Here is a 57,671-nt window from a genome sequence, read left to right on the forward strand (position 1 = left end):
CGCGACGCGCCGGCCTTTAAGGGCCGCGACGAACTCGGAGGGGCGGTGCAGGCGCGCCGCCGGACTAAGCGTGGCACGCATATGCGGGCTCGGCGGCTTTCGGCTTGAAAGCCGGCGACGGGCTTAGACGGCCAGACGCTTGCGACCCTTGGCGCGACGGGCATTGATTACGGCGCGGCCGCCGCGGGACTTCATGCGCACGAGAAAGCCATGGGTGCGCTTGCGGCGGGTAACGGAAGGTTGGAAAGTGCGTTTCATGGTGTGTACCGGAACGAAATTGGGGTGTTTGGGGGGTGTGAGCCTAAAGCGGCAACCTTAAAAGACGAGCATCTTGAAGCGTTCGTTTTGAAGGCAAGAGCTTCGGCCTGCCTAAGAGTTTTGCTTTGGAAGTTTTCTTCTTTAAAGCAAATAGCTCAATGACGGCAACGGCAATCAAAAATTGCAAAAGCCCATCATTTCAACAGATTGTGGGTTTTTAGTCAAATAATAGCGTACCCGCCGGGGTGTCCAAGTTGTCCCGCCTTGTGGATAACTTGGCCTCCAACAGGGTAGAATCGAGGTTTACTCAAGTGGTGGACATGAAAGAATTTTGGCAGACTTGCGTTCAGCGTCTGGAGCAAGACCTACCTCCTCAGCAAATTAGTGCATGGATACGCCCCCTGGTTCCGCTGGCGTTCGACGAAACGCAGGCGGTCTTGCGCGTGTCTGCGCCCAATCGCTTCAAGCTTGACTGGGTGCGCAAGAATTTCTCTCATCAGATCGAAACCCTGGCCAGCGAGTGGTACGAACGCCCCGTCCAGGTGGCGTTCGAGCTGGCGGCCGCCAGCGCCGCATCGATCCGTCCCTCGGGGCAGGTTCCAGCGCCTCCGCCGCCGGCTGCCGACGCAAACTCCACGCAAACCACTGAAAACTCTGCGCCGCAACAAGCGGCGGCCGCCGAGGTCATTCATGACCGCTCGCGCCTGAATACCGAATTGCGCTTCGATAATTTCGTAACGGGCAAGGCAAACCAGTTGGCGCGTGCCGCTGCCCTTCAGGTGGCGGAAAACCCGGGCGTTTCATATAACCCGCTGTTCTTGTATGGCGGCGTGGGCCTGGGCAAGACTCACCTGATCCATGCCATTGGCAATGCCCTGCTGCAAAGCGGCAAGGGCACTCGCGTGCGCTACGTCCATGCTGACCAATACGTGTCCGATGTTGTCAAAGCCTACCAACGTAAGGCTTTCGACGAATTCAAGCGCTATTATCATTCGCTCGACCTGCTTCTTATTGACGATATCCAGTTTTTCGCGGGCAAGAACCGCACCCAGGAAGAGTTTTTCTATGCGTTCGAAGCCATGGTGGCTCAGCGCAAGCAGATCATCATCACTTCGGACACCTATCCCAAAGAGCTGTCCAACATCGACAGCCGGCTCATTTCCCGCTTTGATTCCGGCCTGACCGTGGCCATTGAGCCGCCCGAGCTGGAAATGAGGGTGGCCATTTTGCTGCGCAAGGCCGAGGCCGAGGGCGTCACCATGCCCGAAGAGGTGGCGTTTTTCATCGCCAAGCATCTGCGAAGCAACGTACGCGAGCTCGAGGGGGCATTGCGCAAGGTTTCGGCTTACGCAAGGTTCCACGGGCGCGAGGTGCTTACGGTCGAGGTGTGCAAAGACGCCCTCAAAGACCTGCTTTCGGTGTCAAACGGCCAGATCACGGTCGAGAACATCCAGAAGACGGTGGCAGATTTTTATAAGATCAAGGTGGCCGACATGTATTCGAAACGTCGGCCGGCCAATATTGCACTACCCAGGCAGATCGCCATGTACCTGGCCAAAGAACTTACGCAAAAAAGCCTGCCCGAGATAGGCGACTTGTTTGGCGGGCGCGATCACACCACGGTGTTGCATGCCGTGCGCAAGATATCCGATTTGCGTTCCAAGCAGTCAGAACTTAATCACGCATTACACGTATTAGAACAAACCTTAAAAGGATAACCATGCAACTCATACAAACGACTCGCGATGCCTTGTTGAAACCGTTGTCCACGGTGGCGGGAATAGTCGAAAGAAGAAATACGTTGCCCATTCTAGCCAATATCCTGTTACGCAAGCAGGGCCAAGACCTTGCATTTATTGCCACCGATCTTGAAGTGCAAATTACAACGCATGCGCAGTTCGGCCTTGGCGATGCCAGCGAATCGACCACGGTTGCAGCCCGCAAGCTGCTGGATATTTTGCGCGCGCTGCCCGACTCGGGCGAAGTGAAAGTGGCACTTGCCTCGGGCAAGCTTACGGTGCAATCGGGCAAAAGCCGCTTCGCCCTGCAAACACTGGCGTCTGACGACTTCCCCACCTTGGCGCAGCCCGAAAAATGGGATGTTTCGTTCTCGTTGCCGCAAAAAACACTCAAGCACTTGTTCAACATGGTGCACTTTGCCATGGCGCAACAAGATATTCGCTATTACCTGAACGGCTTGCTGTTCGTATTCGAGCCGGGCTGGGTGCGTGCCGTGGCTACCGACGGCCATCGCCTGGCTCATAGCGGCACCGAGGTAGAAGGCATCGAAAGCAGGCATGACGTGATCGTGCCGCGCAAAACTGTTCTTGAGATGCAGCGTCTCTTGGGCGATAACGACGACCTCGTCGACATCGACGTGGCGCCGGGCCAGATTCGTTTCCGCTTTGGCGATGTCGAGCTGGTGTCCAAATTGGTTGAAGGCAAGTTTCCCGATTTCACCCGCGTCATCCCTACCAACTACACGCGGCATTTCCTGGTCAATCGCGAAATTCTGCAAGGCAGCCTGCAGCGTGCGGCAATTCTTACAACTGATAAGCTAAAGGGCGTGAGAATCCAGCTTTCAGACAACCAGCTTAAAATAACCTCATCCAACGCCGAACAAGAAGAGGCGCTGGAAGAAATCGACATCGACTACAGCCACGAGCCGCTGGATGTCGGTTTCAACGTCAGCTATTTGCTCGATGTTCTCGCAAACGTCAAGACCGAAATGGTCAGGTGGTCGGTACAGCCCGACGTCAACGCGTCCGCGCTTATCACCTCCCCCGATGACGATCAATTCAAGTATGTCGTCATGCCGATGCGCATCTGATTTTTCCGATGCCCGTTGGTAGGCCGGCGGCCTTTTGCCGCGCGGTCATTCGCCGTAAGGCGCATTTAAGGTTCTAAATTCAGTTATGTCAGATCAAACCACGATTGCCAGTGAAGCAGGCTACGGCGCCGATTCCATCAAGATGCTCAAAGGCCTGGAAGCTGTCCGCAAGCGTCCGGGCATGTACATCGGCGACACATCCGATGGAACGGGTCTTCATCATATGGTTTTCGAGGTGGTCGACAACGCCATTGACGAAGCGCTGGCCGGCTACTGCGACGACATTGTCGTTACCATCCATGCTGATAACAGTATCTCGGTAACCGATAACGGCCGGGGCATTCCCACCGATATTCACAAAGACGACGAGGAAGGGCGCAGCGCCGCCGAGATCGTAATGACCGAGCTGCATGCCGGCGGAAAGTTCGACCACAACTCGTACAAGGTATCGGGCGGTTTGCACGGCGTGGGCGTGTCTTGCGTGAATGCCTTGTCGGCATGGCTGCGCCTTACCATCTGGCGCAAGGGCAATACCCACGAAATAGAGTTTCGCCAGGGCGAGCGTGTCGAGCCCCTGCATGTCACCGGCACGGCCGATCAGCAGGGTACCCGGGTGCATTTCCTGGCTGACGACACTATTTTTGAAAACATCGAGTACCACTACGATATCTTGGCCAAGCGGCTGCGCGAGCTGTCTTTCTTGAACAACGGCGTCAAGATCCGGCTCGTCGACGAGCGCCAGGGCAAAGAAGAAGACTTCGCCTTCCTGGGCGGGGTCAAGGGTTTCGTTGAGTACATCAATCGAGCCAAGACGGTGTTGCATCCCAATGTGTTTGCGGTAAGCACCGAATCTACGGTGGCCGACGCCACCATTGGTGTTGACGTTGCCATGCAATGGAACGATAGCTACACCGAAACCGTGCTGTGCTTCACCAACAATATTCCGCAGCGCGACGGCGGCACCCACCTTACCGGCTTGCGGGCCGCCATGACCCGCATCCTGAACAAGTACATTGCCGATAACGAGATGGCCAAGAAAGCCAGGGTCGACACCACCGGCGACGACATGCGCGAGGGCCTGGCCTGCGTGCTTTCGGTGAAAGTGCCCGAGCCCAAGTTCAGCAGCCAAACTAAAGACAAGCTGGTTTCCAGCGAAGTGCGTCCGGCAGTCGAAGAAGCTGTGTCGCGTACGTTGGAAACCTGGTTGCTTGAAAACCCCAACGATGCCAAGGCCCTGTGCAACAAGATCATCGAGGCCGCCCGCGCCCGTGATGCCGCGCGCAAAGCCCGCGAAATGACTCGCCGCAAAAGCGTGCTCGAAGGGGCGGGCCTGCCAGGGAAGCTGGCCGATTGCCAAGAGAAGGACCCCGCCAAAAGCGAAATCTACATTGTTGAGGGTGACTCGGCCGGAGGTTCCGCCAAGCAAGGCCGCGACCGTAAGTTCCAGGCCATTCTGCCGCTGCGCGGAAAGGTGCTGAACGTGGAAAAAGCGCGCTTTGACAGGCTGATCGCCAGCGAGGCCATCACCACCCTGATCACCGCGCTCGGTACCGGCATCGGCCCTGATTTCAACATCGAAAAGCTGCGTTACCACCGCATCATCATCATGACCGACGCCGACGTCGACGGCGCACACATTCGTACCTTGCTGCTTACCCTGCTGTATCGCCAGATGCCCGAACTTATCGACGGCGGCTATGTATATATTGCCCAGCCGCCGCTCTACAAGGTAAAGGTTGGCCGAGACGAGCGCTACCTGAAGGACGACCAGGAAGAAGCCCAGTACATGATGCAAGTGGCCCTGAAAGATGCCGAACTGATCCCCAGCAAGGGCGCCAACCCAATCAGCGGCGATGCGTTGGGCGAATTGGCGCGCCACTACATCATGGCTGATGCGGTCATCAATCGTTTGACCAGGCAGATGGACGTTGACTCGCTCTCGGCTATTGCCGAAGGCGTCGAGCTTGACCTTAGCAGCGCCGAAAGCGCTGCCGATTCCGCTCGCCGGCTGCAAGCCGCCATCGAAGACCCCGCCATGCCCGATGTGAAGGTCGAGGTCGAGGCTAACGAAGACGACACGGCGTGGCGATTGGTCGTCAAGCGCATGCATCACGGCAACGTGCGCGTTACCATCTTCGACCGCGTATTCGTGCTGGGCGCCGACTACGCCATACTGGTCAAGGCCGGCAAGACATTCTCTGGCCTTATCGGCGAAGGCGGCGTCATTGCTCGTGGCGAAGGCGACAAGCGCAAGCAAAAGCCCATCGGCGACTTCCGCGAAGCCATGCAGTTCCTGCGCGCCGAAGCAGAGCGCAGCGTCAGCAAGCAGCGCTACAAAGGCCTGGGCGAAATGAACCCCTCACAGCTGTGGGAAACCACCATGGACCCCAGCGTACGCCGCTTGTTGCGTGTGCAGATAGAAGACGCCATTGCTGCGGATGAAGTATTCACAACCCTGATGGGAGATAACGTCGAGCCCAGACGCGCGTTTATTGAAAAACATGCGCTGCAGGCGGGGAATATTGATACTTGATTTTTGTCGGCTTCGGAAATAGGCGGCCAGTTTTACGGGATAAGCAGGGCAGTGCTGGGTCGGCGACCATTTGCTTGGGCCGATCGCCGGCAGTGCCGGCAGCAGTTTAGTAAGCCCTGTTCCTGGTAATAGCCCAACCAGGAACAAGCGGTGGCAGCCTGTGCCTCATGGCTAACCGGCCAATTTATCGGCTGCGTCCTGTAGTCCGTTGAGGATACTGTCGGCGATATGTTCGGGAAATTTATCGGGCAGCAGTGCGCGGACCGTGCGTATTACTTCCGGGGTCTGTGCCGCTATCTCGTCGAGTACCGCCTCGGTGCCGCGGCCATCCGCAGTCACGACGCCATGCTCTGTGCCCACAGCCAGCCAATGCCGACGCACAATGTCCCGCATGGCCCAGTGCGCGTTTTTTGAGCGCACCGCCATTGCCATCTTCGCCTTGAATGGAGATAACTGGTTCACGCCTGTACCGATGACCGGGTAGGCAGAGAGCACGTCGTACAGCGGAGTGAGTTCATAGGTTCCGCCAGGGCGCAGGAAAATGCTGAAGTTCTTCGCATGGCCGTCGGTGGCTCGAAGCATCCAGAAGAGGACTTGGGCCTGGAAGAACGTACGCCGGTCATGGTCAGCGTCTCGGGAGGTGGCCAGCAGTTTCATGATGGTATGCATTCCGGGTCCTCCGTCGGACTCGTACTTCAGGTGCGGCGGGGTTCCGGTTGCCTGGCACATGTCTTCCTGAGGTAGCCGGAGAAGCCATCTCTTGCCTTCTTCGTTCTCCCACCACGTGCGGTCGAAGCGCTCGATGGAAAGCACCTTCATATCCTCGAACTGCAGGACTTGCGTGCTCGCCACTGGCAGACCGTATGCGTGCAGAATCTGGGAACACAGCCATTCATTTTCGACCGACCCGCTCATATCGAATCTGAGGTTGCCGACCGGGCCTAGTGGTAGTTTGAATATATGCGTGGTTGGCGTCGAGCCATGTGGCACACACCACTGGCCATTGAGCCACAACAGGGCTGTCTTTTCTTGTGCACCTGCGATGGAAATCCGAAAGTCGACATCTGCACTGCCTTGGCTGACTAGCGATGCCGGTGTCAGGGTGTTGCGCAATACTTTGGCCACCTGGGCGTCGTTCAGCGGCGTTGCCTTCACTTCTTGGACGCCCTCGGGTGGAACGTTGTCAGGAAGTATCTGCAGTGCCCCCACGCAATCTCGTCCAACCTCTGCCAGCAACGCGAACGCCTCCGTCGAGCCCGCTTGAAACCGGCGCGCGACACGTTCGCGGATATCTTGGCTGTCTGGGAGCAGATTCTCGAAGTAGGCACGTACGGCATTGCCACGATGCGGCTGGTTGCCCGGTGTAAAAGGCAGTGACAGGGACAGCGGCCGGCCTTGTCCGGAAGCCGCCCAGCCGCTGTCGTACTGCAATGTGTCGCCAACGTGGGGCCGCACGCTCCAGGTGCCGACGAAAGCGCCGTTCATCCAGAGATACAAGGCCTGAGTGTGAGAGCGTCGACCCATGGCTTACCAATTCGGACCAGTTGGCGGCTTTGGTGCTGGTGAGCCGCGGCCCTGGCGCAGCACCAGTTCCACACCCAAGATGCTTAAAAGCGCCAGGAGTCGGTCCGCACTGACTTTTTCTGCGTTGCGCTCCAAGGCGGAGAGCGTCTGTTGCGTGATGCCCAGGCGCATCGCCACAGCGGATTGGGTCAACCCAGCTTGCTTGCGAAACGCTTGGAGCAGTACCGGAAGCTGTTCTGCGGTGCGAATAGTAAAGTCTGGCATACAAACCTTGTGCTGTATTTTCACTATACAAATTATAATTTGTAAAACGAAAATACTCAACACACTATGTACATCAGAAATACAAATATCCATCGGACGGTGGCGCATGAGGTGTAAACCGTATTCGGTGTGCCGCCGAGGGCAGGTTACGGCCATGTTGTCTCAGTTGGGACGAGACTCTGGTGTCACCGACCTGATCGCGATGGGCGGCGCTTGAAGCTGTGCTCGCTGGCACATGGCTACACGGTTAACTCACGAACGACTCGGCAAGGGTTGCCTGCTGCGAAGACGCCGGCTGGAACATCGCGTGTCACCACACTGCCCGCGCCAATCACGGTGTCAGACCCTATGTTTACACCCGGCAAAATAATGGCGCCCCCGCCCACCCATACATCCGAGCCTATGCATACAGGTTTGCCGTACTCGGCTTGCCGACGCTCTTGGGCATTCATGGGATGCATGGCGGTATAGATTTGCACCGCAGGACCAAGCAGCGTGAAGTGGCCGATATCTACCCTGCACACATCCAGAATGACGCAATTGAAATTGAAGAAGACCCGCTCGCCCAGATGGATGTTGAAGCCGTAATCGCAGTAGAACGGCGTTTGCACAATGGCAGAGCCGGCGCCTGCGGCGAGCAGCTCGCAAAGCACTTCCTGGCGCGCTTGGTCGTTATCGCCCGCGGCATCAAGGGCCCGACACAAGTTTCGTGCACGTATGCGGGCGGCGGTCAGCTCTTTGTCCAGTGGATGGTAGAGCTCTCCTGCGATCATTTTTTGTCGTTCGGACTTCATCGTAAGCTCCTGGGGCCGTTACCCTATAGCAATTATGAAGCCTGATGTGACAAAGGACAGGCTGGTTCACGGTTGCCCCGCCCGGTTTCTTAGAACTTATACGTAGCGCTGGCCACTACCGACCGGCGCGCGCCATACCAGCAGTCGCCACGCTCCAGGCATGTCGATACGTATACCTTGTCGAACAGGTTGTTGGCGTTCAAGGCCAGGCGCCAGTGTTTTGTGTCGTATGCCAGCATGGCGTCGACGAGGGTCAGGCTGGGCACTTCGGGGCCGCTGCCATCGCGAAAGCTGCTGAACCAGCGTACGCCCGCACCCACCGAGAACCCGGGCATGTCGTTCAGGGCGAAGCGGTATTTGCCCCATGCCGAGGCTTGATGCCTGGGCTGTCCTTCCAACTGGTCATCCACGTCCAGATAGTTGTAGTTGACGATCAGGTCCAGGTCATTGGCCACGGAGGTCTTCAATTCCAGTTCCACCCCCCGGTTGCGGGTCTCGCCTGCTTGAGTGTTTTGCAAGGGGTTGTTGGGGTCGGCGATGAGGCGGTTCTCTTCGCGCAATGTATATACCGAGACATTAGCCAGGGTAGACCGGTCGGGTGATTCGTATTTAAGTCCGGCTTCCCATTGTTTGCCTCGCAAAGGCACGAAGGCGTTGCCGGCGGCATCGCGGCCCAGCTCGGGAGTGAACGATTCGCTGTAGCTGACGTATGGCGATACGCCGATAGGGAAGGCGTACAGCAGGCCGAAGCGCTTGCTGATGGCCTTGCTGTCATGACTGGCCGAACCGTCCACCCTGTTCTTGGACTGATCGCGACGCAGGCCCGCTACGAAGATCCAGTTGTCCAGGCTCATCTGGTCCTGGATGTAAACGCCCATGTCGCGCTGGCGCATGGTGGGGCTGCCAAAGAAGGCGGGCGGCGTATAGTTGGGATACACCGGGTTGTAGGCGTCTATCAGCGGTACGGTTGCCGGGTCTTCATAGGCGGTGGATTCTTCGTGCTTGGCGTGGGTGAACTCGGCGCCGATGAGCAGGTCGTGCCGTAGAGGGCCGGTGTCGAACTTTCCGTGCAGGTGCTGGTCCGCCTGAGCCATGCGTACGGTGGTGTCCGAGCCCCAGGCGTAGCGTCCGATCAGGCGTTTGTTGATGGGGTCTGCAGCCCAGCCCCCCGGCAGCGAGAACGAATCTCCGTACAAGCTGCGATAGTCCACGTGGTTGTATGACCAGCGCGCATTCTGCCGCACCGTCCAGTTGTCATTGAGTTCGTGTTCGAAGGCCCAGCCGATCGAGCGGCGGCTGGAGTCGTACCGGTCCCAGTCAGGGTCACCGATGAAAGTACGGGTATCGATCTGGCCGTTGGGGTTGTCCAGCAAGGTTCCTTCCCACGGAAAGAATTGGGCGGTGGACCCCGATTTATCGTCTTGCCAAAGCGCCATCAGCGTTAAGGACGTGCGATCCGAAGGCTGCCAGGTAAACGACGGGGCGAACACCAGGCGGTCGTCTCGCACATGGTCGACCATGGTGTCCGACTTGCGTCCAAGCGCCACCACGCGGTAAAGCCAGCGTCCGTCTTCATCCAAAGCGCCTGTCAGGTCAGCCTGGATCTGGCGGCGGTTGTGCGAACCGTACTGGATGCCGACCTCTCGCGAGGTTTCCGCCTGCGGACGTTTGGACACCATATTCACCACGCCCGCCGTGCTGCCCTGGCCATACAGCATCGAGGATGGGCCGCGCAGCACCTCGATGCGTTCCAGGGTGTAGGGCTCGGTTCGCGTGGTGCTGGTGTAGTACTGGTAGTTGGTGCGAAGACCATCAAGATAGGTGGTGGGCGTTGCCCCGCGCACGGCGAAGTTGTCTGAACGTGAATCAAGCCCGTAGGCGTCCGACCTTACCCCAGCCGCGTAGTTCAGGGCGTCTTGCAGCCCTTGGGCGCCTTGATCACGGATCTGATCTGCTGTAATCACAGTAACGGACTGTGGTGTTTCGATCAGGGGCGTGTCTGTCTTGGATGCGCTGAGCGCCGACGTGGCGGTATAGCCTTCAACCGGGTCCAGGGCGCCGCCGCTATTCCTGACGGTGATGGGGCTTAACGTTTGGGTTGCGGCGGGCGATGAAGTGGCGGTTTGAGCGATAGCTGGTGCGCAGCTTAGCGAGGCGGCCAGAAAACCGGTCGACGCCAATGCTGCGGCCGCCCGGGCTGCGGGCCGGCCCGACAATGAATGGGGCATTGCGTACTCCGTGGTGTGTGCTGCGATAAATAGAGTTGTATGCCGATGAGCTACGAGGGCGACTTCTTGCGAGGACGCAGCCAGTAGCCGATACCGGCGCCCAGCGGAATCGCCAGACAGAGCCACGAGGCCCAGTGCCAGATTCCGGTGCCCAGCAAGGCGGACAGCAGCCCGACGCAGGTGAGCACGATCAGGGCGATGGGCACGCCCCAAATTCTTGTTATTGGGTATTTGCGCAGTGTCATGAGCCGGCTCCGGTCGAACTGCCTTCCATGGGCTCTGAAACAGAGTTGGCATGCGCGGCTTTGGCCAGCGCGGCCTCCGGCGGGTGCCGTCGTGCTTGCATGAGATGGGCGACGCGGGCGTCAGTGGCTTTGCGGCGCGCAAACCACAGGTACAGGCCGCTGACCAGCACCACGATGGTCAAAAGATCCAGCAAGGCCCATAGTATTTTCAGGGGCAGCCCGCCGTAGTCGCCGAAATGCAGGGGCTGCGACAATGCCAGCACGGTCAGATACCACGGCGGCTTGGCCACCGCCGTTACCTCGGCTGTGGCGGCATCGACGAGCACCGGGATGATCAGATGAGAAGTAAAGGGCGTGGCGCCGTGTGTCCACACCATATAGTGATGCGGCGTGGCAAACTGGTTTCCGGGATGGCTGAAGCTGATGATGCGGTGGTTGGGTACAGCCTGGGCTGCGGCCCGCAGCGCTGCATCGGCAGAGGCCAGTTGCTGTGTTGGCTGCGTGTCACGGTAGGCGGCCGTCAGTTCGACCACGTCGGTGCTTTGCCACAGGGCGAACAGAGGGCGCGACAGTTCATTGATGATGCCGGTCAGGCCCACCACCATCATCCATCCAAGTAGAACAATGCCCAGCAGGTTGTGTACGTCAAGCCACTTCAGCCGGCGAGATCGGTCTTTGCGCACCGTACCGAAATCAAGCTTCTTCATGAATGGACCGTACAGAACGACGCCCGAGACCAGGGCTATGACGAACAGCAACCCCATGAGGCCCAGGAAAAGCTGGCCGGGCAAGCCAGTGAACCAGTCGACATGAAGGGCCAGCATGAACCCCATGAAGCTGAACTGTTCTTCTTGCACTGTCGGCGCGTCGTGCAGCAGCTCGCCGGTGTGAGCATCGAAACGCATGTAGTGCGTGAGCTTGGGGTCGCCCGCGTGCGACGGAGACATGCCGATATAGACGGCAGGGTGATGGTCATCGAAGTAGACATATTCAACAACCTCGTTCGGGTATTGCGCCCGGGCCGACGCCATGAGTTGATCGACCGGGGCTCTGGGCGCGCCTTCCTCAACGACAGCGTACGGCTTGCCCTCTTCGAGCCAGTGTTCGATTTCTTCATGGAAGACCAGTGGCAGGCCGGTAATGCAAATTACCAGCAAAAACAGCGTGCAGACGAGACTTGTCCATTTATGCCACCAGTACCAGGTTTTAAGCGATGCTGCGGCCGTCATTGTCGGAACCTCGATTCCAAAGGACGATAAAGGCTAGATAATAATGCAAACTATTATCGTTCGTACAGCTATTTCTGATCCGAAAAGTAAGAAAATTCTGCGCCACGCGCCGACGCGCCTTGCCCCCGTAAGGTCAGGCCTGTTAGCATTACCCGCACAGGCGCTATGTAACAGCGCCTGTTTTTATTTTTCTTTTAATGACAACAGCGAGGGGAGGTTTTTGGCGGTGTGTAATCTCAGGAAGGGGCGTAGTGGCTTCATATTTGCGGCATTGTGGCTGGCCGTGTCATGCGCATGGGCGGATACAGTGGTCTTGACCAACGGCGACAAGCTTACCGGTGACGTGCTGCTGATGGACAGCGGTACGCTTGTTCTAAGCACTGACTACGCGGGCGAAATCCGCATCGCCTGGGACAAGGTTGCACAGCTTCAAACAGACGATCCGATGCTTATGCGCGCAAAAGGCCTGCCTTCGGGGTATGAGGCGCGATTAGCCTCCACCGGCCAGCTCGGAAATACCGCCGCCTTGCAGCCGACGGTCGGAACTGAGGTAGCGGCCGCCCCTGGCGAGGTGGCGCTGGCCGATATTGAACGCCTTGTGCGCCCACACGCACACGTATTCATGCGTGACTGGAGCTTCGACGGCGGCGTCGACCTTGCCCTGAATGCTACCCACGCGTCGAGCAGTAACCAGAACTGGAGCGCGGCGGCGCACGCCACGGCTCGGCGGGACTGGTGGCGCCACGGACTGAAGTTCGACTTCGCGCGCAAGACTCAGGACAGCGTGGTGGGCACCTATAACTACAACGCGGCGTATATGGTCGACCGTTTCGTGTCTGAAAAGCTTTTTCTGCGGGGGCGCTTGCGCTACGGTCGCGACCAGATGGCCAACCCCGCCCACCAGGTCGTGTTTGCCGCCGGCCCGGGTTATCAGTTCTGGGACGATGAACTGGGCGCGTTTTCGATGACGACTTTCTTGACGCACACGCGCTACAAATACCACGACGATACACGTGACAACTTCCAGGCGGCGGGTCTGGGCTGGAACTTCACGCGCTATCTGGCCGGCAAGCAATGGCAGGTGTTTACCACGGGCGAATTCAGCCGGCCCTTCAAGGACGGATCAAACTACAACCTGGAGGCCGAGCTTGGCTTGCGCTATAGCGTCACCCAGTGGATGTCGCTGTACGCCAAGGCGGGATACAACCGCATTACCATGTCGGGGAAAGACTCCACCAACGAAAGAAAATACTCGGTGGGCCTGGGCGTGCATTGGTAGCCGGCCTGCCCGCGGGCGGCGACACGGTCAGGCATTGTGCAGCGTGCAGTGCGACCGCATGACTTCGAGTAGCGACTGGACGAAATCGGATTCCGTTTCGGCCCGGGCGCGGCCTTTGAGGTTGATCTGGAAGTAGTTCATGGGAACAACGGGGTCTTCCATCAGGGCGACTTCGACATTGAGGCGCCGCGCGGCAGAGACGACAAACGAAGGCAGGATGGTGCTGCCGAAGCCCGCTTCGACCATCGCAAGTATGGTCGGAATATTGTTGAACGTGGGGCGTTGCTCATTACCGCGTGAAATCTTGGCCAAATGGCTGTCGACAAGCTGTTGTACGGGATTGTCGAGCGGCAGCCCGATCAGTGGTCGGTCGGCCAGCTCGGACCAGGGCAGCTTCCGCACGCGGGAAAGCGGCGATGCAGAGGGGCGCGCTGGCGCCGAAATGCACACCATGTCGCACTGGAAGATTTGCCGGCGCTGTATGCCGGACGAAGGCTTCACGAACATGCCGAAACCCACATCCACTTCCCCGGACTCCACCAGCCCCTGGATCATCCCGCGTTCGACATCGACGATTCGAACGGTCACATCGGGGTGCTTCTTGCTGAAAATGGCTTGGGCCTGTGGCACCACGCTGGCGGAGATAAGGGGGGTAATGGCGACAGATAAGGTGCTTTTTGCCAGAGAAGACAACTGCCCGATAGTGGAAGCCGCGGTTTCCAAGGACGAAATGGCCTGGTGCGCAGCGTCGACCAGTTGCTTCCCGGACGGCGTAAGCGACATGGTTCGCGTCGTGCGGTCGAACAGGCGGCATTCGAATTGTTTTTCGATGTCTTGAACCATCAGGCTTAGTCCCTGTTGCGTAATGTGCAGATTTTCAGCGGCGCGGGTGAAGCTTTTCAGGCGGGCGATCTCCACAAGCGCCTTCAGTTGACGTAGCGAAATATTCATTAGCTCTGCTTTTAAATTTATTTGATAAACATGTTTTACTTGAAGTGCGCCTGCATGTCTAATACTCGATAACTTGATTTGGATCATCAGAGGCGGGCTTTAAATGGCTGATTCGCAGGCTATCGAACGTATCGTGATCGTCGGCGCGGGCCTGGGCGGCTTGACCGCGGCGCTAGCCCTTTTGCAACGGGGCTTTCGCGTGACCGTCCTTGAGCAGTCCGCCGAACTTGGAGAAGTGGGGGCGGGCATTCAACTCAGCGCCAACGCTACCCGCGTACTGAGCTTGTTGGGCATGGATGACGTTGTTGCAATGCTGGGTGCTGAAACCACCGGCAAGGTCATTCGCCATTGGAGCACCGGCCGCACGTGGGACATCTACGACCTGGCCAGTGATTCGCGCAAGAAGTACGGCCATCCTTTCTGCATGTTCCATCGCGCAGACCTGCATATCGCTTTGGAACAGCGTGTACGCCAGCTCGATCCCGCCGCTATTCGCCTGGCCAGTCGCTGCGTGTCCGTGGATACCTCGGGCGCCCGTCCGGCCGCCGTACTGGAAAACGGCGAAAGGGTGGAGGGCGATCTGGTGGTGGGCTCCGACGGCGTGCATTCGCGTATTCGCGCGGCGATCATCGGGCCGGACAGCGCGCGCTTCTCGGGTTGCTACGCTTGGCGCGGAGTCATCCCAACCGAACGCCTGCCCGCGCACCTGCGCCTGCCTCTCGGAACCAACTGGATCGGCCCGGGTCGACACGTCGTCCAGTATCCGCTGCGTCGGGGCGAACTGACCAATTTTGTGGGCATCGTCGAGGGGCTTGACTGGCAAGTCGAATCTTGGACCCAGCAAGGGTCGTTAAAAGACTGTCTGGCAAACTTCGAAGGCTGGCATGAAGACGTTCAGTTGATGATCCGTGCCATAGACACGCATTTCAAGTGGGCCCTGATGGTGCGCGAGCCCATCCAACGCTGGTCCGTAGGGCGAGTGACGATGCTGGGAGACGCGGCGCATCCTACCTTGCCTTTCCTGGGCCAGGGCGCGGCCATGGCACTGGAAGACGGTTATGTGCTGGCCCGCGCGCTGGTCCGGCATCGCGACGATGCCGACCGCGCCCTGGCCGCGTACGAAGCCGCGCGTGTGGAGCGCACGGTTCGCGTAGTGCGCGGCTCGAACGAAAACGCGGCGCGCTTCCACAATCCGAAACTGGCAGCCCCCGAAAGCGCCGAAAAATACATTGAAAATGAATGGTCGCCCGATAAAGTGCGGCAACGCTATCAATGGCTGTTTGAGTATAAAGTGGACGAAGTCGATATCGGCTTGAAGGAAGCGCATTCCGGCGAATCTTCAGGGTGAAGGAACGACATCCTGGCACCCCATGACATAAATAAAAAAAGATTTTTGCAACGCCCTACTGGAGACAAGACAATGAAGGCTAGTGAAGAAGGCGCTTACGTTGAAGAGGGCGCCGGCTATACCCCCGGCGTCCCCGTGCAAGTAGCGAGAATGCACGAGCTTGGCGGGCCGCTGCGCATCGACGAACTGCCCGCGCCAGCCCCCGGCCCCGCCGACGTGATCGTGGCCGTCAAGGCATGCAACGTCGTTCCGAATCTTCGGAATGTCCTGACGCACTGGCCCGAATGGCATCCGCGGATGCCCCTGCCCAAGTTGCCCGCGTCCTTCGGGCTGGATGCGGCCGGAGTCGTGGTGGCGGTCGGTGGCGATGTCCATGCGTTCGAGCCGGGCCAGCGCGTTTATGTCAATCCGGCGTCGGGTTGCGGCAGTTGCCGGCACTGCCGCAGCGGTGAAATCGTGAACTGCGACAGCTTCACCTACCGGGGCTACTTTGGGCGCGGGCCGGCATCGCAAAAAATCTTCGAGCGCTACCCATTTGGTGGGCTGTCTGAATACATGGTGGCGCCGCAGTCCTCTTTGGTCACTATTCCCGACACCCTGCATTACGAGGAAGCCGCCCGATTCGGCTATCTGGGTACGGGCTACAGCGCCTTGCGCAAGGCTGATCTGCGGCCGGGTTGCACTGTGCTGATCAATGGCATCAGTGGCGCTCTGGGCGTCAATACCGCCATGATGGCGCTTGCGATGGGAGCCGCCAAAATCTTGGGAACCGGACGCCGGCAACAGCCGCTTGAGCGGGTCAAGGCGATGGCGCCGGATCGGATCGAAGTCCTGTCCGTCAATGGCACTGCTTCCATTCGAGACTGGGCTCATGCCCTGACCGATGGCTACGGCGTCGACGTCGTCGTCGATGCCCTGCCTCCCAAGGCGCCCGCCGAGTCGACGATCGCAGCCATGCGGGCAATGCGCACCGGGGGACGAACCGTGCTGCCCGGCGGTATGGCAGAGGCGATCACGCTCGACCCTTTTTGGGGCCTGGCGACAAACGCCTATCTGATCGGTTCGCGTTGGTTCTCGGTGGCCGAAGGGCAGGAAATGGCTTCGATGACGGCGGGGCGAACGCTCGACCTTACGAGGCTGGAACACCGGCGCTTCAGCCTGAAGGACGTCAACGAGGCGGTGGAGGCCGCCGCATCGTCAGACAGCGGATTCACCAACGTGGTGGTAATGCCTGCCGCAGATTAAGCCCGCGCATTGCGGAGCCCATAACATTGGAGACGAGACATGAGTAAAAAAATCACTATTGCCCTGGCGGCGCTGCTGATGTGCATGGGAGGTGCCGCCCATGCCGAAAAATCCTACGGGCCCGGCGTTACCGATACGGAAATCAAGATCGGCCAGACCAACCCGTACAGTGGGCCGGTTTCGGCGGCGTCCGTAAACGGGAAAATGATGACCGCCTACTTCAATATGGTGAATAGCCAGGGCGGGATCAACGGAAGAAAGGTCAATCTCATAACCTTGGACGACGAGCTGAGCCCGCCGCGAACGGTCGAGCATCACCGCAGGCTGGTGGAGCGCGATAGCGTCCTGGCCATTGTTGGCACACTGGGCACGCCCACCAATGCCGCCGTCCAGAAGTATCTGAACCAGAAGAAAGTGCCCAGCCTGCTGTTGATTACCGGCGCCAAGAGGTTCATTGATCCGGAAACTTCGCCGTACTCGATGGGTTATTACCCCAGTTACGAGATTGAAGCATCGAAATATGCCGAGTATCTGCTTGAGCACAAGCCCGACGCCAAGGTGGGTGTGCTGTACCAGAATGACGATCTCGGCAAGGACTTCCTCGGCGCGTTCAAGAAGCGGCTTGGCGCGGCGGCCGACAAGATGATCGTGCGCGAGGCGTCGTACGAGATCTCCACCCCCAGCATCGATTCCCAGATCATCGCGCTCAAGGGTGCCGGGGCGGATACGCTGTTAAATATAACGACGCAGAAGTTTGGCGCCCAGGCCATAAAGAAAGTACACGACCTGGGGTGGGAGCCGTTGCATTTCATCAGTTTCATCGCCAGCTCGAAGGGCGCCGTGCTCACTCCCGCGGGCCTGGATATTTCCACCGGACTCGTCACCGCCTCGGTGGTAAAGGACCCTGATAACGATAGCGGCTCGGACAAGGACGTCGAGCAGTATCGCGCGTTCATGGCCAAGTGGTATCCCGACGGCGACCCGGCCGACACGAACACTGTGTGGGCGTATACCGCCGCCCAGCTCGCGGCCATCATACTCGAGCGCTGCGGCGACAACCTGACACGCGAGAACCTGATGAAGGTGGCCACCTCGCTGAAGGACGTCAGGCTGGCCATGCTGATGGACGGGGTAACAGTCAACACCTCGCCGACCGACTATCTTGCGGTCAACGAGGCGCGGCTTCAGCGCTTTGACGGCAAGGCCTGGGTACCCTTCGAGGGCCGTGCCGAGTGAGCCGGGCGCCGCAACAAGAGCGTGCATCCACCGTCCGGGGCGACAAGCTTCTGGTGGTGGACGGCGTCACGGTGCGGTTCGGAGGCATCACCGCGCTTGACGGCGTTTCATTCGACATGGACCGCAACTCGGTGCTTGGCTTGATCGGGCCGAACGGGGCGGGCAAGACCTCGCTGTTCAATTGCGTCTCACGTTTGTACGCCTATTCGCAGGGATCGATCATCTTCGACGGGCACAGGCTTGAAGATCATTCCAGACACCGGATGGCTTACTTGGGCATCGGCCGAACGTTTCAGAACCTGGCGCTCTTCAACAGCATGTCCGTCCTGGACAATATCAAGGTGGGACAGCATCGTTGCTCGGGCAAGGGCTTTCTTGCCAATGCGCTCAGGCTGCCCGGTGTTGCCGCCGAAGAAGCCCAAGTGCATCGCAAGGCATGCGAACTGATCGATTTCCTTGAGCTTGGCGGGGTTTCGGCCCGGTTGGTGGGCGAACTGCCCTTTGGCACCCGCAAGCGGGTCGAGCTGGGGCGCGCCCTGGCAAGCGAGCCGTCGTTGTTGCTGCTCGATGAGCCGGCGGCGGGCCTTAATCATGAAGAGGTCGAAGACCTGGGCAAGCTCATCAGCCAGATACGCTCAAGCCTGAAGACGGGAATCCTGCTGGTGGAACATCACATGAGTCTCGTGATGAGCGTGTCCGACAAAGTGGTCGCCCTGAACTTCGGCCAGAAGATCGCCGAGGGGTCGCCCGCTGAAGTACAACGCGATCGCAGCGTCATAGAGTCTTACCTTGGGAGCTCTGAATAGCCATGACAGACTTGTTGGAGGTAGATGGCCTGTGCGCATCCTATGGCGGCAACCAAGTGCTGCACAGCCTGAGTTTGCGCGTTGGCCAGGGGGCCATCGTGGCGCTGCTTGGCGCGAATGGCGCCGGCAAGACCACGGCCTTGCGGGCCATCTGCCGCACGATCGATACTTCGGGCCAGATGCGCTTTGCCGGCCGGGATATAAGCCGCATGTCCACAGAGAACATCGTGCGACTGGGTATCGGCCATGTTCCCGACGGCCGGGGCACTTTCCTGGGGCTGACAGCCGAAGAGAATCTTCAGCTTGGCGGTTATGTGCGCAAGGACAAGGCGCAGGTCGCCGTGGATCGCGAGCGGGTATACGAGTATTTTCCCCGCCTGAAAGAGCGCCGCAAGCAGCAGGCCGGAACGCTATCCGGGGGCGAGCAGCAGATGCTTGCCATCGGAAGGGCATTGATGCTGGGCCCCAAGCTGCTGCTGCTGGATGAGCCCTCGTTCGGCCTGGCGCCCATGATCGTCAAGGAAATCTTCGAAATCATGTGCCTGATCAGGGAAAAAGAGCATGTAAGTATCTTGCTGGTAGAGCAGAATGCGTCCATTGCCCTCGAAGTGGCCGATCAGGCTTATTTGATTGAAACAGGCCGTCTCGTGCTGTCCGGCACGGCGTCTGAAATCAAGAGCGACGATGCGGTCCGTCGTTCTTACCTCGGCCAATAGCGGCCACGCCCCGGAGCAAAGCAATGGAAGCTTTCTTGAACCAGATAATTTCCGGCCTGTTCAGCGGCGCAATATACGCTGCGCTGGCACTGGCACTGGTCATGATCTTCAAGTCCACGGGCCGCATCAACTTCGCCCAGGGCGAAATGGCCATGTTCACAACCTATCTGGCCTGGCTGCTCATCGACGCGGGCATGCCCTACTGGTTTGCCTTCTTCGTCACCATCGCATTGGCATTCCTGCTGGGCGTTGCGATCGAGCGCGCGGTAATCCGGCCGCTGCAGCATGCGCCGGCGCTTGCGATGGTGGTCGTCTCGATAGGCTTGCTGGTCATATTCAACAGCGTGGCGGGCTGGATCTTCACCTACACCATCAAGACGTTTCCCAGCCCGTTTCCCACATCACCGCCTTTTGGCCTGACGCTTATTTCGTGGCACGAATTGGGCAGCATTGCCGTGATACTGCTTGTCGTCGGGATGCTGTTCGCCTTTTTTCGGTATACGGCCTTGGGTCTGGCCATGCGCGCAGCTGCCCAGAATGCGCCGTCCAGCCGGCTGGTGGGCATACGGGTGGGCTGGATGCTGGCGCTGGGCTGGGGCCTGGCCGCCGCGATCGGCGCGGTAGCCGGCCTGCTGGTTGCGCCCAAAGTGTTTCTCGACCCATACATGATGTCGGGTGTGCTTGTCTATGCATTTGCAGCCGCGTTGCTGGGTGGCATAGACAGCCCCGGCGGCGCCATTGTGGGCGGATTCGTCGTGGGCCTGCTCGAGAACTTGCTGGGCGCCTACCTGATCGGCGATGAGCTGAAACTGACGCTTGCGCTGGTCGTGATCGTAGGTGTCCTGCTTTTGAAACCGGCCGGCTTCTTCGGCCAAGTTATCGTAAAAAGGGTTTGAACCGTGATGCGCACAAACCTCAAAAACATTGGCGAGGGCCGAAGGCTTGGCCTGGGCGTGGCCATCCTCCTCATCTGTGCCTTTCCCCTACTGCTTAGCGACTATCGTCTGTTTCAGGCGACGATGGTCCTGATCTATGCGATAGCCATACTGGGCCTCAACCTGCTCACAGGCTATACCGGTCAGATATCGCTGGGGCATGGCGCCTTCTTCGCCGTGGGCGCATACACCACCGCAGTACTGATGGACCAGTTCCAATTCGCCTACTGGCTCACGATCCCCGTTGCCGCCGTGCTGTGCCTGGTAGTCGGGTTTCTGTTCGGATTGCCCGTCCTCAGGCTGGAGGGGCACTATCTTGCTTTGGCAACCTTCGCACTGGGCGTGGCGCTGCCGCAGCTTCTGAAGCATGACAGCCTCGAGGCATGGACGGGTGGCGTGCAGGGAATAGTGTTGTCCAAGCCCGAGCCGCCCATCGAGTCGCTGCTGGGCATGGCTCTTACCGCCGACCGGTGGCTGTACCTGCTTACCCTGGCCATCGCCGCATGCCTGTTCATAACCGCCTGGAATCTTCTCAGGGGCCGGGTCGGCCGGGCTTTGATTGCCATTCGGGATCAGCCCGTGGCTGCCGTTTCCATGGGTGTGGACATTGCCTTGTTCAAAAGCCTGGCGTTTGGGGTCAGTGCATTCTATACCGGGCTGGCCGGCTCATTGAGCGCCATCGTGGTGGCTTTCGTGGCGCCCGACAGCTTTACCATCTTTCTTTCGCTGTCGTTGATGGTGGGTGTGGTCGTTGGCGGCCTGGCGTCGATTTCCGGCGCGGTATACGGCGCGCTGTTCTTGCAGTTCGTACCCAACCTGGCCGGCGGCATCTCAACGGCCGCGCCCTGGGCGATTTACGGTGTATTGCTGATCGTCTTCATGTTTGTCGTGCCAGGCGGCGTGGCGGCGGCCGTTCGCGCCGCCGCTAGGCGACTCTGCCATAACTAAAAGCTATGCCTAGGTAACTTGTGCGGCACTTGTCGCCGATGTGAGACTAACCAATACTCCAAGCTTGGATCACAAGAACAAGCTAGGAGACAGGTATGAAAATCACGGTTAAATTGGCGGCGGGTGCTGTGGCCGCGGCCCTGCTTGCCCTGGCCGGCATGGCGGCGGCGCAGGTTTCTGTGGGCGTGGTGGTCAGCACCACGGGCCCGGGCGCGGTGCTGGGTATTCCTTATCGCAATGTCTTCGACATTCTTCCCAAGGAAATCGCCGGCGAACCTGTGCAGTACATCGTGCTGGATGATGCGTCGGACGTCACTACGGGCGTGCGCAACGCCAAAAAACTGATCGAAGAGAACAAGGTCGATGTCCTGGTGGGTTCCAACTCGGTTCCCGTTACCCGCGCCATGATGCAAACCGCTGTCGAATCGCAGCTTCCGGTAATTGCGCTCAGTCCCATGCAGCTTGATGGAGCCGAGCATCCCTGGGCGTTTGGCGTGCCCCAGCCCATGCCCCTGATGATGGGCGCGGTGCTCGAGCACATGAAGCAGAACGGCGTTCAGAAGGTGGGCTACGTTGGCTTTGCCGACGCCTGGGGCGAGGCGGTGCACAAGACGCTGGATTCCCAGGATGTGGTCGAGGGGCTGGAGCTGACCAGCAACGAGCGCTATCAGCGCAATGACGTCAGCCTTACCACCCAGGCGCTGAAAATCATTGCGGGCAAGCCCGATGCGGTCGTGGTGGGCGGGTCGGGTGCGCCGGGCGCGTTGCCCCATATCGCATTGAGTGAAAGAGGCTACAAGGGCACGGTGTACAACACCCATGGTTCAGTCAGCGGCGATTTCATCCGCATTGGCGGCGCCCATGCCGAAGGGGCCGTGGCGCCCACCGGCCCCTATCTGTTCGCCGGCCAGTTGGCCGACGACAACCCGATCAAGCCTGTGGCGGCCAAGTATCTGGCCATGTATGACGAGGCCTATGGCGCGAGCGCCCGCAGCCCTTTTGCGGGCTACGCCTTCGATACCTATCTGCTTTTGCAGGCGGCCCTGCCCAAGGCGCTGGAAGCGGCTTTGCCGGGTACGCCGGAGTTTCGCCAAGCACTGAGGGATTCGTTGGAAAACAATGTGAAGGACGTGGTCGGCACTCAGGGTGTCTACACCATGACGCCTCAGGATCATAACGGGCTGGACCATCGGGCGCGCGTGCTGGTGCAAGTGAAGGACGGCAAGTGGGCGCTTATGAACGACTGACGCGGTGACGCGGCTGCGGCGGACGCTCCAGGCGGGTTGCCGCTTCGTGCCGGATCAGTTCGACCATGTATTCGGCGGCCGGGGTCAGTGCGCGCGAACGCCGGGACACCAGCGTCAGTTCGCGCCGCCAGTATAGCCAGGGCAGGCTCAGGCGCTGGATGAGGCCGGCCTGCTCTTCGGCGGCAAAAACCTCCAACGGGAGAAAGCCGATGAAGTTCTGGCGGGTAATAAGCGCCTTGGACAGCACGGTGGAGCTGGTTTCCACTTGGGGCTCCAATGCTTGAAGGCCGCGCTGCTGAAAAAGGTGGTCGAGCTGATCGCGCAGCACGCCGGGCGGCGGCACCAATACCCACCCGTATTCATGCAGCGCTTCGTCGGGGAAGCTGTCGAGTTTGGCAAGGGGGTGGTCGGCGCCTACGCAGGCCACGAACAGATTGCTGCCAAGCGGCTCGCATCGCAAGTCGGTGGCCAGGGCTTCGGCCGGAGTGGGAGAGCTGATGATGAAGTCGAGTTCGCCCAGTCGCAGCCGTGGTATCAGCGATTGGAACAAGCCTTCGCTGACGCGAAAATGCAGCTTCGGGCGTTGTTGGCAGGCCAGCTCCACCATGTCGGGAATGAAGCCATGGTTGAGGGTGGGAGGCACGCCCATGGAAACCGAGCCGGTACGCACGCCGCTCATTTCCTGCAGGACGCTGCGGGTGGCATCCAGTTCGTACAGTATGAGGCTGGCGCGCTGCACCAGGATGCGGCCCATTTCAGTGGGATTGACGCCGCGGGCGTTGCGGTCCAGAAGCCGGGCGCCGGCGATTTGCTCCAGCCTGCGGATGGCCTTGCTAAGCGCCGGCTGGGAGACCCCCAGGTGTTTCGCGGCCTGGGCGATGCTGCCGAATCGGCAGATTTCAATGAAATATTCGAGGTCTGTGGGTTGGAAACTGCGCATTTTCATGGCCTGCTGGATTTTTTACGCGGTTGTACATTATTGCAACAGAGGTAGTGATGTTAGTAGAACAGATAGAGAATAAATGGGTGGATTGTTTTCGCCGCGTCTTCCAGATGTGCGAGCTGCGACGGGGAGACCGTGTCGCCATTCTGTCCGAGACGTTGTCGCGACCGGTCAACGTAAAGCTGGCCGAGCTTGCCTTGCTTGATCTGGAGGCGCAGGTCTTTCATGTGGTGCTGCCCACGCCGCGCCTGAAGGACCCCGTGGCGGTGCGGTCGACGGGCAGTTCGCCGGCCATCCAGGGCAATGAATCGGTCATTGCCGCGCTATGCACAAGCACCATGGTGGTCGATTGCACGGTAGAGGGCCTGCTGCATTCACGCGAGCTCAAGGCCATACTTTCCGGCGGGGCGCGCCTGATGATGATCAGCAACGAGCACCCGGAAATTCTCGAGCGCCTGATGCCCGATCCGGCCCTGCGGGAAAAGGTGGCGCTGGGCGTTGAGATGTTGGACCAGGCCTCGCGCATGCGCGTGCGCTCGGACGCGGGCACTGATCTGGCCATCAATCTTGTCAATGCCCCGGCCCGGGGCTCGGCGGGCTTTGTGACCGAACCTGGCAAGGTGTCGTATTGGCCGGGCGGGCTGTGTTTGTGCTTTCCCCCTCGACAAAGTGTAAATGGCGTGGTCGTGCTGGACGTGGGCGATGTCAACCTCACCTTCAAGCGCTATCTTGAAAGCCGGGTCGTGCTGACCATAGAAGACGATTTTGTCGTCGACATCGCCGGAAGCGGCCTGGATGCCGAGCTGATGAAGAGCTATTTTGCGGCCTGGAACGACCGCAATGCCTATGGCGTTTCTCATGTGGGCTGGGGCATGAACCCGGCGGCGCGCTGGGACTCTCTGGTCATGTACGACAAGCACGACACCAACGGCACCGAGCTGCGCGCCTTCGCCGGCAATTTCCTGATTTCCACCGGCGCCAACGAGCATGCTGACCGCTACACCAACGGCCATTTCGACCTGCCGCTGCGCCATTGCAGCATCGAACTGGACGACAAGACGATAGTTTCCCGGGGCCGATTGATGGAGCCGCTGGCATGAGGGCGCCCGCTGTGGAGCACGAGGCTGTCCATGGCCGCACCCCGGGCCATCCCCGCATCGCCTATGCGCAGTGCGGCGCAGGCGACGAGACGCTGATCTTCCTGCATGGCATAGGCGGCAATAAAGACAACTGGGCCGAGCAGCTGCGCTACTTTGCCGGCGTGGGCTACAGGGCCGTGGCCTGGGACGCCCGCGGCTATGGCGACTCCGATGACTACGAGGGGGATTTTCGGTTCGAGGACGTCAGCGCCGACATGCTTCGGCTGCTTGACGACCTGGGTGTGCGCCGTGCGCATTTCGTGGGCCTGTCCATGGGCGGCCGCATACTGATGGATTTTGCCTGGCGCCACGGCTCGCGTGTGCGCAGCCTGATCATGTGCGGCTCGTTTCCCAGTTTCGGCAAGGCGTTGAGCCAGGCGCAGCGCGAAGAGTATCTGCGCCTTAGGCGCGAGCCTTTGCTGGCGGGACGCAGCTTGCGGCAGCTTGCTCCCGAATTGATCGCATCGCTGGCGGGGCCTGACGTGCAACCTGAAGTATACGAAGCGCTGCACGCCAGCATTTGCCGTTTGCGGCCGCAGTCTTACTTGAAGGCGCTCGAGGCTGCGGCTTATTTCGACCGCAGCGACGAGATTGGCTCCATTACCGCCCCAACGCTGCTGTTGTACGCCGAAAACGACAGGCTGACTCCGCCCCGGATGGGGCACGAGGTTCAGGCCATGATGCCCAGGGCCACGCTGCGCATTTTGCCGCGCTGCGGCCATCTGATGAATCTCGAGGCCGGCGGGCTTTTCAATGAGGCGGTTCACGCCTTCCTACGCGACGAGGTGGCAAGCGCTGACCGCCCCATCGATGAACTGAAGCAGGAGAAACAATGAATAAGGTTCCGGTATTGATTGCGGGCGGCGCTTCGGTCGGCCTGTCCATGGCGGCCGAACTGGGCTGGCGCGGGGTGCCGTGCCTGCTGGTCGAGCAGCGGCCCGAGGTGAATCCGCATCCGCGCGCCAACGCGGTGGGCAATAGGACCATGGAGTATTTTCGTCGCTGGGGCGTTGACGAAAAGCTGTTCAACAAAGGCATTCCGGCCGACTATCCGGCGGACTACCACTGGGTGTCCAGCATGCATGGCCGCACTTTGCACCGGATTTCGATGCTGTCCTACGAACAGCTTATACAGGCGCGCAATAGTGGGGTGGCCGACCCAATGGCCGAGATGTATTGGTCGCCTTATTTGAAGACCATCGTCGGCCAGCAGCATGTCGAGTACGCATTGAAGGATTACGTGCAGACGCTGGATTGCGTGGACAGCCGCTTTGGCTGGGCTTTGCGCGACTTCGAGCAGGATGAGGACGGCGTGACGGCACGCATCGAGTGCCTGGAAACGGGGCGGGTCGAGCAGGTGCGCAGCCGCTTCCTGGTGGGCTGCGATGGCGGGCGCTCTTTGGTGCGCACCCGGCTTGACGTGCCGATGTCGGGCCGAAGCAATATGGCGCGTTTCGTGTCCATCTATTTTCGCTGCCCAGGGTTCATGCAGGCCCATGATTTCGATCATGGCAATATCTATTTCCCATTGCGCAAGGAGTACGCCGGCTTTCTCTTGAACTGGGACGGCGGCAGCTTGTGGACATATCATCTTATCTTGCCGGAAGGCAAAGAATGGAATGAGATCGATCCGGCGGGCGCCGTCTGGGCCTTGCTGGGCAAGCAAGAGCCTTTGGAGGTCATCGAAGTTCAGCCCTGGACCGCGCACGCGCTCACGGCTGATCAGTACCGTGTGGGAAATGTGTTCCTGGCGGGCGACGCGGCCCACAAGTTTTCTCCCACCGGGGGGCTGGGCATGAACACGGGCGTGGGCGATGCCGTGGAGCTGGGCTGGAAGCTCGAGGCCGTGATCAAGGGCTGGGCGCCCGCGCAGTTGCTCGACACCTACCATACTGAACGGCATCCCGTGGGCGTGCGCAACACCATGGAGGCTGCCGATAATTTCGACAAGCTCTATTCGGTGATGCAGTACGGGCCTGAACTGGATGCGGACGACGACGCGGGCGAGGCGCTGCGCCGGACCCTCGGCGAAGAGTTGCAGCGCCAGGAAAAAATCCTGGCCTCGTCGGGCGTTTTACTTGGGTATCGATACAACGATACGCCGATCTGCATCCCTGATGGCTCGCCCGAGCCGCTCGACGATCCGCGCCGCTACGTGCCCACCGCTCGGCCGGGACACCGTGCGCCCCATGTCTGGCTTACGCCTGAAACTTCCATACTCGATCTATTCGGGCCGGGCTTCACTCTGCTTGATTTCAGTGGGTGCAACGCGGGCAGTGGCTGGACACAGCATGCCGACTCGATGGGCGTGCCGCTTGCGGTAAGGGAAATCGATCATGCGGGCGCCAAAGATTTATACGGCGCTGAACTGGTGTTGGTGCGTCCCGACATGATGGTGTCCTGGCGCGGCGGTGTCGGCGCGGACGCTGCCGAGGTTTTGCGAACAGCAAGCGGCCGTTCTTTGCAGCCGGAAACCGCCTGAGCCTGACCATTGGCCGGTGCTTCCGAAGCACCGGCCAGTGCGGCTATGGCTTGGCAAACGCATCGGCATATTCCTGCCGCAATGCGTTTTTTTGCACCTTGCCCATGGTGTTGCGAGGCAGTTCGTCGACCAGCACGATCTTTTTCGGCACCTTGAAGTTGGCCAGGCTGGTCTTGAGGCTTGCCTGCAGGGCTTGCAGGTCGGGTGTTGATCCGGCACGCGGCACGATGACCGCCATGACGGCCTCGCCGAAATCGGCGTGAGGCACGCCGATGACCGCCGACTCTTGCACGCCGGGTGCCTCGTCGATGATCAGCTCGATCTCTTTGGGGTAGACGTTGTATCCGCCGGAGATGATCAGGTCTTTGCTACGGCCCACAATGCTTAGATAGTCGGCGGGCATGTCTTCACCACCGAGCGCACCGACGTCGCCGGTGCGAAACCAGCCGTCCGCGGTGAACTCTTCGCGGGTTTTCTCGGGCATGCGCCAATAACCTGAAAAGACATTGGGGCCGCGTACCTGCACGTGGCCGGGCTGGCCGGTTTTCAAGGGTTGGTCGTCGTCATCCACCACGCGTACCGAGACCCCCGGCAAGGCGCGCCCCACGGTGCCGGGTATGCGCCGGCCAAGCGCGGGGTCGTAGGGGTTGGACGTGAGCATGACGGTTTCGCTCATGCCGTAGCGTTCGAGTATGGGCATGCCGATGCGCGCCTCGAACTGGCGGAAGGTGTCCACCAACAACGGCGCCGAGCCCGAGACGAAGAGCCGCATTTTGGTGCACAGGTCTTTGGTGAAGCCCGGCTCTGAAAGCAGGCGCACATAGTGGGTTGGCACGCCCATCATTACGGTGCAGCGGGGCAGGTAGTGCAGCGCTTGCTCGGCGTCGAGCCTGGGCAGCCAGATCATCGTGGCGCCGGCAAGCAAGGCGCCGTGTGCGGCCACGAAGAGGCCATGCACGTGGAAAATGGGCAGAATATGAAGCAACACATCGTCGCTGCGCCAGCCCCAATATTGGTGCAGCGTTTGCGCATTGGATGACAGGTTGCGATGAGAAAGCATGGCGCCCTTGCTGCGGCCCGTTGTGCCTGATGTGTACAGGATCGCAGCCAGGTCGTCCGCCTCGCGCGCCAGGGTGTCGAATTCCGGGCTGTGGTTTTGGGCAGCTGACATCAGGCTGCCATTGCCATCAGCGTCCAGGGTCAGTACCTGCAAGGCGCCGCATTGCCGTGCCAGGGGTTCGCACCACGGCTGGGACGCCGGTGCACACACCACCACAGCCGGTTCGGCATCGTTAAGAAAATAGCTGATCTCGCCTTCGCGGTAGGCGGTGTTCAGCGGCAGATACACCAGGCCGGCACGTAGCGTGGCCAGATAGAGCATCAAGGCCTCGGGCGACTTATCCACCTGCACCGCCACCCGTGAGCCCAGCGGTATCTGGTATGAACGCAGCAGGTTGGCGATGCGGCCGCTGATGGCGTCGATGTCGGCCCAGCTATAGGTGCGGGCGGGTGTCTCTATGGCGACTGCGTTGCGATCTTGTGGAAACCCCGCTTCGAGCACGGAGTAGAGATTCTCGTTATGTTTCAAGACAATGTCCTTTAAAGCCTATTGATTGGCCTGTTATAGCTTTTGCACGGCGCGCGCCACTCGTGGCGTACCGGCTTCCAATTGAGCCCGGTTCGCGTCAAGCTGTTCCGGCTCGTATAGATAGTTCACCATCATGCCGCAAGATTGCTTGCGGCCCTTGACCGATAGGTCGGCCTTCCAATTGAGCCGTTCGATCCGGGCGCCGTTCCCCAGATGGAAGCGGGCCACGGCATCCAGGGGTTGGCCGTCTTGCAGTTGAGTCAGGTAGCGAGCCGCCAGGCGCAGACCACAACGCTGCAGCGGTTCGGATGCATCTGAATCGACAGCCTCTTGTAGCCGCTGACGCCACGACACAGCGGTTGCGCCATTTTCACTGGCGGCCTGATTGGCAAGCGGGCCGAGCAAGCTCTTGATATCCGCTTCGGATTGCTGGTCGAGCCACTTGGTAAAGCCTGGTATAGGCGACAACGTGGCGAAGGACTTGAGCTTGGGCAGTTCGCGGTTCAGTTCTTCAATCACCCGTTTGAGCAGGAAGTTGCCAAAGCTGATGCCTCGCAGGCCGGGCTGTGTGGTCGAGATGGAGTAAAAGATCGCCCAGCGCGCCTTGTGCAGCGGATCGACGGGCTGAGCCGGGTCGAGCAGGGTTTGTACGTCGGCCACCATATTTTCTGCGAACGCCACCTCGACGAAAATAAGCGGCACGTTGCTCATGCGAGGATGGAAGAACGCATAGCAACGCCGGTCGGCGGCAACACGTCGCCGCATGTCTTCCCATGAGCGAATCTCGTGCACCGCTTCGTATTGAATGAGTTTTTCGAGCAGGGACGCGGGCGAATCCCAATTGATGTGGCGCAGTTCCAGCATGCCCACGTCGAACCAATTGGACAGCAAATACGCAAGAGGCTCTTCCAGGCTTGCCAGGTTGGCTTCGTGCTTGCGCCAACGAATCATGTCGGCGCGTAGCTGCACCATCAACTCAAGGCTGTCGCTTTGCGCGTACAGACGCCGAAACAGCCGGGCCGCGGTTTCTTCGAGCGGCCCGGCGGTTTCGGCGCCGGCCTGCGCCAGGGCCGTCAGCATGGAGCGTCGCTGATCTTCTTCGCCATGGCGGTAGAGCTTTGCCCATTCCCGGGCAAGTTGATTGGCTGCTTCGTCCTTCGGAGAGGCCAGGTAAAGCGACCGAAGCTGCTGCGGTTCGGGAAGCGGGCTGCGCTCGAACCAGCGGCTGAGCCGCCCGAGCAGGCCGTCGAATCGATTGGTATCGGCCGCTGCGGCCTGCCCGTTTGAGTCGGTCTGTGGTTCCTTGCGGTGGGCCTGGGAGGCCCCGGGTTTGGACAACACCATGCTTAGGCTCCTATTTGGTTGCAGCCGACGATTGGCCGTTGGAATCGCTTTGCGGCGGGGAATCTTGTTCGGACAGCTCGCGCAGGGCGTCGAGCTGGTTCAAAAGGTGGGCGCGTGTGACGGCTTCGGCCTGCGCGGGGTCGCGCGCCTTGAGCGCCTGGAAGATCGCCATGTGTTCGGCGCAGGACTCGTCGATGCGCCCTGGATGCTTCAGGCTGCGGTGACGGAACAGGCTGAGCACCCGGCGCAGGTTGTCGATCAGGTCGGACAGCCAGCGGTTGGCGGCCAGGTCCTGGATGGCGGTGTGGATGTGGACGTTGGCGGCGTAATACTGGTTCACGTCGCCCTGCTTGGCGAACCGCTGCAGTTCGGCATGCATGGGCTCGAGCCTGGCCAGGTCGCTGTCTGTGGCTTTGGTCGCGGCTTCGTAGGCGCAGCGGCCTTCGAGCATGGCCATCAACGGGAAGATCTCTTCCAGATCTTGCGCGGTAAGTTCGTTTACAAAGCAGCCGCGCCGGGGCTTCATGTGGAGCAGGCCTTCGGCCACGAGCACTTTCAGGGCTTCGCGCAGCGGCGTGCGGGATATGCCCAGCGACGCAGTCAGGCTGACTTCGTCCACCCACTGGCCGGGTTCCAGCTCGCCTTTTTGGATCATGTCGCGCAAACGGTCGGCGACTTCCTGGTAGAGGCCTTTTTGTTCGATGCGGATGACCATGGCTTTGGCCTCTGTAATTAATAATGAATAATTATAGAGGCGTTGAAGAAAGAATCAAAGGTAAGAATTAGGTGATGGACGGGTTGCTTTAAATACGAGCCTCCAGTTGAGATCACGTATAAGCGTTTGTGAATCTTTGTGCTGTGAAATCAGCACGCAGATAGGGCGGTTTTTTGAGTTCTTATGGTCGGGTGGGGGGCGGCCTATAGGCCGCCCCCCACCCTGGCGTCGTAGATGCGGTGAGGGTTGCGTGAACAGGGGCGCGGGCCGTGCATTTACCCAGGTCTTACTTGAGGAATTCTTCCGTCAGCATGGCCCAGTAAGCCGCCCCGATGGGCAGGTTCTGGTCGTTGAAGTCATAGCCTGGGTTATGCACTTCGCAGCCGCCCGGCATGCCGCCTTCGCCGTTGCCGATGAACAGATAGCAGCCGGGGCGCTTTTCGAGCATGAAGGCGAAGTCTTCGCTGGCGGTCAGGGCATCGCATTGCGGGTCGACGTTGTCTTCGCCCACCAGCTTGCGGCCGATCTGGCGTGCAAACTCGGTTTCGTCGGGGGTATTGACCAGCACAGAGTAGCCCTGCCGATAGTCCACGTCGGCTTGTACACCGAAAGATTGGGCCTGTGCCTGGACAATCTCCTTGATGCGCTGCTCTATCAAAAGCCGTAGTTCCCGTGAGAGCGAACGCACGCTTAGTTCCAGGCGGGCACTGTTGGGAATTACGTTGTTGGCCTTGCCGGCCTGCACGGACGCCACGGTGACGACGCCGGTATCTTGAGGATCGGCGTTACGTGAAATAACGGTTTGCAGGGCCATGATGATGCTTGCCGCGGCGACGACCGGGTCAACGGCCAACTGCGGCATGGCGCTGTGGCCGCCCTTGCCGGTGAGCGTGATGGTGACATAATCGGACGAGGCCATGGCCGCGCCTTCGCGAAACAGCAGGCGCCCTTGTTTGACGCCCGGCATATTGTGCATGGCGAAGATGGCGTCGCAGGGATACTTCTCGAACAGGCCGTCTTCGATCATGCGCTTGGCGCCCCCCAGGCTTTCTTCAGCAGGCTGGAAGATGAGGTTCAACGTGCCTGAAAACTTGCCGTGCTCGGCCAGGTACTGGGCGGCGGCCAGCAGCATGGTGGTATGGCCGTCGTGGCCGCAAGCGTGCATGACGCCGGGATGGCGGCTGGCGTAGGGCAGGCCGGTTTCTTCCTGGATGGGCAAGGCGTCCATGTCGGCGCGTATGCCCAGGCTGCGGCTGCCGTCGCCCCGCTTCAAGCGCCCCACCACGCCGGTTTCGCCCAGGCCTCGCTCCACCTCGTAGCCCCACTCTTCAAGGCGCTTTGCCACCAGCTCGCTGGTGCGGAACTCTTCGAAGCCCAGTTCGGGGTGCCGGTGGATGTCGTGGCGCACGGCGGCGATGTCGTCGGCCTGCCGGCTCATGTGTTCCAGATAGCTTTGTGGTTGCGTGATCATGAATTAACCTTGAAAACAAAAATCGCGCCCCGGCGCCGATGCCAACAGCTTGGCGGTGTAGGCGTGCCGGGGCGTGTTGAAGACTTCTTGCGTACCGCCTTGCTCGACGACTTCGCCTTGATGCATGACGATGATGCTGTCGCAAATCTGGCTGGCGACGCGCAGGTCGTGGGTGATGAACAATATGCCCAGCGACAGCCGCTTCTGGATGTCGGCAAGTAATTCCAGAATCTGCGCCTGAACGGATACGTCAAGCGCCGACACGGCCTCGTCAGCGATCAGCACCTTGGCTTCGCAGGCCAGTGCCCGGGCAATTGAGATGCGCTGGCGTTGGCCGCCCGAGAATTCGCTGGGATAGCGATGAAGAGCTTCGGGGCTCAGGCGTACGAGATGCATTAATTCCTGGGCTCGACGCCAGGCTTGGTCGCGCGGCACGCCGAAGTTGATCGGCCCTTCGATGATCGAAGCGCCAACCGTCTGGCGCGGGTTCAGCGAACGATAAGGGTCCTGGAAGACAACTTGAACGTGGCGCCTAAAAGGCGAAAGCTGTCGATGGCCGGCGTGGGCCATCGACCGGCCAAGCGCAAGAATATCGCCGGACGAAGGCTCGATCAGGCGAGCGATGCAGCGCGCGATTGTCGACTTCCCCGAACCTGATTCGCCAACGATGCCCACGGTTTCGCCCGGTCGCACCGACAGCGAAACATCATGCGCTGCGCGTACTTCACGGCGCTTGGCAGGCCAGCTTCCCGTGCGGTAGGTTTTTGAAACGCCATGTGCCGCCAGCAATGGCTCGGCATGGGGTATGGCGGGCCGGGCAGAGGGCGTCATCGACGGCACGGCCTTCAGAAGCATCTGGGTATAGGGCTTGCCGGGCCGGGTTAGCACCTGCGTCTTCGAGCCCGACTCGATCATGGAGCCCAGTTGCATCACTGCAACCTCGTCGGCGATTTCGGCCACCACGCCGAAGTCGTGCGTAATGAACAGCACGGCGGTCTCGCTTTCGCGCTGCAAGGTCAGGATCAGTTTCAGTATCTCGGCCTGGGTCGTGACATCCAGCGCCGTGGTGGGTTCGTCGCAGATAAGCAGGGCGGGCTTCAGAATCAAGGCCATGGCGATGACAATGCGTTGCCGCTGGCCGCCCGAAAGCTGATGCGGATACGAGGCGAAGATGCGTTCGGGCTCTGGAAGCCGGACGCGCGCGAAGATTTCCAAAATAGCTTGACGCTGTTGGGAGGAATTCAGCGCGGTGTGCTGCTTGAGCAGTTCCGCAACCTGCGCGCCGCAGCTCATCGTGGGGTTCAAGGCCGTCATGGGTTCTTGAAAAACCATGGCCATGGCCGTGCCTCGAAGCCGGCGCAGCTGCTCTTGGGAGGCGTTGAATAGTTCTTTGCCCTGAAGCTTGATCGACCCGCTGCTGAGCCCAAGCTGCTTGGGAAGCAGGCCCATTACAGCGTTGGCGATTACCGATTTCCCCGACCCCGATTCACCCACCAGGCACAGTATCTTGCCCGGCGAAACCTCAAAGGAAATGTCTTCGACCGCATGGGGGCGGTCTGCCCCGCCGGGAAGGCTGATGGTCAGGTTTCGTACGCTGAGGACGGGTGTGTCGCCTGAGGCGATGGTGCTGGCGTTCATGGCTTAGCCCTCTCTTTTATGGAGCTTGGGATCGAGGGTGTCGCGCAGGCCGTCGCCCAGCACGTTCACAGCCAGAACCGTCAGTGCCAGGAATATGCCCGGCAATAGCACGTTGTGGGGAAACTCGTTGAACTGGGCGCGTCCCTCGGACATGATGTTGCCCCAGGTGGCCATATCGGTGGGCAGCCCCACGCCCAGGAACGACAGTATGGCTTCAACCAGGATGGCTGCGGCGCACACGTAGGTTCCTTGTACGATCAGCGGCGCGATGGCATTGGGCAATATGTGCTTGAAAAGAATCTTCCAGATGGGCGTGTCCAGCGCGATGGCCGCTTCAACATATGGCTCTTCGCGTATCGTCAGAACCACCGAGCGCACCAGGCGCGCCACGCGGGGAATCTCGGGTATTGCGATGGCAATGACCACCGTCGTTACCGTGCCGCCGAACAAGGCCACCAGGCAGATCGCGAACAATATGCCGGGTATGGCCATCAGGCCGTCCATCAGGCGCATGATGAGGCCGTCTACGCTGCGAAAGTAGCCGGCCAGCAAGCCGATCAGCATGCCCAGGACCAGGGCCAGCACTGCAACGGCGATACCTATGGTGATGGAGATTCGCGCGCCATACACCGTGCGGCTCCAGATATCTCGGCCAAGCGCGTCCGAGCCCATCAGGAAAAAATGTTGAAAGGTATCGCCGGCCAGGCTCATGAATTCGCCGGAGGCCAAGGGCAGCATGTTGCCGCTGGCCGGGTCTATGGCGTTGGGGTCGATGGTGCCCAGCCAAGGCGCCAGCACCGCCATGAGAATCAGCAACAGCAATACGCCGCCCCCGATGCGCACCGATCCGTTGCGCATTGCCTTGGCCAGGGCCCGCCGCCTATCCGGCGAGGACGATGCTGCGGTTTCAGGCAGCGCCATGGATGTTTCGTGGTTCATGATGGTTTCAGCCATAACATTGCGCGGAATTTAGTAGCGGATGCGCGGATCGAGCACCAGATAGCTCAGGTCGACCAACAGGTTGATGAATACATAGATCACGGAAAAGAAAAGAATGATGCCCTGTATAAGAGGGAAATCGCGCGACAGCACGGCGTCGACGGTAAGCTGTCCCAGGCCCGGAATGGCGAACACGGTTTCCGTCACGACTACGCCGCCGATAAGCAGGGCGATGCCGATGCCGATGACCGTAACGATGGGCACGGCTGCGTTGGCCAGGCCGTGCCGGATCAAGACCCGGGCTTCAGAAATACCCTTGGCGCGTGCGGTGCGGATATAGTCCTCGGTCATGGCTTCGGCTACGGCGGCGCGCGTGACACGGGCGATCAGGGCCACGTAGATGATGGACAACGCAATCGAAGGCAGGACCAGGTGTCTTAGCCAGGGAAGAATTCCATTTTCTAGGCGCGAATAGCCTTGCACCGGCAGCCATTGCAAATGAAGCGAAAACAGCCAGATCAGTATGTAGCCCAGCACAAAGGCGGGGATCGAAAAACCCAACACCGAAAACCCCATCAGAGTGCGGTCAAGCCAGCCCCCGTGGCGCCATGCGGCCAGTACGCCCAAGGGTACAGAGATCATTACTGCCAGGACCAGCGTCAGGGCGGCCAGTGACAAAGTGGGCTCGATACGTTGGGCAATCAGCTTGGACACGGGGATCTTCATGAAGAAAGATTCACCCAGGTTGCCCTGGACAAGCTGGCCCACCCATCGCACGAACTGTACCGGCATGGAGTCATCAAGCCCCAATGAAGCTCGCACCATCGCTATGTCGTGCGCAGTGCCGCTGTTGCCCACGATGGCGGCGGCCGGGTCGCCGGGCGCCAGGCGCAGCATGAAAAATACGATGAGCGCGACGATGATCAGCACGGGAACAGTCGCAAGTATCCGGCGCAAGAAAAATGCAAGCATGGCGGTCTCGAGGAAGGGGGCGGTAAAGAAGGCGGGCGAGCGCGCACGGGTTGCCCCGCATGCGCAGGGCAACCCGTATCTGCCTTAAGGCAGCTCTTTCTTGATGTTCCAGAACACGTTGACCGGGGCCTTTACCAGCCCGCTGATCACCCCCTTGCGCACTCCGGTGTAGGTAAGGGCTTCACCCAGCGGGCCATACAAGCCGGTTTCCAAAACCTGTTGCTGAATCTGCTGTGCCAGTTCCTTACGCTTGCCATCATCCATGGCGGTCAGGAATTCGGTTTTCAGTTGTTCCAGCTTCTCGTCGGTCGCCCAGCCGAACCAGCCTTTCTCGCCATTGCCTGTCATGGGAGCAAAATACAGCGGATTCATGGTGTCGGAAGCGCCCCAGCCGGTGACGAAGACGTTCCAGCCACCGTCGTTGGGCAGGTTCTTGCTGGCGCGGCGCGTAACCAGGCTTGGCCAATCCATGGACTGCATATCAACGTTGAACCCGCCCTGCTTCAGAAGTTGCGCCAGCACGGGAGGAAACTTGTTAAGCAAGGAGAAGTCGGACGGGTTCATCAGAACGATGGGCTCGTTGTTGTAGCCGGCCTCTTTCAGCAGTTGCTTGGATTTCTCGAACTGAGGCTTGCCTGTGAAAGAGCCGGTGTCGCCCGAGCCGAACTCTGAATCGCACGGATAGATCGAGGCGCAGGCGTTGTAAAGATCTTTGTTGATCAGTTGTGCGCGCATGAGCGCTTCCTGGTTCAACGACAGAAGCGCGGCCTGAGCGATTTTGGGGTTGTCGAATGGCGGCACGAAATGGTTGAGGTGCATGGCATACATGCCCTTGGGCACTGGGGCCACCAGCTCTACATTGGGGTTGGCCTTTAGGGCTGCATACTGCTCGGCAGGCACCCATGACACGATGTCGATTTCGCCGTTGGCCAGCGCATTGGCCTGGGTTTGCGCATCTTTGATGATCACCCACTCGACACGGTCAATGTATACGTGCTTGCCGCCGGCCGTGCCGGAGGCAGGCTCGTCGCGCGCAGTGTACTTGTCGTGCTTGACGTATACGGCTTTTTCGCCGGGGCGGAACTCGTCGGCCTTGAAGACGTATGGGCCCGAACCCACTGTACTGGATATCTGTTCGCTGGCGGGTGTTTTGGCCACTTCCTCGGGCATGATGAAGGGCGGGTTGGAGGACGGCTTGGCCAAGGCATCAAGCACCATGCCAAAAGGCTTGTTGAAGTGCAGGTTGATGGTTTTGTCGTCGGCGGCTTCGATCTTGTCCAGCACGGCGAACATTTTTTGGCCCAGCCCGTCTCGTTGACTCCAGCGCTTCAGCGACTGAACCACATCAGCGGCAGTAACCGGCTTGTCGTCATGGAAAACCAGCCCTTCGCGCAGGGTCAGCGTCCAGTTAAGGCCGTCGGCATCAGAGCTGTAGGTGTCCACCATTTGCGGCTTTACTTTGCCGTCGCTGTCGATGCCGAACAAAGTGTCGTAAACCATGTAGCCATGGTCGCGTGTGACGAAAGCCGTGGTCCAGATAGGGTCGAGCACCTTCAGGTCGGCCTGGGGCACCATGCGCAATACGTTCTGGCTGTCTTGCGCCCAGGCCATGGCGGTTGCACTTGCCAGGGCGATCGCGGCTGTCAGCCGCAGCAGCTTGGTTTTCATTTTTTTGTCTCCTCGAGGGGTGACGCCGTAGGGTGCTACTTGGCGTCGGTAAGTGGCGTTGGTTGGGGGGAAATGGAATCGAGCGGCCGAAGGAACACTTCGGTGGCGCGCTGAGTGTCTTCGTGCAGAGCGTAAAGCTGCTTCAGGCAGTACTTGAGCGTTTCCGCTTCGGCCTCGGAGAGAACGCTCATCATGTTGGCTTCCATGTGCCGGCCGATAACGTCGGCCGTTTTTACTTTTTCAATGCCTTCGTTGGTCAGATACAGGTTGGTCTGGCGCGCATCCTGAGGGTCGATGGCCCGCAACACCAGCTTGCGCTTCACCAGCGCCGCAAGCGCCTTGGAAGTGAGGGTTTTTTCTATGTGGGTCTGCTCGACCAGACGCGTGACTGTCATGCCCGGCTGGGTGGCGATGAAACGCATCAGGCGTAATTCGCGCAGCGACAACCCCACTTTTTGCTCATACACATCGGAAGCAATGGCCTTGGCGCGCTCGTTGACCACGTCGATCTTGAACGTGACGTAGTCCATCTTGATGTCAAGGGGCTTTGGCGTGCTGGGTCTGGTCATTGTGTGCAATCGGCAATAGTTGAAATATGCAACTAAATTGAAGAGTGCCACAGCCCGATAATGGGGAATATGGGTGTTTACACGGGGGTTGCCTGTGCCGTGTGGGAAAAAAGCCGGCGCAACCGGCAAAAAAGGAGGCGCCCCATGGAACGCCTCCTTGTTTCATTGATAATTGCAGGCCCGCCCCAGGCGCGCTCAAGGGCGCGGGGGGCGGCGTGCCGCGGTTGCTAGCGATACAGCGATTCTACATAGTCGGCGCCGATGCCGACCTTTTCGTAATGGTCCTTACAGAGCTTGATGTAGTCGTGCACATCAAAGTAGCCGTCGGCATTGCCGTCTTCGTCCAGCCAGATCAGCGGCCCTTTGACGACAAAGAAGGTGCGCATGGGCTCATCGTGCTCGTAGGCCACCAGCGTGTGGCCTTCGCCCGGGGTTTCGTAGATGAAGTCGCCGGCGGTGGCCGTCCAATCGTGCTCAAGGTATCCCCACTTGCCCGAGATGGTGTAGGCGAACACCTCGTGCGGATGATAGTGGCGATTCACCAGGCCGGCGGACTTGGCCATCAGGATGTCGGCCCATTTGTTTTGCGAGGGCGAAATCCACAACGGACGAGAGGAAACCGTTTCACTGAATGGTACGTAGTACCGCTCATCTTCGGTCGGCGCATTCGAGATGTAGGTTTCTTTCTTGGCATCGGCCTTGAATACGTTGGCGATGGGCTTGAGATCTTTCCAGAATTCGGTGATAGCTTTTTCAGCCATGGCAGTCTCCTTAGAACGGAAATATGAAAGTTTGCTAAAGTCTACTGTGCTCTTTGCGGCATTTTTTGCTTGAAACGGACATTAAACTTGTCTTTACCGGACATGCATCCATACTCGGACACGCGTGCCGCAGCTAACGGCTTGTTCCAGCATAGCAGCCATGAATACCTATCCCAGCACCGCCTATACCCAATGGTCGACAGACGACGTCGCAGTTGCAGACCGTATCGATTACTGGAACGACAAGAACACCTCTGTACTCGTCGGTTTGCGCAGCTCGTCGTTCGACGACGACGGATTGCGCGCAGCGCAAACCAATTACGACCTGGGCGGCCTGCGCCTGGCGGACATCAGCGGGAACCGGCACGTTATCGAGCGCAACAGCGAAATGGTCAGGCGCCACCCCAAGCCGGCGATTTTTGCCAGCCTGGTGTTGAAAAGCAAAGGCTTTTTTTATCAGGGCGGTGACTGCCATATGCTCGAGCCCGGCGACCTGATCCTATACGACATCCAGCGGCCTTACGCGATAGGTTTCAACGATAGTATGCGGCAACTGCTGTTCGATTTGCCATCAGACTTCCTGTGCGATCAGTTGCCGCCCAATGCGCTGGCTCGGCCGATCAAGATCGACGGCCGACAGGGCGCGGGGCGGGTACTGGCCATGAGCTTGCGGCAGCGTTCGACCGACTTCATCGGTCGGCCCCATTACGCCGACGCCCCTGCCCTGCGTGCCGAGGTTCATGCCGTATTGCAAACCCTGGTGTCGGACCATCTTGCGGGCAAACCGGGCACGGGCCTTAGCGTTTCATATCTGGCGGCAGCTCGTGCATATATTGCGCGGAATCTGCATAAGCCCCAGCTGGACGGATCACAGGTTGCCGCCGCACTGGGTGTTTCGTCGCGGCACTTGAGCCGGCTTTTTGCGGCCGAGGGCGCCACACCCACTGAATACATAAGGGCATGCCGATTACGCGCAGCCCGTGTCGATCTGGCCGACCCGGGGCTTGCCCACCTTAGCGTGGCTGTCATTGCCTTCAAATGGGGTTTTGTCAGCCAGGCGCACTTTTCGCGCGTGTTTCGGCAGCACTATGGAATGACCCCCACACAAGCGCGCGACCGCAATTGCTAGGCTGCCCTGCTGTGGTCTTGTCTTTATCGGCTGTCATGCAATGCGCCGGCCTTAAGACTTAAGACGTACTGACGGTAATCGCCGGCGTGCGCAGCGCCAGCAAAGCGAGACAGGCGACGAGCAGGCCGATGCAGGCGCAGAAGGCCAGCAAAGCCTGGGTCAGCCCAATGTGGTCGGCCAGCCAACCCATGCCCAGCACCGGCAGGATGCTGCCCAGGTAGGCGATCATCATGTAGGTGGAAAGCAGCACCGAGCGCTGATGCGGGGGCGCCACTTTGTTGACCACGCTGATTCCCCCCAAATTGCAAAGCCCATGGCCAAGTGCGGTGGTCAACACGCTGGAGATAAACAATAGCGGGGACGTAGTGGTGGTATTGAGCGAGAGCAAAATGTTGGCCAGCAACAGCGACAACAAGCCCCAGATGACCACCCGTTTTGTGGCCCATGGCCGGGCCACGAACTGAAAGGCGGCCGACAGGAACAGGATGATCCCGATCGATAGCCCGCTAACCGCCGGCCCGTGCCAGGGCACCATGCGGTCCATGAAGCTGGGCGCCAGAGAGGCGTACAGGCTGAACATGCCGAAGGCGCTGAAGGCGGCCAAGCTGCCGATCAGGTAGGGTCGGATCAGCGGCCGTGCCGGCAGGGCTAGCGCGGGCAGCCACCGGCGCCAACCCTGGGCCGTGGAAGTGACCGGCTTGCTGTGGATGTTGAGGCGGAACAAGGCATATGTGGCCAGGATTCCCAATACGATGGAGGGTATGTAAGAGCTAATGAGCGGATAAGGTGTCCACTGGGCAATCAGCCCGCCCACCACCGGGCCAAGCCCGAAGCCAAAAGCCAGGGTAAGGCTGATCGCCGCAGCGGCTCGTTGGCTGTTGCTGCCCTTGCTAAGCTGCGTCAACCCTAACGACGCCGAAGGAACGATCATTCCCGAGGCCAGGCCGATGAGGATGCGGCTGAAGGTAAAGCTAAGCGCGTCCCATGCCAAGGCCGAAACCGTAATGCCCACTGTGACCAGGATGATGCCGGTGCGCAGGACAGGCAAAAAACCGTAGCGGTCGGATAGGCGGCCCAGGAACAGCAGCGTGGCCAGGGCGGCAACCATGTAGGCCACGTACAGTTGGGCGATCTGGCTGGGGTCAAGGCTCCAGGCTTCTTGATACAGCGGGTACAGCGGACTGGCCAGTGCCGTGCCCATGACGCCGACACACATCGCTATGCATACCCACAAATAAGAACGATCGCTGCTGGGTATGTTCTTGGTGTTCATGAAAAGCGCTGCGTCCTTCTGTGTATTGCCTAGCTTGTACGAGGTTACCCAGCCATGCCAGGGGAGCCAAAAGTATATAGAGAGGGAAAGTCTCGCACAAATATGGGGGGCCGGCCTGACACGCCCCTGAATGAAAACCGGCTCCAAGCCTGGGGCAGAGAGCCGGTTTTTTCACGAGTTGCCCGAACCAGGGCTTCTCAGGTTATTGAGAGTTGCGAACTACATTTTGCACTGCTGGTAGTAGGCGTCTTTGTGGTCGTCGAAGACGACGCCCGTGGCAGCCAGTTCAACCTTGCCATCATCGCCTTTGACGACTTCGACACGATACCAGTCGGTAATGGGGAAATGGTTGTTGTTGTATGAAAAATCGCCACGCACGGAGTCGAAGTCGGCAGCTTCCAGAGCCTTGCGCACAGCGTCTTTGTCTTGCAGGTTGCCGTCGAGCTTTTTAATGGCCGAAGCGATAAGGTTGGCGGCATCATACGATTGGGCCGCATACAGCGAGGGCGAGCGGTTGTATTTTTTCTCGAAGGCTTCCACGAACTGCTTGTTCTGCGCGTTGTCGAGGTTGGGCGCATAAGGCGCATGCGTGATGACCCCGAGGGCGATATCCTGAAGCGCGGGCAAAGTGGAGCCGTCGACCGTGCTGGCGGAAATTAGCGGCACCTTGCCCAGCAAGCCCGCCTGGCGGTACTGCTTCACAAAGTTGACGCCCATTCCGCCGGGATAAAACACATAGACTGCGTCGGGGTTGGCCTGTTGCAGCTGGGCGATTTCGACGGAATAGTCCATTTGGCCAATTTGGGTATAGACCTCGTCGATCACCTCGCCATCATAGAAACGCTTGAATCCCTCCAGCGCGTCTTTGCCGGCCTGGTAGTTGGGCGCCATGATGTACATTTTTTTGTAGCCCTCGTTGGTAGCGATCTGGCCACCGCCTTCATGCAATTGGTCGTTGTTCCACGAGGTGGAGAAGAAATACGGCGAGCATTCGGCGCCCGACATGGGCGAGGGGCCCGCGTTGGAGCCGATCAGGAATGTTTTGGAATCGAGGATGGGAGTGCGCGCCGCCATCATGACGTTGGAAAAAATGATGCCGGTGACAAAATCGACCTTGTCGTTGTTGACCAGCTTGCGTGCAATCTGTACGCCCAACTCGGGTTTGAGCTGATCATCTTCAATGATGACGTTGACGTCTTGTCCGCCCAGTTTGCCGCCGTTTTGCTCGACGGCCAGCATGAAGCCGTCGCGCTGGTCGTGGCCCAGCGCAGCGCCGCCGCCAGACAAGGTGGTGATAAGGCCGATCTTGACCTCGGCCTGTGCCGCCCCGCCCGCAAAGCCCAGGGCAATGGCGGAAGCAAGGACCAGTTTCTTAATGTGTGTCATGTCTCTTCCTTTGTTTGGTTAATGTAGGTGTCCAGTAACGTCAGGATACAAGAGTAAGCGGAAAAGGGAAAAGGGGATTGTGCGGGCGAGTGAAGCTAGGCCGGTCCATGGGCGTGGCGGCCAGGGTGCACCGCTTTGCAATTTGGACAAACCCTGAGGTCGGGGTTTTCATAGAAGTTTTCGAACAGCGGGGGAAGGTCGGCCACGATGCTTTTGAGCTGAACCTCGACCCTATGCACCAGATGGTTGCATTCAAGGCAATACCATTCGAAGCCGTCCAGCAGCTTTTCGGGGCGCTGGCGCTCGATGACCAGGCAGCGGCTGTCCGGCTCGGGGCGTTGCGGCGAGTGTCTTACGTGCGGCGCCATCAGATACATGTCGCCTTCGCGCAGCTCGATGCGCTCGCGCTTGCCATCGTTCATGATGTTCAGATAGGCGTTGCCCTTGAACTGATAGAAAAACTCTTCAAGCGGATCGTCGTGAAAGTCGGTGCGATGGTTGGGGCCGCCCACCACGGTGACAATAAAATCGGCGTCTTCCCATATCTGCTGGTTGCCGACCGGCGGCTTGAGCAGATGATCGTTGTCCTCGAGCCAGCGCTTGAAGTTGAGGGGGTGTCCATATTTGAACATGGCATTCTCCTTGATCGGGTCTTTTATTTTTATGGCGGCGGCATGGCGATGGAGCCTGGATTTTTCAGTATAGGCATCCTTGCATTCAGCATAAAGCGAAATGGAATGGTTTGACCATCACCGGTTGGCGCGGGATGGCTTTGGTGGGGGCCGCAGGCGCATTAGCTATATTCCCATGAATATAGCGCATACATTGAAATAATTGGACATGAGCCACGTTGAACGAAGACGGATGTCGTCCGGAATCCCGCTTGGATAGGGCCAGGCAAAGAGTAATGCTAATAAGTCTCAACAACGATTTAGGCTGAATTCCCGCTTATTCCTTGGCTTTTTTTAAAAGTGAGTCCTATACTCGACCTATACCCGACAAAGATCAGGGTTATTCCGAACCGATACAACAAAAATCAGTTGTTTATTCATCTGGAGAGCGTCATGGTCAACATGAGTCGACGGCAATTCTTCAAGGTGACAGGAGCAACATTGGCGGGCTCCAGCCTGACCTTGCTGGGGGCCGCCCCCAGTCCGGCACTGGGGGAAGTTCGCCAATACAAGCTTGCGCGCATGACAGAAACGCGCAGCACCTGTCCTTACTGTTCAGTGGCATGTGGGGTGCTTATGTATGGTCTGGGCGACGGCGGCAAGAATGCCACCGCCCGCATCATGCACATCGAGGGAGACTCCGACCACCCCGTGAACCGGGGCACGCTCTGTCCCAAGGGTGCGGGTCTGCTTGATTTCATCAACAGCCCGAACCGCCTCAAGTATCCCGAATACCGCGCTCCAGGTTCCGATAAGTGGCAGCGTATTTCATGGGACGACGCGCTCGAACGCATCGCCACGCTCATGAAAGAAGACCGCGACGCCAACTTCATCGAGCGAAATGAAAACGGCCAGCTGGTCAATCGCTGGCTTACCACCGGCATGCTGGCCGCATCGGCAAGCTCCAACGAAGTTGCTTATGTAACGCACAAGGTTGTCCGCAGCCTTGGCGCACTTGGATTCGACAACCAAGCTCGTGTCTGACATGGTCCGACGGTGGCAGGTCTTGCCCCGACGTTTGGCCGTGGAGCGATGACGAACCATTGGGTCGACATCAAGAACGCCGATATTGTGCTCATCATGGGCGGAAACGCCGCCGAGGCGCACCCCTGTGGATTCAAGTGGGTAACTGAAGCAAAGGCTCATAACAAAGCCAAGCTCATTGTCGTTGATCCGCGCTTTACGCGGTCGGCGTCTGTGGCTGACTATTACGCGCCTATCCGCACCGGTACCGACATCGTCTTCCTGGGCGGTGTCATCCGCTACCTGCTCGAAAACGACAAAATCCAGCACGAATACGTGCGCAACTACACCGACTTGCCGTTTATCGTGCGCGAAGACTATACCTTCGAAGAGGGCCTGTATTCAGGCTACAACGAAGAAAAGCGCGTCTACGACAAGGCGTCGTGGGATTACGAGCTCGACGAAAACGGCTATGCCCGTGTCGACCCCACGCTGCAGCACCCGCGCACGGTGTATCAACTGATGAAGGAGCACTACTCGCGCTATACGCCCGAGATGGTGGCGCGCGTGTGCGGCACGCCGGAAGACAAGTTCCTGAAGGTGTGCGAGATGCTGGCCTCCACGGCCACGCCCGATCGCGCCGGCACCATCATGTACGCGCTGGGCTGGACTCAACACTCCATCGGCTCGCAGATAATCCGTACGGGCGCCATGGTGCAGTTGCTGCTGGGCAATATCGGTGTTGCCGGCGGCGGCATGAACGCCCTGCGCGGCCACTCGAACATCCAGGGCCTTACCGATATCGGCCTGATGTCCAACCTGTTGCCGGGCTATCTCACCCTGCCCAACGATGCCGAGCAGGATTACGACGCCTATATCGCCAGCCGCACGCAATTGCCCTTGCGCCCCAACCAGCTCAGCTATTGGCGCAATTACAGCAAGTTCCATGTCAGCCTCATGAAGGCCTGGTTTGGCGACGCCGCGCGCCCGGACAACAATTGGGCTTACGACTACCTGCCCAAGATGGACAAGCCGTACGACATGATGCAGGTGTACGAACTGATGCATCAGGGCAAGATGAACGGCTACATCTGTCAGGGCTTCAACCCCTTGGCCGCGGCGCCGTACAAGGCCAAGCTTGACGAAGCCTTCGCCAAGCTCAAGTTCCTGGTGATCATGGACCCTCTGGTCACAGAAACGTCCGAGTTCTGGCGCAACGTCGGCGAATACAACGACGTCGATACGGCTTCCATCCAGACCGAAGTCTTCCGCCTTCCGACCACCTGTTTTGCCGAAGAGGAAGGCGCGCTGGTCAACTCGGGGCGCTGGCTGCAATGGCACTGGAAGGGCGCCAACCCGCCCGGCGAAGGCAAGAGCGACATCGAGATCATGGCGTCGCTGTTCAGGCGCATCCAGGCCAAGTACGAAAAAGACGGCGGGGCCTTTGCCGATCCCATTGTCAACTTGTGGTGGCCATACTCCAACCCGGACAACCCCACGGCCGAAGAACTGGCTAAAGAGTACAGCGGCCGTGCACTGGCCGATCTGGTCGATCCCAACGACCCGACTCGCGTCACACGCAAGGCGGGCGAACAGTTGGCCGGCTTCGGCGAGCTGCGCGACGATGGCTCCACCATCAGCGGCTGTTGGTTGTATGCGGGCTGTTGGTCGCCGGCCGGCAACCTTATGGCCCGTCGCGACAACAGCGACCCAACGGGTATCGGTCAAACGTTGAACTGGGCATGGTCGTGGCCTGCCAACCGGCGCATCATGTACAACCGCGCATCTTGCGACCTGGAAGGCAAGCCGTTCAACCCACGCCGCAGTGTCATCAACTGGAATGGCAAGGCATGGGTCGGCGCCGACGTCCCCGACTTCAAAGTGGATGAAAATCCCCTCGACGGCATGGGGCCTTTCATCATGAACCCCGAAGGTGTGGCGCGATTCTTCGCTCGCAAGGGCATGGCCGAAGGTCCATTCCCCACTCACTACGAGCCGTTCGAGAACCCGCTGGGCTACAACCCGGTCTATCCCGACGAGACGCGCGCCGTCAGCAACCCGGCGGCTCGTGTTTTCGAGGACGACCTGGCGTCGATGGGCAAGGTGGATAAATTCCCGTATGTGGGCACTACCTATCGCCTGACCGAGCACTTCCACTACTGGACCAAGCACGTCGAACTCAATGCCATCATGCAGCCCGAGCAATTCGTCGAAATCGGCGACGCGCTGGCTCAAGAGCTTGGCATTGCCAACGGCGAGCGCATAAGGGTGTCCTCCAATCGGGGGTTCATCAAGGCGGTGGCAGTGGTTACCAAGCGCATCAAGGCGCTGCAGGTCGATGGCAAAACCGTGCACCAGGTGGGAATTCCGCTCCACTGGGGCTTCGTCGGTCTTGCCAAGCCGGGCTTCCTGGCCAACATATTGACGCCACCGGTGGGGGACGGCAACTCGCAAACGCCCGAGTTCAAGTCCTTCCTGGTTAACGTCGAGAAAGTTTAGGAGTAAGCCATGGCATTGCAATCATTGGATATCAAGAGGCGCTCCGCCACCACCACCCCCATGCCCAGCGAGCGCGACGCGATCGTTGGCGGCGGGGTGGCCAAGCTCATCGACACCACAAAGTGCATAGGCTGCAAGGCTTGCCAGGTTGCCTGCATGGAATGGAACGATGTCCGGGACGAAATCGGTACCAACGTTGGGGTGTACGACAACCCCGCCGACCTTACCGAGAACTCCTGGACGCTGATGCGTTTCTCCGAGTACGAGAACGACGCCGGCGACTTAGAGTGGCTGATCCGCAAAGACGGCTGCATGCACTGCGAAGACCCGGGCTGCCTCAAAGCTTGTCCGGCTCCGGGCGCCATCGTCCAGTACAACAACGGCATCGTCGACTTCCACCAAGAGAACTGTATTGGCTGCGGGTACTGCATTACCGGGTGCCCGTTCGACATCCCGCGCATTTCCAAGAAGGACAACAAGGTGTACAAGTGCACCTTATGCTCCGACCGCGTGGCGGTGGGCCAAGAGCCCGCGTGCGTCAAAACCTGTCCTACCGGCGCCATTGTGTTCGGCACCAAAGAAGACATGATCAAGCACGCCGACGACCGCATCGTCGACCTACAGTCGCGGGGCTTCGATAATGCCGGCTTGTACGATCCGGCCGGGGTCGGAGGCACCCACGTCATGTACGTGTTGCACCACGCCGACCAGCCCGCTTTGTACAGCGATTTGCCCAAAGACCCCACCATCAGTCCGATGGTGTCGCTCTGGAAGGGAATAGCCAAGCCGCTGGGGGTCGCCGCCATGGCCCTGACAGCGCTGGCCGGCTTCTTCCACTATATCCGAGTCGGCCCCAACGAGGTCGACGAAGAGGACGAGCGCCGGGCAGAGGAAGAAAGCCAACGCCAATCGCAGGAGGCTACTCATGAATGACGTCAAGAAATCCCGGCTCATCGAGCGCTATTCGCCGGGTGAAAGGGCTAATCACTGGATCGTCGCCATTGCGTTCATTCTATTGGCGCTGTCCGGGCTGGCGCTGTTTCATCCCGCCTTCTATTGGCTGACCAATCTGTTTGGCGGTGGCACCTGGACGCGCATATTGCATCCCTGGATCGGCGTGTTCATGTTCCTGTTGTTCTTCGTTCTTGCTGCGCGGATGTTCCGGCACAACAAGATGGACAAGAACGATCGCCAGTGGCTCAGGCAGTTCGACGATGTCATGAACAAGCGCGAAGAAAGGGTGCCTGACGTGGGCCGCTACAACGCGGGGCAAAAAGTGCTGTATTTTGCGCTTATCCTGCTTATGATCGGCCTGCTGCTAACCGGCATAGTCATGTGGCGCGAGTTCTTCGACATCTACTTCAGCTTGTGGCTGATTCAATTGGCCTCGGTGTTGCATGCCATCTTTGCATTTTTAATAATTTGCGCCATCATTGTGCACATCTATGCGGGCTTCTGGGTCAAGGGCTCCATGCGCTCCATGACCCGCGGCACCGTTACACCGGGTTGGGCCTGGAAGCATCATCGTGCCTGGTTCCGCCAGCTGCGGGGTCTTCCAACTCGCAAGTAGGGTCTTTCATCCTTGCCCCTTCTGGGCATCGTAGACTGTAATGGCTGCCCGGTGTCCGTGCCGGGCAGCCATATTTTTCAGGAGAGTGCTTTGCAGCGAATTCTCGAGCGTGGCGAAATTGAATCGCTGGATCACACGCGAATTCCCCGGTTTCGCGAACCGGTGCGGGCGTCTGTTTTTGCCGATCGTGCGGCCCGTTTCAGGCAGTTGGCTACAGATCACCCGGCCGCCGGTTATTTGTCGCTGATGGCTCACCTGGTCGATGGCCAGCATCAGGCCCTTCAGAACTGTTCGGTGCCCTCGGCAAGCGAACAGCAGATTTCGCTGGCCCAATCGCATGGCATGCCCCCCTTGCAAGCCATCGGCTGGAACCGCGACCCGCAGTGGCGGCAGATTTTATCCGCCCTGCTTGAGCATATGGCGGCCTTGGCCGACGTGCCCGAGCCGGCCAAGGCGGTCATCGCGGCCCTGCAAGACAAGATGTCGGCAGACCCCGATGCCATTGAGGCGCAGGCGGACGCCATTCTGGCCGAGCGCGATGCTGACATTGACAGCGCCACGGCCCCTTTCATCATGGCCGCGTTGCAGGTCTACTGGACCAGCCTTGCCATCGATTTCGATATCGGTAACCTGCCGGTTGTAAACCCATTTGGCGTATGTCCCATGTGCGGCAGCTTGCCCGTCTCCAGTGTGGTCCACGTGGGCGGCCAGGCCGACGGCTGTCGTTATTTGTGCTGTTCGTTGTGTTCGATTGAATGGCATCTAGTACGCGTAACCTGCTCGCATTGCGAAGCCACCAAGTCGATCGCCTACCATACGATCGAAGACGGCCCCGAAGCCATCAAGGCCGAATCCTGCGATGAATGCCACAGCTATCGCAAAATCTTCTATCAAGAAAAAGATTTCCATGTCGATCCGGTAGCCGACGACCTGGCCAGCCTGACGCTTGACGTGTTGATGGGTGAAGAGGGCTATTCGCGAACCAGTGGCAATCCCCTGCTTTGGCAGGGCACAGAGCCCTGAAGCATGGCGGTTACGCCACAAGCCGCACCGGCGCGCGCGTCCGATATCCCCTCGGTCGAACGGCTGCTTGCCGCCGTCCCGGCGTCCGCGCTGCTTGCTGAATATGGCCGCAGCCGCGTGCTGGGCATCTTGCGCGACCTGCTGTCTGATGTACGGCAGCAAGCTCTGAAGGGTGAGCTTGCCGCCGAGGCGGTGCAGGAAGAAGCCTTGCTTGGCCTGGCGCATAAGCGGTTGGCAGCGGCCGATCAGCCCCGGCTGCGCGCTGTTTTCAATCTCACAGGCACCGTGCTTCATACCAACCTGGGCCGGGCGCTGCTGCCCGACGAGGCTATTGAGTCGGTTTTACGGGCGTTGAAGTCGCCCGCCAACCTTGAGTTCGATCTGTCGACGGGAAAGCGCGGCGACCGTGACGACCTGGTCGACGACCTGCTGTGCGAGTTGACAGGGGCCGAAGCCGCCACCGTGGTCAATAACAATGCCGCCGCCGTGTTGTTGATGCTCAATGCACTGGCTAATCGGCGCGAAGTGGTCGTGTCGCGTGGCGAGCTGGTCGAAATCGGCGGGGCCTTCCGCATACCCGATATCATGCAACGCGCCGGCGCCAAGCTGATCGAGGTGGGTACCACCAATCGCACTCATCTGGCCGACTACGAGCAGGCCATCGGCCCGCGCACCGCCATGCTCATGAAGGTGCACTGCAGCAACTACGAGGTTACCGGCTTTACCAAAAGCGTCGAGGTGGCTGAGGTGGCCGCGGTGGCCCGTCGCCAGGGGCTTCCCACGGCAGTCGATCTGGGCAGTGGCACCTTGCTTGATCTGACCCAATGGGGCTTGCCCAAAGAAGCTACTGTGCGCGACACCGTCGAGGCGGGCGCCGACATAGTCACTTTCAGCGGAGACAAGCTGCTGGGCGGGCCCCAGGCGGGCTTGCTGGTGGGCCGTGCCGATCTTATCAAGAAGATCAAGAAAAACCCCCTCAAGCGTGCATTGCGGGTCGGTAAGCTTACGCTTGCCGCTCTGGAGCCTGTGCTGGCCCTTTACCGTTCGCCGGAACGTCTTGCCGAGCGCTTGACTACCTTGCGCCTGCTTACTCGGCCCATGGCCGATATGCAGGTTCAGGCGCAGCGGCTGGAACCTTTGCTGCAACGTGCGTTGGGCGCCGGCTATGCGGTGCGGGCCGAACCCGTTTTCAGCCAGATTGGCAGCGGTGCGCTGCCAATCGACCAGTTGCCCAGTTATGGCTTGGCAATACGCCATGCCGGCCCTGGGCGGCCGGGGCGGGCATTGCAAAACCTTGAGCGGCGCCTGCGCGAGCTGGCTCGTCCCGTCATTGGTCGGGTGGCTCAAGACGCTTTGTGGCTCGATCTGCGCTGCCTCGAAGCCGCCGATGAGGCTGAGTTCGTTGCGCAACTGAAGCGCCTGGCTCCATGATTGTCGGTACGGCGGGGCACATCGACCATGGCAAGACCACCCTGGTGCGGGCGCTGACCGGGGTAGAAACCGATCGCTTGAAAGAAGAGAAAAAACGCGGGATTTCCATTGAGCTGGGCTATGCCTACACGCCATTGGAAAATGGCGACATATTGGGCTTCATCGACGTGCCCGGCCATGAAAAGCTGATACACACTATGGCCGCCGGTGCGACCGGCATAGATTTCGGCTTGCTCGTGGTGGCGGCTGACGATGGCGTCATGCCTCAAACTCGCGAGCATCTCGCCATTTTGAGCCTGCTTGGGGTGTCGCAAGGCGCCGTGGCACTTACCAAGATCGACCGCGTTGAGCCGGCTCGCCTGCAAGAAGTGCATGCTCAATTGGCGGTGCTTGCCGAGGGAACGTTTCTTGAAGGCATGCCGGTGTTCGAGACCAATGCCGCCGCTGTCTTGCCTGAGGCAGACCAACCTGCGCATGACGGCTCGGAAAGTGACCATTTCCGCGATAAGGGCGCAGACGGGCACGATGCCGGCGGCTTGAGCGGCAGAGGTTCGTCGCTCGACATGCCAGGCATTGCCGCATTGCGCTTGCATCTGCACGAAGCGGCCCAAGCCATGGCCGCGCGCCGCTCCGATGGCCTGTTTCGGCTGGCCATAGACAGGGTGTTCTCCCTGCCAGGCCATGGAACTGTCGTAACCGGCACAGTGCATGGCGGCGTTCTCAACCTGGATGACGAGACGACATCGTTGCGGCTGATGCCGGCGGGGCGGGCTGTCAGGGTGCGCAGTATCCACGCCCAGAATCAAGCAGCGCGCCAAGGTCGGGCCGGCCAGCGCTGCGCCTTGAACCTGGGCGGCGTCGAGCGCGATGCCGCCCAGCGCGGAGACTGGATTGCAGACGAGCGCTGTTTCACGCCTGCGCGCAACGTCGATGTGCAACTGACGCTGCTTGACTCCGCCGAGGCGCCGATGCGAGCCTGGACGTCTTTACACGTGCACCTGGGCGCTGCCCGCTACGTCGCCCATGCTGTGCCGCTATCGCCCGATCCCTTGCCCAGCGGCCAGACCGGCTGGGTGCAGTTGGTATTCGACGAGCCCGTGTGTTCCATGCCCGGCGACCGCTTCATCGTGCGCAATGCCCAGGCCAGCCGCACCGTGGGCGGCGGGATGGTGCTGGATGCCAATGCGCCTGATCGGAAACGTCGCAGCGAACAACGATTGGCTTGGCTGCAGGCGGTGGCCGAACTGAAACATGGCTCAGGCCTGGGCCACGTGCTTAAAGAAGCCCCCTACGGGCTTGATGAGCTTCGCCTGATGCGCCTGGTGGGGCGTAGTCCGCAAGACAGTGAGCTGCCGGACGGCGCCTTGTGGGTACAAGCGCGCGGCGAGGGTGCGATACGTACTTTGATCCTGAAAGATCACTGGGACGCGTTAGCCCGGATGGTTGAGCAGGCTCTGGAAAATTTCCACGAACGCTGGCCCGACGAGCCCGGCCTCGATGCCGCCCGCCTGCGGCGGGTGGCCTTGCCGACCCTGCCCGAGGCGCTGTGGCCGGCATTGCGCGACGAACTGGTGGCCGACAAGCGACTGGTGCGCAATGGGCCTTGGCTGCACAAGCCTGGACACGAGGTCGCGCTGACGGAAGGCGAGTCTCAGTTGGCCCAGCGCCTGCTTCCGGCCATTCACGAGGGGGCCTTTGATCCACCCTGGGTTCGAGACCTTGCGGCCCGATTCGATCAGCCCGAAGACCTTGTGCGGCAATTGCTGCGCAAGGTGGTCCGCGGCGGCCATCTGTACCAGGTGGTTCGCGATCTGTTTTATCACCGGGACCAGGTTGCTCGCCTGGCCGAGCTGGTGGACAGCCTGGGCGGCAAAGAGGGGGTCACCGCGGCGGAGTTTCGCGATGCCACAGGCCTTGGGCGCAAGCGGGCCATACAAATACTTGAGTTCTTCGATCGCGCCGGCTACACACGGCGCTTGCGCGACAGGCACGTGCCGCGTGGCGATAGCGCGACGTTCTGGCAGCGGCTATCATAGGGCTTCCTTATGGAAGGTCTTTACGGAAAGTCCTTACGGAAGGCATTCGTGTCCGGTGGCACGGCTGGGCTTCAAACCCAGTTGGGGGCGTCAGACGTTCCCAGGTAGGTTCGACTCCTGCTGCTTTCCGCCATCTCTTTCGCTTTATATTTGTCCGGTATCGTTCGCTGGTCATGGAACGCCGGCTGCCCCGTTTGTATGTTCACATCGACTAACCCTTGTTGAGCCCGCTGTCGTTCATGCAAGTACAAAAAAAATTATTGATGGCCGTGGTGATGGGGGCGATGCCGTTTGCCGCGCCTGGCCAAACGTCCGGCCAGGAGGAAGACGATGGCTTCTTCTCCATGCAGTTCGACAAGTTGGAATACGTGCGGGCGCGTGCAGGCGAATGGGTGGCGTACGATGGGCAAGCGTCGCTGGGCGGCGCCAAGAACCAGCTCGTGCTGAAGGCCGAGGGTGTGGCGACGAACGGCGAATTGCGCGAAGCCAAGAGCCAATTTCTATGGGGCCATTCGGTTGCGACATCCTGGGATACCCAGTTGGGCGTCCGGTTGGACCATGGGCGGGGCATTGCGCAAAGGCAGTGGCTGGTGCTGGGAGCGGAGGGGTTCGCGTCCGGCTGGCTCGACATCGATCTTGCCGCTCATGTCGGGTCTTCAGGCCGGGCGGCGGTCGAACTGGACATGGCATCCGAGGTTTCCCTTGCCCGGCGCATGTATTTGCGGCCCCGCATAGAGATGGATTTCTACAGCAGGAATGACGAAAAATGGGGCATCGGCTCAGGTTTGTCGGAAGTGACCGTGGGTTTGCGCCTTATATAGGCGTGGAGTGGCAGGGCAAGTTCGGCAAAACCGCCGACTACGCGCGGCAGGACGGCGAGCCCAGGCACGAGACCAGGTTCGTGGCTGGCGTAAGCCTTCGTTTCTAGGGTGCGGGCGGTCGTTGCCCGAAAAGCCAGGTTGGAGCCTTCGTTCGAAAGGCCTGAAATCAAGTACGATAAAGATAAAGCTTTGAATCATTCTTTTTGCCGCGGCTTCTTTGTGCAGATGAAGGCTTTGCCGCAGGCTTTGTCGGAGACGTTTCATGTCCGGTTCCCCCATCCTCCAGTCTCCTCCTCGCCTTACTTCGCTGTCGCACGGCGGCGGCTGTGGCTGCAAGATTGCGCCTGGAGTACTGTCGGAGCTGCTTGCGGGCATGCCCGGCGTGCAGGCGTATTCAAACCTGCTGGTGGGCAATGAAAGCTCGGACGATGCGGCGGTGTACAAGCTCAACGACGAGCAGGCGCTGATCGCCACCACCGATTTCTTCATGCCCATCGTCGACGACCCGTACGATTTCGGCCGTATTGCGGCCACTAACGCGTTGTCCGACGTATACGCCATGGGCGGTACGCCCATCATGGCGCTGGCCATTGTCGGCATGCCGATCAATGTGCTGCCCAAGGCCGATATTGCAGCCATACTCGAAGGCGGCGCCGCGGCGTGCAGCGCGGCGGGCGTGCCCATCGCCGGCGGGCATTCCATTGATTCAGTCGAGCCCATTTACGGCCTGGCCGCCATGGGGCTCGTGCACCCCAATCGCATCAAGCGCAACGCCGACGCGCAGGCGGGCGATGTGCTGATCCTGGGCAAGCCGTTGGGGGTTGGAGTGTTATCAGCCGCGCTCAAGAAGAATTTGCTGTCCGAGGATGGCTATCGGGCCATGATCGATGCCACGACTCAATTGAATCGTCCCGGTATCGCGCTGGCGGCGCTCGATGGCGTGCACGCGCTTACCGACGTCACCGGCTTCGGCCTGCTGGGGCATACGCTGGAAATCGCTCGCGGTTCGGGCGTGGCGGCGCATCTGCGCCTGGCCGATCTGCCCTGGCTGCCCGGCGTGCAGGAACTTGCCCGGCAGGGGGTGGTCACCGGCGCTTCGGGCCGCAACTGGGAAGCTTATGGCGAGGGTATTGAACTTGCCCCGGGTCTGGACGAGGCTGATCGTGCCTTGCTGACCGATCCCCAAACCTCCGGCGGCCTGCTGGTTTCATGCCGCGCCGAGGCGGTGCGTCAGGTGCTGGATATTTTCCATTCCGAGGGCTTCGGCCAGGCTGTTGTCATTGGCGAAATGCGCGACGGCCCGGCTCGTGTGTACGTCGCCTGAGCCCTGAGCCCTGCGGAGTTTGCAATTGCGCTTAGAACGTCGCGGCGAAACCGCCCAGCGCGCCGCACGCCCATTAGCCCATACGCTTATTCGCCGAGCCGCGCCTTATTGGTCTTTTTTCTCGGATTCGGCCAGGGCGTTGGGCATGACGTGGCCGCATTCATTGCACGTGCGGTGTTCCAGGGAGTCGTAGAAGCGCTTGTAGGCTTTGCCCACGGGGTCAACCGCATAGTCGCTGACGGTGAATTCTTCTTCGTGCAAAAACGCGTCGCACTCTGGGCAATACCATTGAAAGCGATCCACCTCGCCTTCGCGGCGCTTGCGCTCGAGCACCAACAGATGGGCGTCGGGCGGGAAGCGGGGTGAATGCGGTATGCCGGCGGGCGTGTAGATGACGGAACCTTCGGGAAGCACGGCGATTTCCTCTTTGCCTTCGGGCGTGCGGTAATGAAGGTTCATCTGCCCCTTGATCATGTACATGACTTCGTCGGTGGGGTTGACGTGGAACTCGCTGCGGTAGGGACGGCCGCGCGCAACGAAGACCAGTGATTCGGGCTCTTGCCACAGGACGCTGACATAGCGTCCTGTTTCGTCGAGCATATTGCCTTCGCCCGGAAGTGAAACGATGGGCATTTTGTACATGGCGCCTCCTTGTTGTGTGCAGTGTCAGCCCAGATAGGCGACGCAGTCCACTTCCACCAGCACACCCTGCCTATGCGGTGTACCACCCGTGCACGTGCGCGTGGTTTTCTCTCCTTGCATGAACTCGCGAAAGACTTCGTTGAAGGCGGGGAAATCAGAGACGTTGCGCAGGCAGACGCGCATGTTCACCACGTTGGCAATGGTGGCGCCACCGGCTTCGAGCACCGCGGCCACGTTGCCAAGCACTTGTTTGGCTTGTTCGCGGATGTCGTCGGACACCACTTCTTTGGTGGATGGGTCGAGCGGCCCCTGACCGGATACATAGAGAAAATCGCCTGCGCGGATGGCTTGAGCCAGGGGTGAGGGCGTGTTCTTGTCGGTAAACCCGGTAGTGGGTGCGGCGTTGCTATGGACAATAATCTTGGGCATTTGGTTATCCTTTGCGCGAGCGGTCGATATTTTATTAGCGATACTAAATTATCTGCTTATATCGAGTTTATATGAAAAATCGATATTTTAATGTAGCTCAGAAGCGTGGCATTGTCCACGGCCCGGGTCAATTTGGCCAAGCACTATCTGACTCGGCTCCACCATATGGCGGACACCTTTGGCTGCACGCTTGAGCACCTTAGGCTTTTGATGTCAGGGCCGCCCGTTCCGTCGGTACAATGCCGGCATCCCTCTCGATTTCCATAAGAGCGTATTTTGGCGGCTGACGAAAAGCGAGACAAGCCTGGAACCGGCTCATTGGCACAGCACTTGAAGCGATTACGCTCGGTGCTGGCGGTGTGCCGCGCAGGCAGCACGGCACAGGCGGCGGCATTGCTGCCGCTGTCGCAGTCGGCCATCGCTCGTGCGGTTCGCCAACTGGAAGCCCAACTGGGCATTCCGGTGTTCGAACGCGGCGCGCGCGGCATGTTGCCCACGCGCGAAGGCCGCATTCTTGCGCATCGGGCCGACCGGGCGCTGACGCAACTCGAGCAGGCCGAGGCAGAAGCCTCGCGCCTGTCGGACGAAGCCGCTTCCAGCTCCAGCTCAAGCGCGCGTGCGCTCAAGGGGCGCTTCGCCGGCGCCTGTTCTTACCGGCATCTGGCCGCATATATCGCGTTCTGCGAAACCCGTTCCGAGTCGGCCGCCGCCCGGCGTCTGAAGGTTAGCCAGCCCGCAATCAGCCAGGCCTTGCGCCAAGTCGAATACATGCTGGGCACGAGTTTGTTCGAACGCCTGACAAGAGGCATGCGCCTGACCGAAAGCGGTGAGGCGGTCTTGCGGCGCGCCAAGCTGGCATTGAACGAGCTGCGTCTAGCTGACGAAGACCTGAGCGAAGTGCACGGGCGTACGCGGGGCCGGATCGTCGTGGGATCTTTGCCGCTTTCGGCCGGTGTGCTGGTGCCGCGCGCCGTCGATCGCATGTTGGCCAACCACGGTGATCTGCACGTCACTGTCGTCGATGGCACTTACGACGCCCTGCTCAATCAACTGCTGCATGCCGACGTCGACGTGATCGTGGGCGCGCTGCGGACCGCCCAGGTATCGCCCCACATCGTCCAGATGCCTCTCTTCGCCGACACCTTGTCGGTGGTGGCGCGTCACGGTCACCCATTGCTGCATCGGCCGCTGCGCGGCTTGCGCGATTTGGCCGCTGCGTCATGGATAGCGCCTCTGACCGGAACGCCCGCGCGGGATGCGTTCGAACGCGCTTTCGCGGCCGACGGCGTGCCGGCGCCCGAGGGGCCGCTGGAAGCCAACAGTGCCGTGGTGGTGCAGGCATTGCTGCAGGACAGCGATAGGCTTGCCCTATTGTCCCGCCGGCAGGTGCTGCGCGGGATGGCGGCCGGACTGCTGGACGTCATCCCGGTCGAGGTGAAGGAAACGACTCGCGAAATCGGGCTGGCTCTTCGCAAGGACGCCGACCCCGGCGTGGGTTTGCGTCTTTTCATGGAAGAGATGCGGTCGCTGGTGGAGGACGAATATATAAGCGATACGCATAGCTGAACGGCTAATGTCACTGGTAGGAGGGGGCGGGCTTTGCCACACTATGGGAGATGGCTCCCGATA

48 protein-coding genes, 1 tRNA gene and 2 pseudogenes are annotated in these 57,671 nt (G+C 59.9%); 26 read left to right on the plus strand and 25 right to left on the minus strand.

Annotated features, from left to right (window positions below; translation table 11 throughout):
* Positions 1–81 (minus strand): annotated as a pseudogene (gene rnpA / locus ACIY1O_RS07905) (ribonuclease P protein component); the annotation flags it as partial.
* 42 nt (positions 82–123) lie between these two features.
* The gene (gene rpmH / locus ACIY1O_RS07910; RefSeq protein WP_397474549.1) at positions 124–258 is read right to left on the minus strand and encodes a 50S ribosomal protein L34; all 135 of its coding nucleotides are present in this window, start codon (positions 256–258) and stop codon (positions 124–126) included.
* Positions 259–578: 320 nt separating this feature from the next.
* On the opposite strand from rpmH, the gene dnaA reads away from it, so the two are divergent.
* From dnaA to gyrB, 3 genes are all read left to right on the plus strand, one after another.
* Positions 579–1,976: a chromosomal replication initiator protein DnaA gene (gene dnaA, locus ACIY1O_RS07915; RefSeq protein ID WP_397474550.1), complete on the plus strand. Its 1,398-nt coding sequence runs from the start codon at positions 579–581 to the stop codon at positions 1,974–1,976.
* Positions 1,977–1,978: 2 nt separating this feature from the next.
* Positions 1,979–3,088: a DNA polymerase III subunit beta gene (gene dnaN / locus ACIY1O_RS07920; protein WP_397474551.1), complete on the plus strand. Its 1,110-nt coding sequence runs from the start codon at positions 1,979–1,981 to the stop codon at positions 3,086–3,088.
* Between the two features lie 85 nt (positions 3,089–3,173).
* Positions 3,174–5,621, plus strand: a complete 2,448-nt coding sequence (gene gyrB, locus ACIY1O_RS07925; RefSeq protein ID WP_397474552.1) for a DNA topoisomerase (ATP-hydrolyzing) subunit B — start codon at positions 3,174–3,176, stop codon at positions 5,619–5,621.
* Between the two features lie 171 nt (positions 5,622–5,792).
* Here the strand turns inward: gyrB and ACIY1O_RS07930 are convergent, their stop codons facing one another.
* From ACIY1O_RS07930 to ACIY1O_RS07955, 6 genes are all read right to left on the minus strand, one after another.
* Positions 5,793–7,145, minus strand: coding sequence for a type II toxin-antitoxin system HipA family toxin (locus ACIY1O_RS07930; RefSeq protein WP_397474553.1), 1,353 nt, complete (start codon positions 7,143–7,145; stop codon positions 5,793–5,795).
* Positions 7,146–7,148: 3 nt separating this feature from the next.
* A complete protein-coding gene (locus tag ACIY1O_RS07935; protein WP_397474636.1) occupies positions 7,149–7,409 on the minus strand; it encodes a helix-turn-helix domain-containing protein in 261 nt (86 codons plus the stop codon).
* 239 nt (positions 7,410–7,648) lie between these two features.
* Entirely contained in the window at positions 7,649–8,203 is a 555-nt protein-coding gene (locus ACIY1O_RS07940; protein ID WP_397474554.1) for a sugar O-acetyltransferase, read from the minus strand.
* 89 nt (positions 8,204–8,292) lie between these two features.
* Positions 8,293–10,431: a TonB-dependent siderophore receptor gene (locus tag ACIY1O_RS07945; RefSeq protein ID WP_397474555.1), complete on the minus strand. Its 2,139-nt coding sequence runs from the start codon at positions 10,429–10,431 to the stop codon at positions 8,293–8,295.
* A 50-nt stretch (positions 10,432–10,481) separates the two neighbouring features.
* Complete coding sequence (locus tag ACIY1O_RS07950; RefSeq protein ID WP_397474556.1) at positions 10,482–10,676, minus strand: hypothetical protein; 195 nt, start codon at positions 10,674–10,676, stop codon at positions 10,482–10,484.
* Complete coding sequence (locus ACIY1O_RS07955) at positions 10,673–11,905, minus strand: PepSY-associated TM helix domain-containing protein (protein ID WP_397474557.1); 1,233 nt, start codon at positions 11,903–11,905, stop codon at positions 10,673–10,675. The genes ACIY1O_RS07950 and ACIY1O_RS07955 overlap by 4 nt, the downstream gene beginning before the upstream one ends.
* A 313-nt stretch (positions 11,906–12,218) precedes the next feature.
* On the opposite strand from ACIY1O_RS07955, the gene ACIY1O_RS07960 reads away from it, so the two are divergent.
* Complete coding sequence (locus ACIY1O_RS07960; RefSeq protein ID WP_397474558.1) at positions 12,219–13,184, plus strand: DUF481 domain-containing protein; 966 nt, start codon at positions 12,219–12,221, stop codon at positions 13,182–13,184.
* A 27-nt stretch (positions 13,185–13,211) separates the two neighbouring features.
* Here the strand turns inward: ACIY1O_RS07960 and ACIY1O_RS07965 are convergent, their stop codons facing one another.
* On the minus strand, positions 13,212–14,135 hold the full coding sequence (locus tag ACIY1O_RS07965; protein ID WP_397474559.1) for a LysR family transcriptional regulator: 924 nt from the start codon (positions 14,133–14,135) through the stop codon (positions 13,212–13,214).
* 103 nt (positions 14,136–14,238) lie between these two features.
* Between ACIY1O_RS07965 and ACIY1O_RS07970 the strand changes: the two genes are divergently transcribed.
* From ACIY1O_RS07970 to ACIY1O_RS08005, 8 genes are all read left to right on the plus strand, one after another.
* On the plus strand, positions 14,239–15,483 hold the full coding sequence (locus tag ACIY1O_RS07970; protein WP_397474560.1) for an FAD-dependent monooxygenase: 1,245 nt from the start codon (positions 14,239–14,241) through the stop codon (positions 15,481–15,483).
* Positions 15,484–15,555: 72 nt separating this feature from the next.
* Positions 15,556–16,728, plus strand: coding sequence for an alcohol dehydrogenase catalytic domain-containing protein (locus ACIY1O_RS07975; protein ID WP_397474561.1), 1,173 nt, complete (start codon positions 15,556–15,558; stop codon positions 16,726–16,728).
* Positions 16,729–16,767: 39 nt separating this feature from the next.
* Entirely contained in the window at positions 16,768–17,964 is a 1,197-nt protein-coding gene (locus ACIY1O_RS07980; RefSeq protein WP_397474562.1) for an ABC transporter substrate-binding protein, read from the plus strand.
* Positions 17,961–18,770: an ABC transporter ATP-binding protein gene (locus ACIY1O_RS07985; RefSeq protein ID WP_397474563.1), complete on the plus strand. Its 810-nt coding sequence runs from the start codon at positions 17,961–17,963 to the stop codon at positions 18,768–18,770. Before ACIY1O_RS07980 ends, ACIY1O_RS07985 begins: the two co-directional genes overlap by 4 nt.
* A 2-nt stretch (positions 18,771–18,772) precedes the next feature.
* A complete protein-coding gene (locus ACIY1O_RS07990) occupies positions 18,773–19,486 on the plus strand; it encodes an ABC transporter ATP-binding protein (RefSeq protein WP_397474564.1) in 714 nt (237 codons plus the stop codon).
* Between the two features lie 23 nt (positions 19,487–19,509).
* On the plus strand, positions 19,510–20,382 hold the full coding sequence (locus tag ACIY1O_RS07995; protein ID WP_397474565.1) for a branched-chain amino acid ABC transporter permease: 873 nt from the start codon (positions 19,510–19,512) through the stop codon (positions 20,380–20,382).
* Between the two features lie 6 nt (positions 20,383–20,388).
* A complete protein-coding gene (locus ACIY1O_RS08000) occupies positions 20,389–21,369 on the plus strand; it encodes a branched-chain amino acid ABC transporter permease (RefSeq protein ID WP_397474637.1) in 981 nt (326 codons plus the stop codon).
* A 95-nt stretch (positions 21,370–21,464) separates the two neighbouring features.
* Positions 21,465–22,616 (plus strand): ABC transporter substrate-binding protein, encoded by a 1,152-nt coding sequence (locus ACIY1O_RS08005; RefSeq protein ID WP_397474566.1) that lies wholly within the window; start codon positions 21,465–21,467, stop codon positions 22,614–22,616.
* Here ACIY1O_RS08005 and ACIY1O_RS08010 read toward each other — a convergent pair.
* Positions 22,603–23,556 carry a LysR family transcriptional regulator gene (locus ACIY1O_RS08010; protein ID WP_397474567.1) on the minus strand — a complete coding sequence of 318 codons (954 nt, stop codon included), beginning with the start codon at positions 23,554–23,556 and terminating at the stop codon, positions 22,603–22,605. The two genes, ACIY1O_RS08005 and ACIY1O_RS08010, sit on opposite strands and share 14 nt — an antisense overlap.
* A gap of 56 nt (positions 23,557–23,612) precedes the next feature.
* On the opposite strand from ACIY1O_RS08010, the gene ACIY1O_RS08015 reads away from it, so the two are divergent.
* Genes ACIY1O_RS08015 through ACIY1O_RS08025 form a run of 3 tightly spaced genes read left to right on the plus strand, consistent with a single transcriptional unit; the run spans position 23,613 to position 27,180 of the window.
* A complete protein-coding gene (locus tag ACIY1O_RS08015; protein WP_397474568.1) occupies positions 23,613–24,659 on the plus strand; it encodes a 2,5-dihydroxypyridine 5,6-dioxygenase NicX family protein in 1,047 nt (348 codons plus the stop codon).
* Positions 24,656–25,534, plus strand: a complete 879-nt coding sequence (locus tag ACIY1O_RS08020; RefSeq protein WP_397474569.1) for an alpha/beta fold hydrolase — start codon at positions 24,656–24,658, stop codon at positions 25,532–25,534. The genes ACIY1O_RS08015 and ACIY1O_RS08020 overlap by 4 nt, the downstream gene beginning before the upstream one ends.
* Positions 25,531–27,180, plus strand: a complete 1,650-nt coding sequence (locus tag ACIY1O_RS08025; protein ID WP_397474570.1) for an FAD-dependent monooxygenase — start codon at positions 25,531–25,533, stop codon at positions 27,178–27,180. Before ACIY1O_RS08020 ends, ACIY1O_RS08025 begins: the two co-directional genes overlap by 4 nt.
* A 43-nt stretch (positions 27,181–27,223) precedes the next feature.
* On the opposite strand, the gene ACIY1O_RS08030 is transcribed toward ACIY1O_RS08025, so the two are convergent.
* From ACIY1O_RS08030 to ACIY1O_RS08075, 10 genes are all read right to left on the minus strand, one after another.
* Positions 27,224–28,768, minus strand: coding sequence for a malonate--CoA ligase (locus tag ACIY1O_RS08030; RefSeq protein WP_397474571.1), 1,545 nt, complete (start codon positions 28,766–28,768; stop codon positions 27,224–27,226).
* A 33-nt stretch (positions 28,769–28,801) separates the two neighbouring features.
* Positions 28,802–30,112, minus strand: a complete 1,311-nt coding sequence (locus tag ACIY1O_RS08035) for a malonyl-CoA decarboxylase domain-containing protein (RefSeq protein WP_397474572.1) — start codon at positions 30,110–30,112, stop codon at positions 28,802–28,804.
* Between the two features lie 10 nt (positions 30,113–30,122).
* Positions 30,123–30,827 carry a GntR family transcriptional regulator gene (locus ACIY1O_RS08040; protein ID WP_397474573.1) on the minus strand — a complete coding sequence of 235 codons (705 nt, stop codon included), beginning with the start codon at positions 30,825–30,827 and terminating at the stop codon, positions 30,123–30,125.
* 286 nt (positions 30,828–31,113) lie between these two features.
* Positions 31,114–32,298, minus strand: coding sequence for a M20 aminoacylase family protein (locus ACIY1O_RS08045; protein ID WP_397474574.1), 1,185 nt, complete (start codon positions 32,296–32,298; stop codon positions 31,114–31,116).
* A gap of 3 nt (positions 32,299–32,301) precedes the next feature.
* Positions 32,302–33,936 carry an ABC transporter ATP-binding protein gene (locus ACIY1O_RS08050; protein WP_397474575.1) on the minus strand — a complete coding sequence of 545 codons (1,635 nt, stop codon included), beginning with the start codon at positions 33,934–33,936 and terminating at the stop codon, positions 32,302–32,304.
* A 3-nt stretch (positions 33,937–33,939) separates the two neighbouring features.
* The gene (locus ACIY1O_RS08055) at positions 33,940–34,875 is read right to left on the minus strand and encodes an ABC transporter permease (RefSeq protein WP_397474576.1); all 936 of its coding nucleotides are present in this window, start codon (positions 34,873–34,875) and stop codon (positions 33,940–33,942) included.
* A gap of 30 nt (positions 34,876–34,905) precedes the next feature.
* Positions 34,906–35,847, minus strand: coding sequence for an ABC transporter permease (locus tag ACIY1O_RS08060; protein ID WP_397474577.1), 942 nt, complete (start codon positions 35,845–35,847; stop codon positions 34,906–34,908).
* 84 nt (positions 35,848–35,931) lie between these two features.
* Positions 35,932–37,515, minus strand: a complete 1,584-nt coding sequence (locus ACIY1O_RS08065; protein ID WP_397474578.1) for an ABC transporter substrate-binding protein — start codon at positions 37,513–37,515, stop codon at positions 35,932–35,934.
* Positions 37,516–37,550: 35 nt separating this feature from the next.
* Complete coding sequence (locus tag ACIY1O_RS08070; protein WP_397474579.1) at positions 37,551–38,084, minus strand: MarR family winged helix-turn-helix transcriptional regulator; 534 nt, start codon at positions 38,082–38,084, stop codon at positions 37,551–37,553.
* 227 nt (positions 38,085–38,311) lie between these two features.
* A complete protein-coding gene (locus ACIY1O_RS08075; RefSeq protein WP_397474580.1) occupies positions 38,312–38,845 on the minus strand; it encodes a 2,4'-dihydroxyacetophenone dioxygenase family protein in 534 nt (177 codons plus the stop codon).
* A 160-nt stretch (positions 38,846–39,005) separates the two neighbouring features.
* Between ACIY1O_RS08075 and ACIY1O_RS08080 the strand changes: the two genes are divergently transcribed.
* A complete protein-coding gene (locus ACIY1O_RS08080; protein WP_397474581.1) occupies positions 39,006–39,974 on the plus strand; it encodes a helix-turn-helix domain-containing protein in 969 nt (322 codons plus the stop codon).
* Between the two features lie 58 nt (positions 39,975–40,032).
* On the opposite strand, the gene ACIY1O_RS08085 is transcribed toward ACIY1O_RS08080, so the two are convergent.
* The 3 genes from ACIY1O_RS08085 to ACIY1O_RS08095 all read right to left on the minus strand — a co-directional run bounded on the left by ACIY1O_RS08085 (position 40,033) and on the right by ACIY1O_RS08095 (position 43,265).
* Entirely contained in the window at positions 40,033–41,247 is a 1,215-nt protein-coding gene (locus ACIY1O_RS08085) for an MFS transporter (protein WP_487047369.1), read from the minus strand.
* 219 nt (positions 41,248–41,466) lie between these two features.
* Positions 41,467–42,633: an ABC transporter substrate-binding protein gene (locus ACIY1O_RS08090; RefSeq protein WP_397474582.1), complete on the minus strand. Its 1,167-nt coding sequence runs from the start codon at positions 42,631–42,633 to the stop codon at positions 41,467–41,469.
* 95 nt (positions 42,634–42,728) lie between these two features.
* On the minus strand, positions 42,729–43,265 hold the full coding sequence (locus ACIY1O_RS08095) for a 3-hydroxyanthranilate 3,4-dioxygenase (RefSeq protein WP_397474583.1): 537 nt from the start codon (positions 43,263–43,265) through the stop codon (positions 42,729–42,731).
* Positions 43,266–43,697: 432 nt separating this feature from the next.
* Between ACIY1O_RS08095 and fdnG the strand changes: the two genes are divergently transcribed.
* The 9 genes and pseudogenes from fdnG (at position 43,698) to selD (ending at position 54,971) form a co-directional block, all read left to right on the plus strand.
* Positions 43,698–46,766, plus strand: a complete 3,069-nt coding sequence (fdnG, locus tag ACIY1O_RS08100; protein ID WP_397474584.1) for a formate dehydrogenase-N subunit alpha — start codon at positions 43,698–43,700, stop codon at positions 46,764–46,766.
* A 9-nt stretch (positions 46,767–46,775) separates the two neighbouring features.
* Positions 46,776–47,699: a formate dehydrogenase subunit beta gene (fdxH, locus tag ACIY1O_RS08105; protein ID WP_397474585.1), complete on the plus strand. Its 924-nt coding sequence runs from the start codon at positions 46,776–46,778 to the stop codon at positions 47,697–47,699.
* Positions 47,692–48,336: a formate dehydrogenase subunit gamma gene (locus tag ACIY1O_RS08110; RefSeq protein ID WP_397474586.1), complete on the plus strand. Its 645-nt coding sequence runs from the start codon at positions 47,692–47,694 to the stop codon at positions 48,334–48,336. The genes fdxH and ACIY1O_RS08110 overlap by 8 nt, the downstream gene beginning before the upstream one ends.
* Positions 48,337–48,426: 90 nt before the next feature.
* On the plus strand, positions 48,427–49,359 hold the full coding sequence (gene fdhE / locus ACIY1O_RS08115) for a formate dehydrogenase accessory protein FdhE (protein ID WP_397474587.1): 933 nt from the start codon (positions 48,427–48,429) through the stop codon (positions 49,357–49,359).
* A gap of 3 nt (positions 49,360–49,362) precedes the next feature.
* On the plus strand, positions 49,363–50,790 hold the full coding sequence (selA, locus tag ACIY1O_RS08120) for an L-seryl-tRNA(Sec) selenium transferase (RefSeq protein WP_397474588.1): 1,428 nt from the start codon (positions 49,363–49,365) through the stop codon (positions 50,788–50,790).
* The gene (gene selB / locus ACIY1O_RS08125) at positions 50,787–52,826 is read left to right on the plus strand and encodes a selenocysteine-specific translation elongation factor (RefSeq protein ID WP_397474589.1); all 2,040 of its coding nucleotides are present in this window, start codon (positions 50,787–50,789) and stop codon (positions 52,824–52,826) included. The genes selA and selB overlap by 4 nt, the downstream gene beginning before the upstream one ends.
* Positions 52,827–52,863: 37 nt before the next feature.
* Positions 52,864–52,959 (plus strand) — tRNA-Sec (locus ACIY1O_RS08130).
* Positions 52,960–53,170: 211 nt separating this feature from the next.
* Positions 53,171–53,754: pseudogene (locus ACIY1O_RS08135) on the plus strand (copper resistance protein B).
* A 155-nt stretch (positions 53,755–53,909) separates the two neighbouring features.
* Positions 53,910–54,971, plus strand: coding sequence for a selenide, water dikinase SelD (selD, locus tag ACIY1O_RS08140; protein ID WP_397474590.1), 1,062 nt, complete (start codon positions 53,910–53,912; stop codon positions 54,969–54,971).
* A gap of 105 nt (positions 54,972–55,076) precedes the next feature.
* Here selD and ACIY1O_RS08145 read toward each other — a convergent pair whose 3' ends face one another.
* Both ACIY1O_RS08145 and ACIY1O_RS08150 read right to left on the minus strand, forming a co-directional pair.
* Positions 55,077–55,613, minus strand: a complete 537-nt coding sequence (locus tag ACIY1O_RS08145; RefSeq protein ID WP_397474591.1) for a 3-hydroxyanthranilate 3,4-dioxygenase — start codon at positions 55,611–55,613, stop codon at positions 55,077–55,079.
* 24 nt (positions 55,614–55,637) lie between these two features.
* Positions 55,638–56,042, minus strand: coding sequence for a RidA family protein (locus ACIY1O_RS08150; protein WP_397474592.1), 405 nt, complete (start codon positions 56,040–56,042; stop codon positions 55,638–55,640).
* A gap of 330 nt (positions 56,043–56,372) precedes the next feature.
* Between ACIY1O_RS08150 and ACIY1O_RS08155 the strand changes: the two genes are divergently transcribed.
* Positions 56,373–57,608 carry a LysR family transcriptional regulator gene (locus ACIY1O_RS08155; protein WP_397474593.1) on the plus strand — a complete coding sequence of 412 codons (1,236 nt, stop codon included), beginning with the start codon at positions 56,373–56,375 and terminating at the stop codon, positions 57,606–57,608.
* Positions 57,609–57,671 lie beyond the last annotated feature (63 nt).

Origin of the sequence: Pusillimonas sp. (assembly GCF_044464525.1) — a bacterium.
Classification (GTDB): Bacteria; Pseudomonadota; Gammaproteobacteria; order Burkholderiales; family Burkholderiaceae_B; genus Pusillimonas.

Bases quoted from the DNA above. Each gene is read 5' to 3' on its own strand.
- ACIY1O_RS08000 (WP_397474637.1), top strand. From the start codon at position 20,389: ATGCGCACAAACCTCAAAAACATTGGCGAGGGCCGAAGGCTTGGCCTG.
- ACIY1O_RS07935 (WP_397474636.1), bottom strand. From the start codon at position 7,409: ATGCCAGACTTTACTATTCGCACCGCAGAACAGCTTCCGGTACTGCTC.
- ACIY1O_RS08150 (WP_397474592.1), bottom strand. From the start codon at position 56,042: ATGCCCAAGATTATTGTCCATAGCAACGCCGCACCCACTACCGGGTTT.
- ACIY1O_RS08065 (WP_397474578.1), bottom strand. From the start codon at position 37,515: ATGAAAACCAAGCTGCTGCGGCTGACAGCCGCGATCGCCCTGGCAAGT.
- ACIY1O_RS07950 (WP_397474556.1), bottom strand. From the start codon at position 10,676: ATGACACTGCGCAAATACCCAATAACAAGAATTTGGGGCGTGCCCATC.
- ACIY1O_RS07975 (WP_397474561.1), top strand. From the start codon at position 15,556: ATGAAGGCTAGTGAAGAAGGCGCTTACGTTGAAGAGGGCGCCGGCTAT.
- ACIY1O_RS08025 (WP_397474570.1), top strand. From the start codon at position 25,531: ATGAATAAGGTTCCGGTATTGATTGCGGGCGGCGCTTCGGTCGGCCTG.
- ACIY1O_RS08020 (WP_397474569.1), top strand. From the start codon at position 24,656: ATGAGGGCGCCCGCTGTGGAGCACGAGGCTGTCCATGGCCGCACCCCG.
- ACIY1O_RS07970 (WP_397474560.1), top strand. From the start codon at position 14,239: ATGGCTGATTCGCAGGCTATCGAACGTATCGTGATCGTCGGCGCGGGC.
- ACIY1O_RS08015 (WP_397474568.1), top strand. From the start codon at position 23,613: ATGTTAGTAGAACAGATAGAGAATAAATGGGTGGATTGTTTTCGCCGC.
- selB (WP_397474589.1), top strand. From the start codon at position 50,787: ATGATTGTCGGTACGGCGGGGCACATCGACCATGGCAAGACCACCCTG.
- ACIY1O_RS07980 (WP_397474562.1), top strand. From the start codon at position 16,768: ATGAGTAAAAAAATCACTATTGCCCTGGCGGCGCTGCTGATGTGCATG.
- ACIY1O_RS08040 (WP_397474573.1), bottom strand. From the start codon at position 30,827: ATGGTCATCCGCATCGAACAAAAAGGCCTCTACCAGGAAGTCGCCGAC.
- ACIY1O_RS08070 (WP_397474579.1), bottom strand. From the start codon at position 38,084: ATGACCAGACCCAGCACGCCAAAGCCCCTTGACATCAAGATGGACTAC.
- gyrB (WP_397474552.1), top strand. From the start codon at position 3,174: ATGTCAGATCAAACCACGATTGCCAGTGAAGCAGGCTACGGCGCCGAT.
- ACIY1O_RS08050 (WP_397474575.1), bottom strand. From the start codon at position 33,936: ATGAACGCCAGCACCATCGCCTCAGGCGACACACCCGTCCTCAGCGTA.
- dnaA (WP_397474550.1), top strand. From the start codon at position 579: ATGAAAGAATTTTGGCAGACTTGCGTTCAGCGTCTGGAGCAAGACCTA.
- ACIY1O_RS08075 (WP_397474580.1), bottom strand. From the start codon at position 38,845: ATGGCTGAAAAAGCTATCACCGAATTCTGGAAAGATCTCAAGCCCATC.
- ACIY1O_RS07930 (WP_397474553.1), bottom strand. From the start codon at position 7,145: ATGGGTCGACGCTCTCACACTCAGGCCTTGTATCTCTGGATGAACGGC.
- rpmH (WP_397474549.1), bottom strand. From the start codon at position 258: ATGAAACGCACTTTCCAACCTTCCGTTACCCGCCGCAAGCGCACCCAT.
- ACIY1O_RS08080 (WP_397474581.1), top strand. From the start codon at position 39,006: ATGAATACCTATCCCAGCACCGCCTATACCCAATGGTCGACAGACGAC.
- selD (WP_397474590.1), top strand. From the start codon at position 53,910: ATGTCCGGTTCCCCCATCCTCCAGTCTCCTCCTCGCCTTACTTCGCTG.
- ACIY1O_RS08010 (WP_397474567.1), bottom strand. From the start codon at position 23,556: ATGCGCAGTTTCCAACCCACAGACCTCGAATATTTCATTGAAATCTGC.
- ACIY1O_RS08145 (WP_397474591.1), bottom strand. From the start codon at position 55,613: ATGTACAAAATGCCCATCGTTTCACTTCCGGGCGAAGGCAATATGCTC.
- fdxH (WP_397474585.1), top strand. From the start codon at position 46,776: ATGGCATTGCAATCATTGGATATCAAGAGGCGCTCCGCCACCACCACC.
- ACIY1O_RS08045 (WP_397474574.1), bottom strand. From the start codon at position 32,298: ATGATCACGCAACCACAAAGCTATCTGGAACACATGAGCCGGCAGGCC.
- ACIY1O_RS07990 (WP_397474564.1), top strand. From the start codon at position 18,773: ATGACAGACTTGTTGGAGGTAGATGGCCTGTGCGCATCCTATGGCGGC.
- ACIY1O_RS08090 (WP_397474582.1), bottom strand. From the start codon at position 42,633: ATGACACACATTAAGAAACTGGTCCTTGCTTCCGCCATTGCCCTGGGC.
- ACIY1O_RS08035 (WP_397474572.1), bottom strand. From the start codon at position 30,112: ATGGTGTTGTCCAAACCCGGGGCCTCCCAGGCCCACCGCAAGGAACCA.
- selA (WP_397474588.1), top strand. From the start codon at position 49,363: ATGGCGGTTACGCCACAAGCCGCACCGGCGCGCGCGTCCGATATCCCC.
- ACIY1O_RS07955 (WP_397474557.1), bottom strand. From the start codon at position 11,905: ATGACGGCCGCAGCATCGCTTAAAACCTGGTACTGGTGGCATAAATGG.
- dnaN (WP_397474551.1), top strand. From the start codon at position 1,979: ATGCAACTCATACAAACGACTCGCGATGCCTTGTTGAAACCGTTGTCC.
- ACIY1O_RS08060 (WP_397474577.1), bottom strand. From the start codon at position 35,847: ATGCTTGCATTTTTCTTGCGCCGGATACTTGCGACTGTTCCCGTGCTG.
- ACIY1O_RS07965 (WP_397474559.1), bottom strand. From the start codon at position 14,135: ATGAATATTTCGCTACGTCAACTGAAGGCGCTTGTGGAGATCGCCCGC.
- ACIY1O_RS08110 (WP_397474586.1), top strand. From the start codon at position 47,692: ATGAATGACGTCAAGAAATCCCGGCTCATCGAGCGCTATTCGCCGGGT.
- ACIY1O_RS08085 (WP_487047369.1), bottom strand. From the start codon at position 41,247: ATGAACACCAAGAACATACCCAGCAGCGATCGTTCTTATTTGTGGGTA.
- ACIY1O_RS07945 (WP_397474555.1), bottom strand. From the start codon at position 10,431: ATGCCCCATTCATTGTCGGGCCGGCCCGCAGCCCGGGCGGCCGCAGCA.
- ACIY1O_RS08095 (WP_397474583.1), bottom strand. From the start codon at position 43,265: ATGTTCAAATATGGACACCCCCTCAACTTCAAGCGCTGGCTCGAGGAC.
- ACIY1O_RS08005 (WP_397474566.1), top strand. From the start codon at position 21,465: ATGAAAATCACGGTTAAATTGGCGGCGGGTGCTGTGGCCGCGGCCCTG.
- ACIY1O_RS07995 (WP_397474565.1), top strand. From the start codon at position 19,510: ATGGAAGCTTTCTTGAACCAGATAATTTCCGGCCTGTTCAGCGGCGCA.
- ACIY1O_RS08055 (WP_397474576.1), bottom strand. From the start codon at position 34,875: ATGAACCACGAAACATCCATGGCGCTGCCTGAAACCGCAGCATCGTCC.
- ACIY1O_RS07940 (WP_397474554.1), bottom strand. From the start codon at position 8,203: ATGAAGTCCGAACGACAAAAAATGATCGCAGGAGAGCTCTACCATCCA.